A 54,348-nucleotide genomic window follows, 5' to 3' on the forward strand; every position below is an offset into this window, starting at 1 on the left:
TCGAGGAACGGCCGGTGCGCCGGGACGGCGAACCAGCGCGGACCCTTGTCGGCGAAGGGGTCGAAGCGGCTCGTCATCCTTCGATGTCGAGGCGGGGCGGTTGATGGCCGGGCGGGGCCTGAACCGGCGGGCGGGGCGGCTCACCAGCCAGCCGCGCCTCGGCCTCGTCGCGGGCCTGGGGGTCGCCGACGTGCATCCAGTCGCCGTCGAGCATGCAGCCGTAGAGCCGACCGGCCGCCGCCGAGGCCCGCCACAGGGGGCTGAGCGAGAACGGCCCGTCCGGCCCGCCGTCGGTATAATCCGGCCGGGTGATGTGCAGGCCCATGTAGGCGAAGGGTGCCGAGGGGGCGTCGCCTCGGAACGTCAGGCGTCCATCTTCGGCGAGGAAGAAGTCGCCATCGCCCTCGAAGCCGATGGAGCCCTCGCGGCGCGCCAGAAGCAGGCAGGCGTCCATCTTGGTGGGATCCCACAGGCGGGCAAGGTCGGCGATGGCGTCGCCCCGGTCGACCCAGACGCTGTCGATGTTGGCCACGAAGACGGGGTCGTCGCCGAGCAGGGAACGGGCCTTCTTCAGGCCGCCGCCGGTCTCCAGCAACTGGTCCTGTTCGTCAGAGATCAGGATGCGCGGCCATTCCCGCTCGAACAGGTGGTTGACCAGCCGCCCGGCGAACCAGTGGACATTGACCACGGCCGTGGTCACGCCTGCGTCCGCCAGCCGGTCGAGCACATGGTCGATCAGGGCCCGGCCGCCGACCTGAACGAGCGCCTTGGGCCGGTCGTCGGTCAGGGGCCGCATGCGGGTGCCTAGGCCGGCGGCCAACACCATCGCGGTCCTGGGCGCATTGGGCGGCATCGTCATTGGCGCACCTCGGCGGGGACGTGGCGGTCGAACCAGCGGGCGACGCCTTCGAGGCCCGGCCGCTCCAGATTGCGGTTCAGATGCGCCCACATGCGAGGCATGAAGGCGGCGTATCGCGGCTTGCCGTCGCGCGCGATCAGGCGGGCGAAGATGCCCAGAATTCGCGCCTCATTCAGGGCCGCCAGTCCCGCATAGGACCGCATGAACGAATCTCTATCGACGGACGGCCGCTGCCTGAAATAGCCGTCCAAAACCCATGTCTCGGTTCCGCGCCCGAGGTCTCTGCGGGCATCCTGCAACAGGGAATGCAAATCCCACGACGGATGGGCTCGGACTGCGTCCTGGAAATCTATCATGCCGACTCTTGCGAACCCGCTCCGATGTGGCAACCAGATCAGATTCTCAGCGTGGTAGTCCCGGTGCGCCATGACGGTAGCGCCTCTTGAGCCGTCTGCGGCGATTGGAGCCCAGGCCGCCCGCCACTCCAGGATGCTGTCTGCATCGAACATCAATCCAGGCTTCAGCCTGGGCATCCATTCCAGGAAGAGGTCAGCGCCTCCCTGGAGCGCGGTCTCGTCATACACCTGGAGAGGCCAATCGCCAGCTGGTCCCTTTAGGACTTCAGGTGCTGGCGTCTCGTGCAAGCGGATCAGCGACTGTACGGCCGCCACGTACATTCGTTCTTCGGGTTCACCCCGTTCGATCACGCGGGCGAACACGTCGTCACCGAAATCCTCGAGAACGGCGAAACCGGCCGTCGCATCCAACGCAATGATCTCTGGAGCTGACAGTCCAATGGCGCGCAGATGCGACGCCACCGCTGCGAAGGCCTCGATCCGTCCAGCCGAAAGACGGGCGATCGCGTTCCAGCCCTCCGCATGCCGCCTCTCCGGCGACCAGGATGGATCAGCGGGCGGACTCTCCGCGGTCGCCACCTGGTCCATCAGCATCAGGCTGCTTCCAGCCGGCGTTGTCAGCCGCTCGTACCGGCGTGTCGAGGCATCGCCCGGCAGGGGTTCGCGGCGCGCATCGGCCAGTCCCGCCCCCGCCAGGAAGGCGCGGCGTTCGGCTTCGCGGTTCGGGTTCGCCTCAGTCATTCCAGCCTTCGACCAGTCGTTCGATCTTGTTTGCCCACGCCCCTACGCCAGAAACGGTCGCATCGCGGGCGCCGCCCGCCTCGGAAATGGAAATTGTCAGCCGGTCGGCGCCGAGAACCCTTGCGAGGTCGTCGCCGAGCCGTTCCGGCCATTCGATCAGGACGGCACCGAGGTCCAGCGCCTCGTCCAGCCCGATCTCGCGCGCCTCCTCTGGGCGCTCCAGCCGATAGAGGTCGAAGTGGGCGATCGGCGGCTCGGTCTGGTAGAACTGCACGAGGGTGAAGGTCGGGCTGGGCACGTCCTCGTCCGGACCGGCCAGAGCGCGGATGAGGCCGCGCGCGAGCGTCGACTTGCCCATGCCGAGCGGCCCGTCCAGCAGCACGGCCTCGCCGGGGGCGAGCAGGGGCGCGACGACCTGGCCCAGCCGCGTCGTGGCCGCTTCGTCACTGAGCCGCAGTGTCGTCACGCGAACTCCGCGTCGGGTTGGGTCGGCAGGACCCGTTCGGTGAAGGCCTTCAGCGCATAGGTCGCCCGCGTGGCGTCGATATCGAGACGGACCGGGTCGATGGGCTTGCCGACGCTGAGCCGGAAGGCCTTCTTCCGCTTGTTCAACAGCTCGTGGAACAGGGTGACGTCGCGCAGTTCCTGGGAAAACCGGTCGAACAGGTGGAACAGGGTCGAGGTCGGGCCGGTGACGTGGATCGGGATGACGGGCGCGGCGTACTTGCGGGCCAGGGACGCGGCCGTGGGCGCCCATTCCGGATCGGTCAGCTGACCGTCCTTGCCCACGCGGGCCAGGCGGCCGGCGGGAAACAGCACCACGCAGCGTTCGGCCTCGAAGGCGGCGCGGGCGGCGTCCAGCGTGGCGCGGGTCTTCTCGCGGGTCCGCTTCTCGACCACCCATTCGACGGGAATGACGACCTCGCCCAGCCGGGGCGAGACGCGCAGGGCATCGGCGTTGGCGAAGTAGATGGCGTCGGCGCGTCGCTTCCGGATGGCGTCATAGACGGCGATCCCGTCGGCGATGCCGGTCGGATGGTTGGCGACGACGATGCAGCGGCCGGTCGCGGGCAGCCGGTCCAGGTTGAGGCTGGAGACCTTCAGGTCGAGCAGTTGCGAGACGTGATCCAACGATGCCTGTCCGGACAGAGGCCCGATGGCGTCGGCCATGCGGCGGGCCTTGCCGTAGCCGAGCAGCGGATAGAGCCCGGTTCGAACCACCGGCCACAGCGGCGAGGCCGTCAGGCGGGGCGCCCGCTCGGCGATGAGCACATCGACGATATGGCTGTCCGACCGCTGGACTTGGACGGTGGCGGGGCTTGCAGAGGCGGGATCGGCGGCGGTCATCGGCGTGTTCTTGTCGCCGCTCGCCTCGAGGCTGGCAAGCTCGGGAGTCGGCTCTCGGCGGCAACTTTCGCCTCGCTCTCGCCGGTGCTACGCCAACCGCCTGTCATTGCCCGGAGCCCCCATGCGCCGTCACCTGCTGTCCGCCTGCACCGCCTTCAGTCTTCTGATCGTCGCGCCAGCGCTTGCCGAGTCCCCGCCCCCGCCGGCTCAGGCCGCCAGCCAGCCCTTCACCTACACCGACATGCTGGTCGCGAACCGCCTATCGGACCCGCGCGTGTCGCCGGACGGCCGCCACGTCGTCTATGCGGTTCGGGCGACCGACATGGAGGGCAATCGCGGCGTCACCAGCCTGTTCATCCAGAGCCTGGACGGCGAGGGTGAAGCGCGGCGCCTCGCGATCTCGGATGGCGGGGCCAACACCGCGCGGTGGGGATCGGACGGGGCGCTCTACTTCCTGTCGGGCCGGTCGGGATCGAGCCAGGTGTGGAAGACCGATGCGACGGGTTCCGAAGCGACCCAGGTGACGAACCTGCCCCTCGATGTGAACGCCTATCGCCTCAGCGCGGACGCCTCGAAGATCGTGGTGTCTTTGGCCGTCTATCCCGACTGTGACACCCTCGCCTGCTCGGTCACGCGGGGCCAGGCCGAGGCGGCGCGCAAGTCGACCGGCCAGGTTTATGACCGCATGTTCGTGCGCCACTGGGACACCTGGAACGACGGGACCCAGAACCATCTGTTCGTGGTCAACGCCGACGGGTCGGGCGAACCGGTGTGGGTCACGCGCGGCTTCGACGGAGACACCCCCTCCAAGCCCTTCGGCGACGAGGGCGAGTTCACCTTCACGCCGGACGGCGAGGCCATCATCTTCTCGGCGCGCGAGGCGGGCGTCAGCGAGCCGTGGAGCACGGACTTCGACCTGTATCGCGTTCCTGCCTCGGGCGGCGAGCGGGTCAATCTGACCGAGGCCAACCCGGCCTGGGACACCGGGCCGGTGTTCTCGCCCGACGGTCGCACCCTGGCCTATCGCGCCATGCGCCGGCCCGGCTTCGAGGCGGATCGCTGGCAGATCGTGCTGATGGACGTGGCGACGGGCGCCCGGCGCGAGGTGGCGGCCGACTGGGACCGCTCGGCCGACAGCCTGCAGTGGTCGGCGGACGGCCGCAGCCTGTATGTCGTTGCCGGTGACATCGGCCAGACGCGGCTGTTCGCCATCGATGTGGCGCGCGGATCGGTCGTTCCGATCACCGGGCCAGGCCACGTCTCGGCTTTCGACCAGACCCGTACAGGTTTCGTCTATGCGATGGACAGCCTGACCTCGCCGTCGGAGCTGTATGTGAAGACCTTCCGCGGCCGCGAGATGCCGCGCCGGATCACCAGCGTGAACCCGCAGCTGGCCGAGCGCGTCTTCGGCGAGGCCGAGCAGTTCAGCTTCCCCGGCTGGAACAATGAGACTGTCCACGGCTACGTCATCAAGCCGGCCGGCTACGTCGAGGGTCGCCAGTACCCGGTCGCCTTCCTGATCCACGGCGGCCCGCAGGGATCGTTCGGAAACGCCTGGTCCTATCGCTGGAACGCCATGACCTATGCCGGGGCGGGCTATGCGGTGGTGATGATCGATTTCCACGGCTCGACCGGCTACGGCCAGGCCTTCACCGACTCGATCAGCCAGCACTGGGGCGACCGTCCGCTGGAGGACCTGCAGAAGGGCTGGGCCTTCGCCCAGGAACGGTATCCCTTCCTCGACGGCGACCGGGCCTGCGCGCTCGGCGCCTCCTACGGCGGCTTCATGGTCAACTGGATCGCGGGCCGATGGAACGATGAGTTCCAGTGCCTGGTGAACCACGACGGCATCTTCGACACCTTCGCCATGGGGTATTCGACCGAGGAGCTGTGGTTCACCGAGTGGGAGAACGGCGGCACGCCGTATGACGTGCCCGAGGCCTATCAGCGGTTCAACCCGGCGAACCACGTGCGGAACTGGTCCGATCCCATGCTGGTGATCCAGGGCGACCGCGATTTCCGCGTGCCAACGACCCAGGCGCTCTCGACCTTCACCGCGCTGCAGCGGCGCGGAATCGAGAGCCGGCTGGTGGTCTTCCCCGACGAGAACCACTGGGTGCTCAAGCCCCAGAACAGCCTGCAATGGCACAATGAGGTGTTCGGCTGGCTGGACCGGCACATCGGTTCGCAGGACTGAGCGAATGAGCCTGGCCTCCCCGGAACAGCCCGACGGCCAGCTCGTCGGGCGGGTCATTGCCATGCCCGCCGACACCAACCCCGAGGGCGACATCTTCGGCGGCTGGCTCTTGGCCCAGATGGACGTGGCGGGCGCGACCCCCGCGTTCGACCTTGCGCACGGCCGGTGCGCGACCGTGGCGGTCGACGCCATGGTTTTTCATCAGCCCGTCTCGGTCGGCGACGAGGTCAGCCTTTATGCGACGGTGGTCCGCGTCGGTCGCACCTCCGTCCGGGTCAAGGTCGAGGCGTGGAAGCGACCGCGCACCGGCCAGGAGATCACCCGAGTGACCGAGGGAGTCTTCACCTACGTCGCCATCGACGCGAACCGGAAGCCAAGGCCGCTGCCGGGCCAAACTTGACCCAAACGTAAGCGGGGCCTACCTGACCGGCATGGCCATCCGTCGCATCCTGACCATCGACAACCCCGCCGACCTGGCGATCCTGAAGCAGGTGTCCGAGCCTGTGGAGGTCGTCGATGACAGCGTGCGCGGCCTCATGGATGACATGCTGGACACCATGTACGATGCGCCCGGCATCGGCCTGGCGGCCGTTCAGATCGGCGACCTGCGCCGCGTCGTCGTCATGGACCTGGGCGACGGCCCGGTCCCGGAAGACGCGCCCGCCGTGCCCGAGGGTCAGGATCCGCCGCGCGTCCCCAACCCCCGCTACTTCGTCAACCCCGAGGTGCTGTGGGCGTCCGACGAGACCTTCTGCTACGAGGAAGGCTGCCTTTCGATCCCCGAATACTTCGACCAGGTCGAGCGTCCGGCCCGCATCCGCGTCGCCTATCTGAACCGCGAGGGCGAGCGGATCGAGGAGGAGATCGAGGGCCTCTACGCCGTCTGCTATCAGCACGAACTGGATCACCTGAACGGCGTCCTGTTCATCGACCACCTGTCGCGTCTGCGAAAGGATCGGGCCATGGCCAAGGTGAAGAAGACCATGCGCGCGAGGGAGGCCGCCTGATGGCCCGCCGGAAATCCTATGTCGTCGATCCCGCCGGTCGCCGCCGCCTGACGCGATCCGAGAAGATCGGCATCGGCTCGGTCGTGACCCTGGTCGGCGTGGCCGCGCTCGGCGTCATCGCGGGCGTGCTTCTGGACCGTCTGCTCGACTTCGATGACGCGCTGGATGCGGGTGGCGAGTGGGACGAGGGCGGCGGGGTCTCGACCCGCTGGCAATAGCCCGCGCCGAACGGTGCAACGCAACGTCACTTGACGCGGACGGCCGCGCGTCCGATCCCGGCGCTACGCCTTGCCGGAGCCTGCCATGCCGCACGATCGCCTGTCCGTCCTGACCGCGCTCCAGACGCAGGGCATCTGCCCGGTCTTCTACCATTCCGACCCGGAGACGGCGCTCAACGTCATCCGCGCCTGCGCGCGCGGCGGGGCGCCGGTGATCGAATTCACCAACCGGGGCGACTTCGCCGTCGACCTGTTCGGCGAGATCGCGCGCGAACTGGGCCGGACCGATCCGGATATCGTGCTGGGCATCGGTTCGGTGCTGGACGCCGGGACGGCGGCGATGTTCCTGAATCGCGCGGCGCGGTTCGTCGTGTCTCCCGCGCTGGTCCCGGAGGTCGCCCAGGTCTGCAACCGGCGCATGGTTGCCTACTTCCCCGGCTGCGGTTCGGTGACGGACATCTCCAACGCCCATGCTCTGGGCTGCGACATCGTCAAGCTGTTCCCGGGCGCGAGCGTGGGTGGTCCAGAGTTCGTCAAGGCTGTGTTGGGCCCCATGCCCTGGACCAAGATCATGCCGACGGGCGGCGTCGATCCGGACCCGGCCTCCATCGCCAAATGGTTCGGCTCCGGCATCGTCGCTGCGGGGATGGGCTCCAAGCTGATCACCGACATGGCCGTGCGCGACGGCGACTGGGCCGGCATCGAGGCCTCGGTCCGCGCTGCGGTCGAGGCGGTCAGGGCGTTCCGCGCCGGCTGACCGCCCCTCGCGTTCGCCTAGCTCAGGACGACGATTGCCACGCGGCGGTTCTGGGCGCGGCCTTCGGGCGTGGAGTTGTCCGCGACCGGCGCTTCCTCGCCGTAGGAGATGGTGGCCATGCGGTTCAGCGCGATGCCCTGGCGGCTGAGGTAGCGGCGCACGGCCTCCGCGCGGGCGGCGCCCAGGGCGTCGTTGTAGGCCTCCGGTCCCGAGGCGTCGGTGTGGCCCTGGATTTCCAGATAGACGTTGACGTTCTCGGCTTTCAGCCGGTTGGCCAGCTCGGCCAGCCGGGCCTCGGCCTCGGGCGACAGGGCGTCGCGGTCGGTTGGGAACTTGACCGAGTCGTCTGACAGCACGACCTCGTACATGAACTTGCCTTCGGCCAGCACGTACGCGGCGTTGGCGCGTTCAAGCGCCTGACCGGCGGTGCCCTCGACTTGGGTCACACGGCCGTCGACCACGGCGACCTGGTCACGCACGAAGTTGCGGGTGGCGCAGCCGCTGGCCAGCAGGCCGAGGCCGAGCACGGCGCCGGTCATGACCAGCGGACGGGCGGGGAAATTCATCTGGGAAAGGATCAAGGCAGGCATCCTGAGCGACCGGGCGCGCAAACCCGTTACTGATGGCGCGCGGTCATTGGACGAGGCGAGACGGCCATCGCATGACCCGTTTCGGGCCTGAATCCGGCAGCTTGGCTGTTCTCCGGGGTCGTCGGATGGCCCTTTCCGCGCCCCAAAGCTGACGCGCGGCGATGGTCTGCATCGCGCCCGTCAGGCGCTGCTCCGCGTCCCCGACCGAGCCCCGCCCTTGCCGTCAAGCGACGAAAAGCAAAGCCGAAATCCGGGCGCTGGCGCGGCGGCGGGTCCTCGTCGACGCCGTCGAGGCGGGGTGTGGAGCGCGGGCGTGGCGGTCAGCGTGACGGCGCATCTCGCCGCCTTTCTCGCTCTTCTTCTCGCGCGACCGACGCTCGAAACTTTTTCCGCTGCCGAGCCCATCCCCGCGGTCGTCGTCAGTCTGCAGCCGCCTCCGGCCCCCCTTCCGCCGCCACGAGAGCCGAGCCAAGCGGATCCCGGCGCAGCCGGGGGCGCGCCCGCAGACACGCCCGTCGAGACCTCGACCGAGGCCGAACCCGCCGGAACGACGGTCCTCCCTCGGCCGGCTCCGCCGCCTCGGCCGCGCTCGCCGCGAACCCCGCCGCCGCCCGAGGTCGAAACCGTCGCCGCGCGCCCGGCTCAGCCAAGCCCCGCCCCTCCCGCGCCACCGGCGGGTCTGACGGCGGCCCAGCTGGCCGGCGCAGCGACCGCTGGCTCGGGCCTCGGCGCGGGATCGGGCAACGGTCAGGGCGCGGGCGGATCGGGCTCTGGTCGTTGCGACATGATCGGCCGCATCCAGCAGGCGCTGCGCGAGGACGCCCGCATGGTCGCCGCCGCCACGCGGGCCCAGGCGCTGCTGCCCTCCGACCGCCGCGCGCTGCTCGTCTGGGACGGCGACTGGGTGCTGAACCCGGGCGAGGCCGGACGGGGCCTGGCCGGCCTGCGCCAGGCCATCGCGGTCGAGATCGCCTTCGCCCCCGCCGAGTGCCGCCGCCAGACCGAACGCGGGCTGGTGCTGCTGACGCTCGCCGACGGCCCCGGCGCGCCGCGTCTCGCGCTCGGAACCGGAGCGTGGCGTTGGTCGGACCTGACCGGGGGCCGCTGAACCGACCTGTTACATTACCGGCCCGTAAGGTGCGCGACCGGCGATTGCCCGATACGGTCCCCGCACCTGTTCTCTGGAGCCCGCTGGACCCATGAAGTCGCGCCTGAAGTCGGCCGTCGCCGCGCTTGCCCTGATCACCGCGCTCGGGGCCCCGGCCCTGGCCATCCCCGCCGTCGCCGTGGCGCAGGAGGCCTCGGCCTCGATCGCCGTGCCGCCGCTCGGCTTCGTCAAGCGCACCCTGCCCAATGGCATGGACGTCTACACCTCGCGTGACACGACGACCTCCAACGTCACCATCCAGGTCTGGTACCGCGTCGGCTCCAAGGACGACCCGGAGGGCCGGTCCGGCTTCGCCCACCTGTTCGAACACCTGATGTTCAAGGCGACCAAGGACTTCCCCGACGAGACCTTCGACCGCCTGACCGAGGACGTGGGGGGCAACAACAACGCCTTCACGTCGGACGACGTCACCGGCTACTTCCAGACGGTTCCCGCCAACCACCTGGAGCGCCTGATCTTCGCCGAGGCCAGCCGCCTGTCGTCGCTGGTCGTCAACGAGGCCGTGTTCGAGAGCGAGCGCGACGTGGTCAAGGAAGAGTACCGCCAGGGCGTGCTGGCCCAGCCCTATGGCCGCCTGTTCAGCGTCTTCATGCCGGCGACCATCTATCAGGAGCACCCCTATCGCCGGACCACCATCGGCTCGATCGAGGATCTGGACGCCGCGACGCTTGAGGACGTGCTGCGCTTCCACGCCACCTACTATCGGCCCGACAACGCCATCCTGATGGTGGCCGGCAACTTCGATCAGGCCCAGCTGGACGGCTGGATCGACCAGTATCTGGCCCCCGTCCCCAACCCCGACCGGCCCCTGCCCGAGAACGATGTGCGCGAGCCCGAGCCGACCGGCCCGCGCGAGGCGACCTTCTATGCGCCGAACGTGCCGCTGCCGGCCGTGGTTCTGGCCTGGCCGACGGTTCCTTACGCCCACCCCGACCGTGTTGCCCTGACCGTGCTCGACGGCATCCTGTCGACGGGCGAGAGCTCGCGCATGTACCGCTCCCTCGTCTATGAACAGCAGATCGCGGCTCAGGCCTCGTCCAGCCCCGACTTCTCGCAACAGGCCGGGGCCCTGTCGGCCTACGCCATCATGGCCGGGGGCGAGACGCCCGAGACCGGCATCGCCGCCATCCGCGCCGAGATCGCCCGCCTGCGCGACGAACCCGTCACCGCCGCCGAACTGGCCGAGGCCAAGAACGAGCTGGTGGCCGACGCCCTTCGCGGACGCGAGACCATTGAGGACCGCACCCAGACCCTGGGCTTCGTGCTGATCAACACCAATGATGCCTCGGTCGCCGACCGCCAGATCGCCGACATCCAGGCCGTCACGGCCGAGGACATCCAGCGCGTGGCCCGCCGCTACCTGACCGACGACCGGACCATCACCATCCGCTATCTGAACGCGGACGAGCAGAACCCGCCGACGCCCCAGAACACCGACGTCACCGCCCCGGTGACCGTCGCCGACCTCGCCCCGGTCGGCCAGGTCTTCACTTTGTTGCCGGAAGCCGAGCGCGCGTCTCTGCCCGAACCCACCGAGCCGGTCTCGCCGACCACGCCGCCGGTCGCGGACTTCCGCCTCGACAATGGCCTGCGCGTGCTGGTGGTCGAGAAGGAAGGCCTGCCGCTGGTCTCCGCCCGCCTGAACTTTGACGCTGGCGCGGCTCATGAGGCGCCAGGCAAGGCCGGGCTGGCGAACATGACCGCCGCCCTGCTGACGCAAGGCACGACGACCCGCACCGCGCCCCAGATCGCGACCGAGATCGAGCAGCTTGGCGCTTCGATCGGCGCGGGCGCAGGCTCCGACTTCGCCAACGTCTATGCCAACGCCCCGGCCGACGTCTTCCCGCGCGCGGTCGAGTTGATGGCCGATCTGGTCCGCAATCCGACCTTCGCGGAAGAAGAGCTGGAGCGTCAGCGCGACCAGGCGCTGGACGGCCTGCGGGTCGCCCTGTCCACGCCTGGCCCGGTCGCGGCCCAGGCCGCCGGTCGCGTGATCTATGGCGAAGCCCCCTATGGCGCGCCCGGCGGCGGCACCCTGACCAGCCTGCCCGCCCTGACCCGGGACGACGTCGCCAACTTCCATCGCCAGCGTTACCGTCCGATCGACGCCACCCTGGTTTTCTCCGGCGCCATCGACGAGGCGGAGGCACGCAGGCTGGCCGAGGCCGCCTTTGGTGACTGGACCAGCCCCTCGGCCGTGGGCGCTGCCGTCGATCCGTCCGGCCCGGCGCTGCCGCCCCGCGTCGTCGTCATCGACCAGCCCGGGGCCGGTCAGGCGGCCGTGACGGTCGCTCTGCGGGGCGTGTCGCGCACCGACGCCGACTACTTCCCGCTGACGCTCGGCAACACCCTGCTGGGCGGCAGCTTCACCTCGCGGCTGAACCAAGAGATCCGGATCAAGCGCGGCCTCAGCTACGGCACCCGGTCTTCGCTGGGCGTTCGCGCCGACGAGGGCCTGTTCACCGCCAGCGCCCAGACCCGCAACGACGCGGCCGCCGAGGTCGCGGGCCTGATCCTGGCCGAGATCGAGCGGCTGTCGACCACCCAGCCGACCGAGCAGGAGATGACCACGCGTCGCGCCATCCTGACCGGCGCCTTCGGCAGCTCGCTCGAGACGGTCGACGGCCTGGGCACGCTGGTGGCCAACCTCGCCCTCTACGACCTGCCGATGAGCGATCTGGCCGCCTATGTCGGCAACGTCGAGGCGATCAGCGCCGCCGATGTGCAGTCGGCCTTCGCCGAACACCTGCCTGTCGACCGGGCCAGCCTGGTGATCGTCGGCGACGCCGCACAGTTCATCGACGCCATCCGGGCCCAGTACCCGCAGGTCGAGGTCATCCCCCTGACCAGCCTGAACCTCGACCGGGCGGCGCTGCAGTAGGGCCGAACGGCGGAATCGGCGGGAGACGCATTTTTCGACTTGCGAGCCTCTCCCGCCCTCCGCTATAGGCCCCGCTCTCGACTGAGACGCGGGCGTAGCTCAGGGGTAGAGCATCACCTTGCCAAGGTGAGGGTCGGGCGTTCGAATCGCCTCGCCCGCTCCAGTCAGAGATCAAGAAAGCCCGGCGGTGACGCCGGGTTTTTCTGTTTCCGCTCATGGACGCGGCCAGATTGCCAAGGTGAGGGTCGGGCGTTCGATCAGCCATCGCCCGCTCCAGTCAGAGATCAAAAAAGGCCCGGCGGCGACGTCGGGCTTTTCTGTTTTCCGGCCCGGCTCACAGACCGAGCGCCGCCTTGACGTCGCGCCAGTCGATGTATTTGAAGTTCTGGGGCGCGCCGGGGTTCACGTCGTCCTGAACGACGACCAATCCTTCCGGATAGGGGCCGACGGCTCCCCCCATCGCGTCGATGCCATCCGTGCCGGTGACTTGGTCCACGGCGCCGTCGTGCACGGCGAAACGACCCACCCATTCCGTTGCGCCCCGACCGCCAAGCCGCCAGACGCCGAAGCCGGAATCGCCCTGGCTGGACGCGATCAGATACCGCGAGCCGGACGCGATGTCGGAGATGATGGTCACGCCCTCGACGTCGGCCCGAAGGCGGCCCTCGTTCGCGGGCTCGACAAGCGTACGCTCCGCCCCTCGTGCGGGATCCAGGCTATAGCGCCAAAGCCCGACCAGTTCCTCGCTGATGAACAGGGTCCGATTGGTCACGTCCAAGGTGCAGCCTTCGGAGATCGACCCCACGGCGAAGCGGCGCACCTCGGTCGCGCTTGGGGCGCCGGCGGCGTCCACCGCCAGGGTGAAGTGGCGGACCTGGCCATCCTTGCCGATCAGCACAGCGTTGGGCACGCCCTCGACGTCGCGCATGCAGAAGCCATAAGGCTCGACCAGGTCCGAGGCGATGTGGCCCCAGTACTCGAACTGCCCTGCGCCGTTCATGTCGAAGCGATAGAGGGCGATGCCTTCTCGTCCCGGCGTGCGATCGCTGGCCCCGAGGATCGCATAGGGCCTGCCGCCGATGTCGAGAGAGCCGTAGTCCACATTGTTCAGAAGACCGTCCGGCAGGAACTGCAGCACCGCTCCATCCAGCCCGTAGATATAGAGACCTGCTTTTTTGTCCGTGCCCGCCACGAACCCGTCGATCCGCTGGCCGCCGAAGAGGAAGGGGCGAGACGCGGTCCAGATGACCGGGTCGTCGGCGGCGTCTTCATTGGCGGTCCCGACGGCGACGGTCTCGGCCGTGGCGCGGACTACGGCGCCGGGGCCGGGTCGGTCCAGGGTGGCGCAGGCCCCCGCCGACAGGGCGGCTCCGGCGATGAGAAGCGCGCGATCGAAACGCATGGAAGACCCCCGTCTGGCGAAGCAACGGGCGGCGCAGACCATGCGCGGAAGGCCCCGTCAACCCGGCCGACATTGGCCTCCAGACAGGATTCTGCCGTGTTCGGAACGGTTGTTACACGGTGTTCGTCGGACCGACTTTGCGGCTTCACTGGATCGTCGCGGTCGCGTCGCCGGGCCAGCGTAGCAGCACCTCCCAGAACCGGCGGCCGGGGGGTCGACCGGGCCATCGGGGATGCCACAAATGAAACTCGCTCTTCTCGCCGGAGCTGCCGTCGCGCCGCTCCTGTTCGCCCAGCCGGTGCTGGCCCAGTCGACCCAGGACGCCCCGACCACGGCGCTGGAAGAAGTTATCGTCACCGGCCGTCCGGTGCTGCGCAATCGCACCGACGACACCGTGCCGACCCTGTCCTACGACCTGGAATACTTCCAGCGGTTCGAGCCGCTGACGGTCGGCGACGCCCTCAAGCGCGTACCCTCTGTCACCTTCCTGTCAGACGTTTTGGAATCCGATGGCGTGCGCCTGCGCGGCATCGACCCGGCCTACACCCAGATCCTGATCGACGGCGAGCGGGTGCCGGGCGCGGGCTTCGACCGCTCCTTCTTCGTCGACCGCATCCCCGCCGAGCTGATCGAGCGGGTCGAGGTGGTCCGTTCGTCCTCGGCGAACCGCTCCGGCGACGCCCTAGCCGGCGCCATCAACATCGTGCTGCGCGACGCCTATACGCTGGATGGCGGCTACGTCCGTCTGGGGGCCATCCGCTTCCCGGGCAACCAGTGGGGCGAAACCTTCGGCGCCGTCTATGGCGGCCCGGTCGGCCCGGGCCGTCTCCTGATCGGCGCCAGCATCCAGGACCGCATCAATCCCAAGGACAAGTTCAGCACCCGTCTGGACCGCCCGGGTGGCGCCATCGACAACGTCGAGGTGCAGACCGACGTCCGCGACGGCACAGACTACTCCTTCAACGCCGCCTATTCGGTCGATGTGGCCGGCGGGACCCTGGACCTGTCAGGCCTGTTCGTGCGCACCGACCGGGTGCAGCTGGAAGACTCCATCGAGTACCGCGGCGGTCGCCAATCCAACGCCGACCTACTGACCATCAACGAGAACGACCTCGACATCCAGACCGACAACTGGTCGTTGCGCGCCGACTATGAGCGAGAGTGGTCGCTGGGCGAGACCGAAATCAAACTGGGCTACGCCGTCATCACCGACGAGCAGTTCGAGTTCGAGAACGAGGCCGAGTATCTGCGCGACGCCATCCCCTTCCCCGAAGAGGACCGCTTCACCGCCGACCAGACCTTCACCGACATCGAGGACGCGGAGGTCTCGGCCGCCATCGAGCACGAGATGGACCTGTCCGACAGCCTGGAGCTCGAGTTCGGCGTCCAGTACGTCGGCAAGGAGCGCGAGATCGATATCGCCGAGTCGCCGCGCGTGCGCTTCACCATCCCCAACGCTCCGGCCCCGCGCCCGGCCCAGCCGCCCTTCGGTCCGGCCGCGGCGATCCCCGGCGGTCTGTCGACCATCGAGGAAACCCGCATCGACCCCTTCGTCATGCTGTCGGGCGAGACCGGCAATCTGACCTGGGAAGCGGGCCTGCGCTACGAGAACACCGAGACGACGATCGAGGACCAGACGGCCCCGGCCGCCCTGCGCACCATCGACAATGACTACGGCCTGCTGCTGCCCTCGGCCTCGGCCCGGCTGCAGCTGACCGAGCGCGACCGTCTGATCGTCTCGGCCGCCCGCACGGTGCGCCGACCGAACTTCGACCAGCTGTCGCCGGCGACGCTGGAAGAAGAGCGCGGCGACAGCGATTTCCGCGGCAATCCGAACCTGGAGCCGGAAACGGCCTGGGGCTTCGACATCGGTGTCGAGCGCCAGCTGGGCGATCGCGGGATCGTCGGCCTGAACGTCTTCTATCGCGACGTCACCGACCTGATCGAGGACGTGAACACCGGCGTTGTCGGGTCGGCCGGCGCAGGCACCTTCATCTACACCGTCGACAACGTCGGCGACGGCGAGGTCTATGGCGTGGAGTTCGACCTGTCGACGCCGCTGGACTTCATCGGCTTCGACACCACCGGCGTCTTCCTGAACGCCTCGTGGCTGGACTCCAACGTCGAGGACTTCCTGGGCGAGCGTCGCTTCAACGATCAGTCCGACTATGTCGTGAACTTCGGCTTCACCCACGACATCCCGACCTGGCAGGCGGCCTTCGGCGCGACCTACCGGAAGCAGGGCGAGGCCTTCGGTCGCGTCCTCGCCGAGGAGGTCACCACCCGCTACGGCGCGGACCTGGAAATCTTCGTCGAGAAGCAGCTGTGGTCCAACACGGTTATCCGCTTCACCGGCTCCAACCTGCTGGATTCGGCCAAGGAAGAAGACTTCAACAAGTTCGCCGACCTGGGTGACCAGATCAGCCGCTCGTTCGACGAGTATGAGCTGGAACGCGAGACCGCCGGGCCGGTCTATCAGGTGGTCATGCGCGTCGCCTTCTGATCCGTGCAATGTCCTGAAACGGGAAGGGCCGGGCGGCGACGTCCGGCCCTTTTTTCTTGAGGACAACCGGCTCGCGCGATTGCGACTGGACCGGCGCGGCCGCCCCCTCTAACCGCCGTTGTGCGACGATCTCGGCACCGCCTTTGCTGGGTCGACGCGAGGCGCCCCCGGTGCGGCGCCATTTCGGGATGAGTGCTGTTCGATGTTCATGGAAGGCGAAGTCAACTGGGTTCTGGTTCTGGGGCTGACGGCCGCCGTCACCAGCGTGGTCGCCATCCTTTCGCTGATCTTCGCCTGGACCAATCGCGCCCGCCATGTCTCGACCGCCGACGAACTGTCCGCTGTCGCCCGCGCGCGTCAGGACGCCGAGACCCGCCTTTACGAGACGCTCAACGCCATTCCCGTGGCGCTGGTCCAGACCGATCGCGGCGGCAAGTTCATCTTCGCCAACCGGGCCGCGCACCAGCTGCTGGGGCGCAAGGACAACGAACTCATTGGCCTGCGTTTCCACTCAGCCACCTGGGGCATCACCTATCCGGACGGTCGCCCCGTTCCGCCCGACTTGCTGCCCAGCGCGCGGGCGCTCCGCGGCCAGACGGTCAAGGGCTTCCAGCACATCCTCGCCAACCCGGCGACGCGTCGGAAGATGCTGGTGTCGGTCACCGCCATGCCGGTCGAGGACGCCATGGGCCAGGTCATTGGCTCGACCGCCGCCATCGTGGAGACCGAGGGCCTGACCACGCCCGGGGTCACAGGCCCGGAACCCGCACCCCCGCCGCCCGATCCGAACGAAACCACCCGCCGCGTGTTCGAGGCGGCGTCCAGCGCCCTGGTCGTCGTTGAGCCTAACGGCGTGATCAAGGAGGCCAACCGAACGGCCCTGGCGCACTTTGGCCGGGGCCCGGACGTCGTCCGCCTGGATTTCGCCGATCAGTTCCTGGCTGAGGACGAACGGGTCGAGGGCCGCCAGACCCTGCGCGCCGCCGCCGCCGGGGCCAAAGGGGCCGAGGGCCTTCTGTCCAGCCTGGGCGGACCGCGCGGTTTCGCGTGGCGCATTCTGCCTCTGCCCGGCCCCGGCGGCGTGATCGACGCGCTTCTGCTGGCCGGCGAGCCTGTGCCCGAGCCGGTCGAGATAGAAGTGGAGCCGGAGCCCGAGGCGGTCGGTCCGACGCCTGAGGAGATCGCCTCCGAAATCGAAGCCGCCCGCCTCGCGGCCGCCGAACGCCAGGCGACCCTGCTCGCCGAGCGCGATGCGGCGCTCGCCGCCGCCCAGGCCGCCCGCGACGAGGCCCGCCGTGCGCTGGAGCGCGACGAAGGGGCCCAGCGGCTGGAGAGCGTCGGTCGTCTGACCGGCGGCGTGGCCCAGGACTTCAACGCCCTTCTGACCGTCATGACGGGCGCGCTCGACATGCTGCTGAAATCCGCCGACGACCCCGCCCGCGTGCGACGTCTGGGCGAGGCGGCGCTGGCCGCCGGTCAGAGGGGCGAGGCCCTGACGCGGCGTCTGGCGGCCTTCTCCCAGGGCGAGGCGGCCGAGGCGCGGGATCTGGACGCCGGCATCCTTCTTCGCGCCATGGAGACGCGGCTGCGCGCCCTGGCCGGACCCGGTATCGACCTGATGATCGAGGCCCCACAGGCCGAGGCCCCGGTTCGTATCGATCCTGTCGGTTTCGAAGGCGCGGTCACGGCGCTGGTTCGCAACGCCGTGGAGGCCGTCGCCGGCTCGGGAGCCGTGGCTGTACGCATGGAGCCCATGGACGACTCGATCCGCCTGACGGTGCGCGACACCGGCCCCGGGATCGACGAGCCGACCGCCGCCCGCGCTCTCGAGCCCTTTTTCACCACCCGCCCCGGACAGGCGGGCCTCGGGTTGGCCCAGGCCCACGCCTTCGCGCGTCTGTCCAACGGCGAGCTGAGCCTGACCGGACAGCCGGGGGAGGGGGCAGAGGCCACCCTGACCCTGCCGCGGGCGGCGAGCGGGCTCGCCGCCGCCTGAAGCGGACCCGCCGGCGCCGCCAGTGGGTGACTTCCGGCTCGCGCCGTGATCCTCTCCCCACGCGGGAGGCTGACGATTGACCATGCAGACGACGAGCGGCTTGGCCGGCAAGGCCGCGTCCGGCCCTCCGAAGAGCCGCAAGACTCAAATCGTGGTGGTCGGCGGCGGGGCGGGCGGTCTGGGCCTCGCCGCCAAGCTGGGCCGCACCTTCGGGCGCAAAAGCTTCGACATCATCCTGGTCGACCGTAATCCGACTCATATCTGGAAGCCGCTCCTGCACGAGGTGGCGGCCGGCTCCCTGGACGCCAATCTCGACGAGGTCGGCTATCGCGGACACGCCTTCCGCTGGCGCTACCGCTTCTTCGACGGGTCGCTGGACGGCATCGACCGCCACACCCGCCACATCCACATCGCCCCCATCCATGACGAGACGGGGCGGGAGATCATCGCCGGTCATCGCATCCGCTACGACTATCTGGTGCTGGCTGTCGGCTCGGTTTCCAACGACTTCGGCACGCCGGGCGCGCGCGAGCACGCCCTGTTCCTGGACGACCGCACCCAGGCCGACCGCTTCCGCAAGATGCTGCTGAACCAGTGCCTGCGGGTCTCGCGGGCCATGATGGCCGATCCGGGCTCTGACGCCCGGGTCCGGGTCGTCATCGTCGGCGGCGGCGCGACCGGGGTGGAACTGGCGGCCGAGCTGTTCAACGCCGCCCAGGGCCTGGCCTACTACGGGCTGGAGGTGTTCGACGACAGCCGCCTGTCGGTCACCCTGGTCGAGGCCGGTCCGCGCATCCTGCCCGCCCTACCCGAACGCCTGTCCCAGGCCGCCAGGGATGAGCTGGAGGCCATCGGCGTGCGCGTCATCACCGGCAGCAAGGTGACCGAGGTCACGCCTGATGGCGTCATGACGGCGGGCGGAGAGTTCATCCCGGCCGACCTGCGCGTCTGGGCCTCGGGCGTGAAGGGGCCGGACTTCCTCGCCGACATCGGCGGGCTGGAGACGACGCCGTCCAACCAGCTGCTGGTGCGCGAAACGCTGCAGACGACGCGCGACGACCGCATCTTCGCCATCGGCGACTGCGCCCGCTATGTGCCGTCCGGCAGCAACCGCCCCATCCCGCCCCGCGCCCAGGCGGCGCACCAGATGGCCTCGACGGCGTTCCATAACCTCAAGGCGCTGATCCGAGGCGGCCCGCTGAAGCCCTTCGTCTACCGGGACCAGGGCTCGCTGGTGTCCCTGTCGCGCTATTCGACGGTCGGCAGCCTGATGGGCAATCTGGTCGGCGGCCGCATGGCGGTGGAGGGACGGCTGGCGCGGCTGATCTATATTTCGCTCTACCGCCTGCACATCCTGACCATCCACGGCTGGATCAAGGGGATGGCCCTTATCGCCCTCGGCCACGTCAACCAGGTGATCCGGCCCAGGCTGAAGCTGCATTGACCACGGGCTGCTCGGCTGGGCGACGTTGATTTCCCCCGCCATCCGCCCCACATCCCTCCACCGAACGACACCGGGCCGGTGCGCCCGACAGGAGAACCCCTCATGGCCACGCTCAAGGTCACCGACGACAGCTTCGACGCCGACGTGCTGAAAGCCTCCACCCCCGTGCTGGTGGATTTCTGGGCGGAGTGGTGCGGGCCGTGCAAGCAGATCGGACCGGCGCTGGAGCAGATCTCCGACGAGCTGGCCGGCGCCGTGACCATCGCCAAGGTCAACATCGACGACAGCCCCCTCACCCCCTCCAAGCTGGGCGTGAAGGGCATCCCAACCCTGATGCTGTTCAAGGACGGCCAGATGGCGTCGCTCAAGGTCGGCGCCATGCCCAAGGGCAAGATCCTCGAATGGCTGGCCGAAAGCGGCATTCAGGCGGGGTGACGCGTCTCCTCCCTGTCGCGCAGCTATGGGGAGGTGCCAGCGAGCTCTTCGCGAGCTGACGGAGGGGTTCTGCTGCCGTGAAGAACCCCTCCGTCTCTTCGCTTCGCTCCGAGCCACCGCCCCATTCGCCGAAGGCGAACGGGGAGGAGACGCCCCGTCCCCACGTCAGGCCCGCCTGACCGTTTGGACTGTCTGGACTGGTTAGACGCCTTACACTCCGTACACTCCTTAGACGCCGTTTCCCGGCCCGGCCCCCATGCCCTTCACCGCCACCGTCCTGACCATGTTCCCGGAGGCCTTTCCCGGGCCGCTGGGGGTCTCCCTGATCGGGACGGCGTGGCGCGAGAAGGGGCTGTGGAGCCTGGAAACCCTTGACATCCGGGGCTTCAGCGAGGATAGGCGCGGCTTCCTGGACGACACCCCCGCGGGTGGCGGTCCGGGAGCTGTGCTTAAGGCGGACGTGGTGGCCCGGGCTCTCGACAGCCTGACGGGCCCGCCCCGGCCGCTTTTGTACATGAGCGCGCGAGGTCGGCCCCTGACCCAGGCGCGTGTCAAGGAATGGGCTCAGGCGGACGGCGTCGTCGTCCTCTGTGGCCGGTTCGAGGGGGTGGACCAGCGGGTGCTCGACGCCCGGGGGTTCGAGGAGGTCAGCGTCGGAGACGCGGTTCTCGCCGGGGGCGAGGCGGCGGCGATGGTGGTGATCGAGGCGTGCGTACGACTGATCCCCGGCGTTCTGGGCCAGGCCGAAAGCCTGAATTCCGAGAGCTTCGAGGACGGTCTTCTGGAGCATCCGCAGTACACGCGACCGCGGACGTTCGAGGGGATCGACATCCCGGAGGTCCTCCTGTCCGGCGACCACAAGCGAGTGGCGGCCTGGCGGGCGGAACAAAGGGAACTCACCACGCGGGAGCGACGGCCGGACCTCTGGGCGGCGCATCTCGCCAACTCACAAGCAAGGGGCGGCAAAGCCCGAGGAGAATAGACATGGCGAACATCCTTCAGACCCTGGAGGCCGAAGAGCGCGCCCGCCTGGTCGAAAAGCGCGCGATCCCCGACTTCCAGCCCGGCGACACGCTGCGGGTGATGGTCAAGATCAAGGAAGGCGAGCGCGAACGCATCCAGGCCTTCGAGGGCGTCTGCATCGCCCGCGCCGGCGGCGGCGTGAACGAGAACTTCACGGTGCGCAAGATTTCGTTCGGCGAAGGCGTGGAACGGGTCTTCCCGATCCTGTCGCCGAACATCGACTCCATCGAGGTCAAGCGTCGCGGCGTCGTCCGTCGCGCCAAGCTGTATTACCTGCGCGATCGTCGCGGCAAGTCGGCCCGCATCGCCGAGCGCCAGTCGGTCCGCCCCGCCAAGGGCGTGGTCGTTCCCGAGACCGGCAAGGCCGAAGTCCCGGCGGCCGACGAGGCGTAAGCCTTTCGCCCCGCGCGACGTGAACAGGGCTCCGGCGGTGACGCCGGGGCCTTTTTCTATTCCGGCCGGACGCCTGTGAACTGGTCCGGGCGCAGGTAGCGGCGGGTGAAGCGGGCCTCTGCGATGGCCCCGTTGAAATAGCTTACGCGGTTGATCCGTGTGCCGACCGATGCCCGCCCCGCCCCCTGCGCCGTGAAGGCGATTGCCGCCTCGCCCTGGAGCTGGCCATTCACAAAGGAACGATACGTCGTCCCGTCATAGGTCTGGGCCACATGGTGCCAGCGGCCCAGCGGATGCAGCCTGTCCGGAAACAGCAGGGCCTGGTTGTAGGTCGGCCCCTTCACGAACGTATCCAGCGCCCACTGGTCGCCATAAACGCGGATCTCGAACAGGACCCGCGTCCCGATCGGCGTCGCGCCCGGCGGCACGACCTCGTCGGATTGGAGATGCAGCCAGCGCTGCTCGAACGCCCCGCCGTCCGGCCGGAAGATGGCCTCCAGGGTGAAGGTCTCGGCGCCCGCCAGAGGATGAGCCCCGATGAACAGGGCATCGTCCACGCCGTCGAAGCGCAGGGCACCGGGCAGGCCTGCCGGTCCCTCGATCCGCTCCGGCGAGCCCTCGATCGTCAGGGGCGCGGTGATGCTGTCCAGATCGCCAAAGCGCCAGACTGTCTGATCGACGCGTTTGTCCCCCAGCGTGGCGCAACCTACCAACGGCGTCGCCGCCAGCCCGCCCAGAACGGCCCGTCGATCCGGCCTCATCCGGCCTGGCCTTCCAGCGCCTCGATCAGGTCGCCCATGTTTCGGACGAAGCTCTCGGTCGAAACGCCTTCCACCGGATAGTCCGTGTTCCACGGCGAGGTGTCATGCAGGTCGCCGACCCGGGTGATCCGATACTCCCCGCCCGTTGGCGTGGCAGGGCCGGGACCAATGTAGGGGTTCGACGTCGCTGTCAGCGGGGTGGGCCAATAGCCGCGCGCGTTCAGCGCCGCGATCAACTCGGCGGCCCGCCCGGCGGCAGGTGGACGCGGCCTGCGCCCGGCCGTGTCCATGTCCTGCCACGAGACGTCGCGCAGGGTGAAATAGCGCGGCAGGCTCTTGGTCCCCGGTCGCGCCAGCAGGGGCGATCCCGCCGAAACCTCCTCGGGTGTCTGGGCCCCCAGCGTCGCATACTGCTCGCGCAGCCCGCCGACGTTCAGGGTCCGGAACGATCCATAATGGACGAGCGTGTCGTTGGGGTTCCGGTCCGCGTAGTATTCGCCGTTGACGACGTTGGATCCCCGCCGGTGGATGTACCAGGGCTGGTTCGTGCCCGGTTCGATGAAGGTCGGGTGCGTGCGGCCGTTCAGCCGCAGCTCGGGCGGCAGGGCGACGGAATCGAGCCAGTCCAGCGCCTCCGGCACGCGCGCGATGTACTTCCGGTCGCCGGTCAGGCGGTAGAAGTTCAGCAGCTGCTGGACATTGTTGGCCGTGGTGTGGGTTGTCAGGGCCTCGGGCTCATAGGTCCGCGCCGGGGCCGGCCGCAGCGTGTCGGGGAAATGTTGCAGGCCCCATCCGGCCTGGGGCGCAGGCTGTTGGGTCGCCAGGAAGATGTCCATGCCGCGCCGGATCGCCGACAGGGTGCGCGCCCTTGTCAGGCCGCGTCCCTCAGGCCCCCTCGCGAGCCGGTCGCCCATCGTTTGGAGCACGAAGATCAGGAACTCCAAGTTCTCGCCCGCCACGTCGTCGTTGAACGTAATCAGGCGGGTGTAGTCGGCGTGGCCGTGCACTCCGCCGTTCTCGATGAAGGGGAAGCGCTGGGGCCAGCCCCCGCTCTCGTACTGGCTGTCCAGCACGAACCGCACGGCGCGCTGCAGGGGCGCGATGTAGGCGTGCTCGCCCTCAAGCACGAGCCGCAGCATCAGCTGCGCCGCCTCTGATGTGCCCGCGTCATCGAAGGTGGCGTTGCCGTAGTAGCGGTGGAATTCCTCCATCCGCCAGGCGTTCTGGCCGTAGGTCGCATACCATTGGCGAAGGCTGTCCTCGCCCGCCGTGTCGATGACGTAGTTCCATCCGCCTGCCGGATGCTGGCCTCGGACCAGGGCGTCGGCAGCGGATTTGGCGGCGTCCAGGAACTGGCGGTCACCTGTGGCGTGAAAGGCGTCGAGGAAGGCGTGACCCATGGTGCCGGTACCCGGCGGCTGGACCCAGATCATGGTCGGCGCGGCCTCAAGCTCACCCCAGCGGCGCGAGAAATCCGGCGGATAGGTCCAGACATATCCGCCCTGAACCGCCGCCTCGTCGGTCATGAAGGTGGTGGCCCGCTTCATGGTCGACAGGATCGCCTCGCGGTCGGCGGAACCGGTCGTCTGGCCCAGGGCGGGCGTGGCGAGCGCGGCGGCGGCAGAGGCCAGAAGGGTACGGCGGTTCAGGCGGATGGCGCTCATGGAGCCCTCGTCGGCAAGGCGTTTCCAGACGGTTCTGACGACCGCGTTCGGATTCAGACTACAGCATTGACACCGGTTTCCAAGATCGAGTCGTCACTCTGCCGCCGGAAGCTCCAGCACCGCTTTCAGCCCGCCGAGATCACTGGCGCCGAGCGTCAGCCGTCCGCCGTAGGCCCGGGTCAGATCATCCACGATCGACAGGCCGAGCCCGGATCCCGGCGCGTCCTCGTCCAGCCGGGTGCCTCGCTTCAGCACCGCCGCGCGCTGGTCCTCCGGAAGGCCCGGCCCGTCGTCCTCGACCACGGCGATCATCTGACCCAGACCGCTGGCCCCTGCCGAGACCCGTACCCGGCGGGTCGACCACTTGCAGGCGTTCTCCATCAGATTGCCGAGGATCTCCTGCAGGTCCTGCCGTTCGCCGAGGAAGGCTAGGTCGTCGGGCGCGCGCCAGTCGATCTCGACGTCCTTGGACTGAAAGACCCGTTCCAGCATCACCGCCATCTCGTCGATGACCTCCCCGACAGGCGTGCGCTCGCCCAGGCCGTGGGCGGCGCGGGCGGCCGCGCGGGCCCGGCGCAGGTGGTGGTCGACCTGACCCTTCATGACTTCGGTCTGCCTGCGGACGATCTCCGCCAGAGGATCGATCTTGCCCTCGGCCTCGGCCAGCATGACCGAGAGGGGCGTCTTCAGCGCGTGTGCCAGATTACCGACGTGGGTCCGCTGGCGCTCGACGACCTCCTGATTGTGATCCAGCAGCCGATTGACCTGTTCGGCCAGCGGCTGGATCTCCAGCGGATAGGCGTGCTCGATCCGCGCGGCCCGGCCCTTTCGGACGTTGGCGATCTCGTTCCGGAGCGCGAACAGGGGACGCAGGCCGATCTGCACCTGCAGGAAGACGGCGATGACTAGGCCCACCCCAAGCGCCAGAAGCGCGATCCAGACGTAGGCGGCGAACTCGCGCGTATCTGCCTCGATGTCGGAGCGGTCGATCCCGGCCATGAAAACCACGGGCTCCGTTCGGCCAGGCAAGGTCTTGAGGCTGGCGGCGATCCGCAGCGGCTGCCGCTGTGGCGGGCGCAGAATGCCCGGGTCGTTGTAGGTCAGGAGATCGCCCATCGAGGCCTGCAGCCGGGCGGGCAGCTCCGGCGCGATGTAGAGGGTCTCGCCGGCCAGCGAGGGCGAGCGCGCCAGCACGCGCACCGCGCCGTCGGGCAGGACCTCGGCGACCATCCAGTATTTGCCCGACAGACCGCGCAGGGTGGGCGCGTCGCGAATCTCGGCGACCGTGACGCCGTCCGGCGTGGCGACGGTGGCGATCACCACCTCGTCGATGGTGTCGCTCAGCATGTCGCCCAGGCGGCGAAAGGCGCTTTCCTGATATTGGGTCGTCAGGATCCAGCCGGTGGCGGCCAACGCCACGACGATCCACGCCGAGGCCAGCCAGATCAGGCGCCGCGTCAGGCTGCGGCCCGGCCGTCCGATGAACCGGCCCCAGCCCGCGCCCGCCGCCGTCTCGTCGGTCACGCCGCCTCAGTCTCGCCGGCCAGAGGCGTCAGGCGATAGCCCAGGCCCCGAACCGTCTCGATCCGGTCGGCCCCGACCTTCTTGCGAAGGCGGCCGATGAAGACCTCGATGGTGTTGGAATCCCGGTCGAAGTCCTGGTCGTAGAGGTGCTCGACCAGCTCGGTCCGGCTGATGACCCGGCCCTGATGCATCATCATGTAGTGGAGTAGCCGATATTCCAGCGAGGTCAGCCGCAGGGGCTCGCCATTGACTGTCGCTCTGGCCGCCTTCGGATCGAGCCTCAGACCACCGCACGACAGGGTCGCCACGGCGATGCCGGCCGAACGGCGCAGCAGGGCCCGCAGACGCGCCAGCAGCTCCTCGGTGTGAAAAGGCTTGGTCAGGTAGTCGTCGGCGCCGGCGTCGAAGCCCGACACCTTGTCGGACCAGGCGCCGCGCGCGGTCAGGATCAGCACCGGCGTGGTCTTTCCGTCGCGCCGCCAGCGTTCCAGCACCGACACCCCGTCGATCTTGGGCAGGCCGAGGTCCAGCACCACGACGTCGTAGGGCTCGGTGTCGCCGAGGAAGTGGGCCTCCTCCCCGTCGGCGGCGTGATCGACGGCGTAACCGGCATCGGACAGCGCGCCCTTCAGCTGGCGCGACAGGTCGGCGTCATCCTCGACCAGCAGAACCCGCATGTTTCGTCCTTCCCGGTTCTCAGCCGCCGCGCGCGTCGACGGCGATGTCGATGATCTGCCCGTCGCGCTCGAAACGGAAGACATAGGTCGTGCCACGCAGACCCAGCGAGCCGACAAACCGGGCGCCACCCGCGCGGCGCTGGGCGATCGACAGGGCCTGGGCCTCGCTCATCAGCCGAGGGCCGTCCTGGTCGCGGTCATTCCCGCCGCGACGATCGCGGTCTTGACCAAGGCCGACAACGGCCGAGGCACCTAGCCCGAACACGTCGGTCGTAACGCGCGCCTGAGCCTGCGCCGTGCTCAGGGGAGCGGCGGCGATCAGGGCGGCGAGGGCGAGGGCGGTGGCGCGAGACATGAGGGTCTTATAGGCGAAGCGGCCGTGAACAGCGGCTGAACGTCATCCTTAGAGAGGTTTAACCCCGCTGGGAATCCGCCTCGCGGAACAGGAGTCCGTCGATGAACGCCACCTGAAACGGCGTGTTCAGGTCGGGCTCAGTCGGGATGCGCTCTTCTGGGGTCAACGCAGCCGATCCGGTTGCGGAGTAATGCACAGGAGTGATCCGATGAGGAAGCTGCTTATCCCCGCCATCGCCATAGCCACGGCCTCCGCCGCCGCCCTTCCCGCGGCTGCCCAAGTCTCTGGCCCCCGCGCCCACGTCCAGGCCAATGGCTACTGGCAGCCCATCAACGTCCGCCAGGCCAATCTGGACCGTCGTATCGACATCGGCTTGAGGAATGGTCAGCTCAGCCGTCGCGAGGCGAGCCGCCTGCGTGGCGACTTCAACAGCCTGCTGCGGCTGGAGGCCGGCTATCGCCGGGGCGGCCTGACCGCGTGGGAACGCGCCGACCTCGACCGCCGCTTCGACCGCCTGTCGGCCCAGATTCGCGTCGAGCGCCGCGATCGCGACCACCGCCGCTGGTGATTTCATGAGCTTCGGGCGGCCATGACACAGCCCTCCCAGCCGGCCGTCCGCGAGAGGGGCGCGATCCACGAGGGTCGCGCCCTTTCTCATCCGGCCGGAAGGTTCAGGGAAAGACCCTGAGCCGGCTCTCCATCACCGTGACGGCCTGACCCCGGATGAGGACCCGCTCACCGGCAATTTCGGTTTCGAATCGAGCGCCGCGCCCTGGAAAGGCTTGCAAGAAGCGTATGGTCGGTCGGCCGAGCTTTTCCGCGAACAGGGGCGCCAGGCCGCAGCGGGCCGATCCTGTCGCCGGGTCTTCCTGAATCCCGCAGCCGGGTCCAAAGAAGCGATCGACCACATCGTGATCTTTGACGTCGTCGGCCAAGCCAGCGACCACGACCTGCCCTTGCTCCAAACAACCTTCACCAAATGGTAGAACCGCGCCCGGTTTGGGAGACAATCGACGCACGGTGTCGCCGTTCGGCATGACGGCGATCAGGTATCGGCTCGTCCAGACTTCAATCGGTACTGCCCCCAACGCTTCGGCCAGCCCCGGCGGCGGGTCAATGCGCAACAGCGGATCTACTGGAAACTCCATCTCATAGCCTTCGCCGGCCGGGCGGACAACGAGTGTCCCGGAAGCCGTGTTGAAGGTCAGCGACCTCGCGTGAGAACCGAGCTCCGACCAAAGCGCATGGGCTGCCGCCAAGGTCGCGTGTCCGCACAAAGTGACCTCCTGAGTTGGTGTGAACCAGCGGAGATCGAAACGATCCGCGTCCTCCGTGGCCCGCAGGTAGGCGGTCTCGGAGTGATTGTTTTCGGCGGCGAGGGACTGCATCCACCCTTCATCCGGCCATGCCAGCAGCGGCTCCAACACACTCGCAGGGTTTCCCGCGAATGGGGCGCTAGTGAAAGCATCTATTGTCCATTGGCGCATCGTCTTGGTTGTCGACCTCGAGAATCTTGACCGGATACGTCTTCGGGGTTTCACATATCGTTGATAGGCAGCCATCTGACTATCAGCATGGATAGGCTGGGGCCCGGGGGAGATGCAAAGAGGACTCAAGCTCGCCATCCATATGGTGCTGCCCCTGGCGGCGTATGTCGGGGCATACGCTTTCGTACTGTCGCCGCAGCTCTCATGGTGGATGGGGCTCGAAGCGCAGCCCGTATGGGTGGCTGGCCTGCTCTACGCGCTCATTGCGGCCGTGTTGGAAATAATCTTCCGCACGGAGCGCTCAAGCTGGCGGTACGTTTCCGTTCAGGATGCCTTCGCCCTCGTGCGCAGCACCTTTCTCACCATGGCGGCGTTCCTTGTTGTCGTCTTTGTCCTCGTCCGCGCCGTCGAAGGGTCTATGAGCGCGCGCATCCGCCGGGGCCCCGGCTGGTGCACGACACCTTCGGACTGAACGGTCGCATGATCGAGATGCAAGCTGCCGTCGGGCTGATCCAGCTGGAGCGCATGGCCGACTGGACCGCGCGGCGGACGACCCTGGCCGCTCGTCTGACGGAGGCCTTCGCAGACCACGACCTGTTCCGCCTGCCCAGTATCCCGAACGACCTGGTCCACGCCTGGTACCGCTTCTACGCCTTCGTGCGGCCGGAGCGACTAGCCCCCGGCTGGACGCGCGAGCGGATCATCGAGGCGATCGTCGCGAGCGGGGTGCCGTGCTTCCACGGCTCGGCTCCAGAGATCTATCTGGAGCGGGCCTTTGACGGCACGGCGTCGCGTCCCGCCCAGCGCCTGCCTGTGGCCAAGGCTCTGGGCGAGACTTCGATCGCCCTTCTTGTCCATCCGACCATTACGGACGATCAGATTGATCGGGCGGCCGAGGCCATCCATGCGGTGGCGCGCGAGGCCTCGGCCTAGGCTGCGCGCCGGGCAGGTAGGACGCGCGGGTTCCTCAACACCGCCGCCGTGATCAGCGACACCAGCACGCCGACCGGAAAGATCTCGATGAAGGTCACGGGCAGGCGATACAGCGGATTGGCATACTGGATCGCGAAGTACGCCATCTGGGCGCGCAGGGTGGCGATTTCCTCGACACTGGCCCCCGCCGCCTGTTTGTCCGCCACCAGGGTATCGGTGTATTCGGCGACGAAGCCATAGCCCGTCAGGGCCTGGGTCAGCTCCCAGGTCAGCACATACATCACGCCCGCCACAGCGCTGATGGCGAGGCCCATGCCGAGCGCAGGCCAGAACTTGATGACGCCGCCGCCGACCGTGTCCCTCTGTCGCTTAACGCCGAGGAACACCGCGGACAAGGCGATCAGCATGGTGGCGTAGCCGATCGCCATGGCGATGGGGACCGGTGGATGCTCCTCGAGCAAAAGGCCTTGCAGCAGCATGGGCACGCCGACGATGACGCCCGCGACGGCACCGTAGATCAGGATGGTTCTGAGCATGGGGGTCTCCTCCGTTTGCCCGACCATCAGGCGGCGGACGGCCGGTGCGAACAATCACCCGAACGGGGGATTTCGGCCAGTTCCTCCCGTCAGGGGATAAGGCCGAGCTCGCGCGCTTTCTGCACCGCCTCCGTGCGTCGCCGCGCGCCCAGCCTCTCGTACAGCCGCGCCAGGTGGGTTTTGACTGTCTCAGGCGAGATGCCGAGACGGCGCGCGATCTCCTTGTTGGACCGTCCTGCTGCGAGCTCGTGAAGCACGCCCAGTTCGCGCGGCGTCATGCCCAGCGCCGCCTGGGCCTGGGGGTTGCCATCGAACGGCAAAGGGTCGCGCACGAACAACGCCCTGCCGAGCCACAGCCCCAGGGCCAGGAACCCCGCCGCGATCAGGCCGATGTAGATCTCCGTCGTCCAGGCGCGCGCCAGCCGCTGATAGTCCAGCCACTGCAGGGCCGCCGCGCCGACGGCCAGCATGACTCCATAAAGGGCGACACGCTTCCACACGCGAAAACTCAGGGCGCTCTGGAGATGAGGGTCTCCAGTACCGTGGTCGCAGACCTGTACAGAGCGTAGGCGTCGCTCGCCTCCCGGCAAGTCTGAAAGCGCGAGAAGGGGAGGGTCCGGTTGAGATGATCCAGAACCGCCCGCGCCCGGTCTGCCGTTAGCCAGTCCGGAGGCGTGCTCGAATCCAGAGTTGAGACATGAGTGGCCACCCGAAGCGCATGGCGTTCCTCTGTTCCTCCGATGCAATCGGCCGTGAGGGCGTCAAACGGTGTTTCAGGCGCATCGGCCCCAAACATCAGGATCGGAATGTCATGGATCGCCGAGGCCGGGCGCCCAGCGTTGATGAAATCAACGCTGGCATACGCGTCGCCCAAACCGGGTGCGGAGGCCATCACGCTCGTCGTATCGCGGAAAACGCCACCGATCGGATAGGCGAGGATGATTCGCCCCTGCGTACTCCCCTCGAGGGCAAATCGCCCGTCCGCGCCGGTGATGACCGAGGCTGGCGCATCGAACCGGGGATATCGCACCTGTGCGCCCTCGACCGGACGTCCGGTCCGCGCATCGATCACGACGCCGCCCGCGTCTGGAGCAAGAACCTGGTCTCTATGGGTAATGCAGGCCGCCAGACCCAGGCAGAGCAGGACCGCTGTCGTCAGCCTCGCCATCAGGTTCCGCACCCGCCCAACTCCCCTAATCCTTCGTCGGATCCGCTGCCTTGGGGTCACCATACGTCAGGGCGACGAAGACGTCTTCCAAGTCGGGGTCTTCGGTCGTGATGTCGGCGATGGTCACGCCCGCGGCGCGCACGGCCGCCAGCACCTGTTCCACCGAGGACTGGCCCTTGCAATAGGTCACGGCGAAGGCACCGTTCGCGCGCGGCGAGACCTCGAACCCGGTCAGGGTTGGCGGGGCGACGACCTCGCCCTCCGGCGTGACGATGACGTTGCGCGTATCCAGCCGCCGCAGCAGCCGGGGCGTCGGTTCGCAGGCCACGACCTCGCCCCGGTTCATGATGGCGATGGTGTCACACAGCTCCTGCGCCTCCTCCAGATAGTGGGTGGTCAGCAGGATCGTGACGCCTTCGGCGTTGATGCGCCGGACGTAGTCCCAGAGCTGGCGGCGCAGCTCGACGTCCACGCCGGCCGTGGGCTCGTCCAGGATCAACACAGGCGGATTGTGCACCAGGGCCTTGGCCACCATCAGGCGGCGCTTCATTCCGCCCGATAGGGCGCGCACATAGGCGTTGGCCTTGTCCGACAGGCCGAGCGCGGCCAGCAGCTCATCCGAACGCCGCTCGTTCGCCGGCACGCCATAGAAGCCCGCCTGCACCTCCAGCGCCTCGCGCGGGGTGAAGAAGACGTCGGCCACGATCTCCTGCGGCACGACGCCGAGTGCCGCGCGGGCGTCGCGAGGTCGCTCGTCGATGTCGCGGCCCCAGATGGCGGCGTGGCCTGCGGTCTTGTTCACCACGCCAGCCAGAATGTTGATCAGCGTCGACTTTCCCGCGCCGTTGGGGCCGAGCAGGCCGAACATGGAGCCGCGCGGAATGGCCAGGTCGACGCCTTTCAGCGCGACCTTGGGCGGTGCCTTCTTCGATCCCGCGTAGGTCTTCTCCAGCCCGCGCACCTCGATGGCGTTGACGGGCAGGGCTTCGGCTTCGGTCATGCGGGCTTTCAGGCGGATCGGGGGCTTTCGGCGGCGCGCCGTGACGTCTAGTTATGCGCGCGCGACCCCTGCGCCAAGACCACGGACCCATCCATGCCGCCCCGCCATCCCGACGTGCTCGTTCCTCCGCCCGAAGAGGTCGTCGTGACGACCAAGCGCGTGGCCTGCGACGGCGGCGGCGGGGCGCTGGGTCATCCGCTCGTCTACATGGACATGGGCGAGGACGACTTCGTCGAGTGCGGCTACTGCGACCGGCGCTTCGTGCTGGCGGGCAAGGGCCGACCGGAGAATGAATACCACGACCCGGCGGCGCGGGCCCCGGAGGCGCACTAGACGGCCTGCCCGGCCGCCCAGCCTGAACTCCACGCCCACTGGAAGTTATAGCCGCCCAGCCAGCCGGTGATGTCGACGACCTCGCCGATGAAGTAGAGGCCGGGCACAGCCTTGGCCGCCATGGTCCTCTGGTCCAGCTGATCCGTCGCGACGCCTCCCAGGGTGACCTCAGCGGTGCGATAGCCCTCCGATCCCACCGGCTTGACGGTCCAGGCGTTCACGGCGGATTCGAGCCGCGCCAGCACCTTGGCCTTGACCTCGGCGAGCTTGCCGGTCGCGCCTTCGCGGGCGGCCAGGGTCTCGGCCAGGCGGCGCGGGACGATCTCGGACAGGGCGGTGTGCACGGCCTGCTTGCCGCCGTTCTCGGCCTTTTTCACTTTCAGGCGCTCAAGAACCGGCACGCCCGGGGCCATCTGGACCGTGATCGGATCGCCCTCGCGCCAGTAGCTGCTGATCTGCAGGATCGCCGGGCCCGACAGGCCGCGATGGGTGAACAGCATGGCCTCCTCGAAGCGGGTCTTGCCGTGGCTGACGACCGCATCGACCGCCACCCCCGCCAGCGGCGTCGTCTGTTCCAGCAGGCCCTGCTCGAACGTCAGGGGCACCAGCGCGGGGCGGGTTTCCGTCACCGTCAGGCCGAAGTGGCGCGCGATGTCATAGCCCCAGCCCGTCGCGCCCATCTTGGGGATCGACTTGCCGCCCGAGGCGCAGACCAGAGAGGCGCAGGAGACCCCCGATTCGTCCGACAGGGTCAGTTCGAAACGGTCGCCGGATCGGTCACAGGTCTCGACCGCCATGCCCAGCCGGAGCTCCGCGCCCGCCGCGCGCATGTCGTCGGTCAGCATACGGACGATCTGCTTGGCGCTGTCGTCACAGAACAGCTGGCCTAGGGTCTTCTCATGCCACGCGATACCGGCCTTATCCACCCGGGCGATGAAGTCGGCGGGCGTATAGCGGCCCAGCGCCGAGGCTGCGAACCGGGGATTGGCCCCCAGGAACCGGTCGATCCGCCCGGCCTCCAGATTGGTGAAGTTGCAGCGTCCGCCGCCCGAGATGCGGATCTTCTCGCCGGGCGTGCGGGCGTGGTCGACGACGAGCACGCGCCGGCCCCGCCGTCCGGCCTCAATGGCGCACATCATCCCGGCCGCGCCCGCGCCGACGATGACGACGTCATAGCTCTGGGGCCGTGGGCTCACAGCGACCGCAGGAGGGCGATCAGGGCGGCGTTGACCTCATCGGGCCGCTCCTGTTGCAGCCAGTGCCCTGCCCCGGGTAGGACGGTCTGGCTACGCAAATCGGTCAGCCAGTCCTTCAACCCCGCCTCGTGCTGACCGGCATAGTGGCGAACGGGATCGCGCTCACCGACCATGAATATCGATGGCTGCCTGATTTTCTTGCCTTGCAGGAAGACCGTCAGCGACCAGTTCAGATCCAGGCACCGATACCAGTCGATCGGGCCCTTGAACCCCGACGCCGTGAAGGCCGCCACATACTCCGCGAAGTGCGCCTCGCTCATCCAGGGCGGCAGGGTGGCGTCGTCGGGAACCTCGGACAGAAAGTCGTGGCCCGAAGCGATGAAGCCCGTCGACTGTCGCTCGTCCGGCGTCGCGCCGTCGTAAGAGTAGAAGCCCTTTCTGAGCCCCGTCGCCACATCGGCCTCGAAGATGCTGTGGGCGTCCGGGGCCTGGAACTGGTTCATGTAGAGCTCGCCCCGGCCCAGCCGTTTCGAGATCGCGGCCATCGCGGGCGTCGGCGGGCCCGCAGCCCGGCGCGGCTGGAACGGCACCGACAGCCCCGCCACTGCCGTGAACACATCGGGCCGCATCAGGGCGCAGTGCCAGGCCACCGGCGCGCCCCAGTCGTGACCGACCACGACGCAGGTCTGATGCCCCAACGCCCGCACCAGATCGACCATGTCGCCGACCAGATGCAGGATGGTGTGATCCTCTGTCCGCTCCGGCTTGTCGGTCCCGCCATAGCCCCGCATGTCCGGCGCGACGGCGCGGTATCCGGCTTCGGCCAACGCTGCGACCTGGGCGCGCCAGCTGATGCCAAGCTCCGGAAAGCCGTGAACGAGCAGCACCAGCGGCCCGTCACCAGCTTCCAGCACTTGGTGGGTCAGACCGTCGGTCTGGACGCGGCGCGTCGTGAGTGCCTCGGCGATCGATGTCATGAAAGGTCTCCCCGAGCAGTGAGCCTGCGCATGGTCCCGACGTTCTTTCTGGGGAATGTGAATGGCGCACCCGACACGATTCGAACGTGTGACCTTTGCCTTCGGAGGGCAACGCTCTATCCAGCTGAGCTACGGGTGCGTCTGGCGCGGCCGCTCGCGGCGACCGGACGAAGGGCCTTACAGCAGCCCGGCGCGGCTCTCAATCCCGAATGCGCTCTGGACGCCCGGGCGCCGTCGCAACCGTCGCAGGCTGGATGATTTGTAAGGTTTCGCGGGGCACGCCGTCGGCTAGCTTCGGCCGGGCTGTTGAAGGGGAGACGCGGATGCGCGCGCTGGTTCTTGGATTTCTGTTGCTGTTGGGGGCGTGCGCGACCTCGCCCGCCACGCGACCTGACCCATCCGGCGACACTCTGGACGCCGTCGCCCGTGACTACGTCGCCCTGATCCTGGAGATCGGCGAGCGCGAGCCGGGCTATGTCGACGCCTACTATGGGCCGCCCGAGTGGGCCGAGGCGGCCAGAGCGAACCCGCGCGATGTTCCCGCCCTGATCCAAGGCGCGGCCTCCCTGACCGAGCGGCTGAACGCCCTGTCCGTCGCTGGGGCCGAACCGGCTGTGACCCAGCGCAAGGCCTATCTTCTGGCCCATGTCTCGGCCGCAGCGGCGCGTCTGCGCATGGTCGGCGGCGAGCGGATGAGATTCGCCGACGAGGCCGAGGCCCTGTTCGGCGTCCGGCCCGAGCTGCGGCCCCTGTCGGACTTCGATCCCATCCTGGCCGAAATCGATCGTCTGGTGCCCGGCGAGGGCGAGCTTTCGGCCCGGGTTGCCGCCTTTCGGGGCGGCTTCCAGATTCCGACGGACCGGCTGCAGGCCGTGTTCGACGCCTCGATCGCGGAATGCCGTGCGCGCACGATCCGTCACATCGACCTTCCAGCCAACGAGCGGTTCACTCTGGCCTTCGTCACCGACAAGCCGTGGTCGGGCTACAACTACTATCTCGGCGGCGCCGCCAGCCGGATCGAGATCAACACCGATCAGCCCATTTTCACTGACCGCGCAATCGATCTGGGCTGCCACGAGGCCTATCCGGGCCACCACGTCTACAACGCCCTGCTGGAACAGACCTTCGTCGTCGAGCGCGGCTGGGTCGAGATGAGCGTCTATCCGCTTTACTCGCCCATGTCCTTCGTGGCCGAGGGCAGCGCCAACTACGGCATCGACCTGGCGTTTCCGGGGGACGAAGCCGCGCGGTTCGAGCGCGAGACCCTGTTGCCCTTGGCGGGGCTGACGGGCGCGCCGGTCCAGCAGAAGGCCGAGCTCAATGTCCTGGTCCGGCGTCTGGCGCGCGCCGAATACACCATCGCCGACGACTATCTGGCCGGCCGTATCGACCGCGCCGAAGCGACCCGGCTGCTGTCCCGCTACATGCTGACGACGCCCGAGCGCGCGGCCCAGCGCGTGCGCTTCATCGACACCTATCGCAGCTACATCATCAACTATGGCCTCGGCCGCGACGTGGTCCAGGCCTGGGTCGAGCGGCAAGAGCCGGACCATTGGCGGGGCATGGAGACCCTGCTGGCCAGCCAGATGTTGCCGGTCGACCTGCTCTAGGCTCGCCGCCCCGCGCAACGGTCGCAAAGCTGCGCTAAGGCTGGGGCATGGATACGCTTGACGATCGCTGGACCCGCCTGTCCGCCCATGCCGCCTGGATCGGGCCTGAGGATGACCGGCCGAGGCCGACGGCCCTGCTGTTCCACGGATGCGGCGGGCTGCGCGGCCATCTGCCCCGGTACGCGGCGGCGGCGAAAGCCAAGGGCTGGCGGGCGGTGATCGTCGATTCCTATGCGCCAAGGGGCTGGAGCCGCCAGTTCGCCATGGCGACCGTCTGCACCGGCCTGTTGCTGCGCGGCTGGGAGCGAGCCGGTGACATCCTGGCGACGATCCACGGTGTGTCACAGCGGCCGGACGTCGATCCGGCCGCCCTGCTACTGGCGGGCTGGAGCCACGGCGGCTGGGGCATCATGGAGGCCATGAGCGCGAATCGCGACCGGATCGGCGCGTTAGGGGTGACCGACGCAGAGAATGTGTCCCTGGAAGGCGTGAAGGCGACCTATCTGGCCTACCCCTACGTCGGTGTCGCGGCGCTGAACCGCATGCGGCCCTGGCGGCATTGTCCGAGGACGCTGGCCGTGGTGGCGGCGAAGGATCACCTGACCACTGTCCGCAATGCTCGGCGCATCCACGACATGGTTCGGAACTGTGGCGCGGACGTCGAGACCTGGATCGCTGACGGGACCCACAGCTTCGACGAGCCGATGACGGCGCCGCCCATGCGCTACGACCCGACCCTGTCGGACGAGGCGATCCGACGCTTCTCGGCCCTGCTGGAGGACACGGCGGTCGCGCCGCCAGTCTGAGGGTCAGGCGGGCTCGACCCGGACTTCGGCGCGGATGGAGTTGGCGATATAGCAGAGGCGATGGGACTGGTGGTGCAGGTCCTCCAGCCTCGCCGCATCCGGGACCTGGCCTGACCAGTCGATGGCAGGGCGGAGCACCACCTCGGTGATCGACATCCGGCCCCGGTCGTCGCGCGCCAGGGTGGCCGTGGCCGCGTCGCGGTAGCGGTCGACGACGAACCCCATCTTTGCCGCCAGCGCCAGGAAAAACAGCATGTGGCAGCTGGACAGGGCGGCGACCAGGGCCTCCTCCGGATCGACGGCGGCCGGGTCCGACATCGGGACGGCCACGCTGGTCGGGGCCGACGAGCCACGCACCACCGCCCCGCCATCGAAGCGCCAGTCGTGGGCGCGGGAATAGGCGTGGTCGGTGAAGGGCTGATCGCCTCGAACCCATTCGACGACGGCGGTGTGTTCGCTCATGGCGGCGCTCCGGTCAGGCCAGGACGGTGTAGATCACCCGCGCCCGCGTGCGAAAGCCGAGGCTCTCGTACAGGGCGATGGTCGCGTCGTGGGCGGCGTAGGCATGAAGGAAGGCCTTGTCGCCTTCTGCAAGGATCCCGGCCACGACGCGCCGCGACAGGGCGGTGGCGAGGCCGTGGCCGCGAAAGTCAGGATGGGTGCAGACGCCGGACAGTTCGGTGTGGCCCTCGACCCGCAGGCGACGCCCGGCCATGGCCGCGAGACGGCCGTCACGCTTCACGCCGATGAAGCCGCCCAGCCGATGGGTGCGGCTGCGGAACGGGCCAGGCCTGGTAAGTGTCGCCAGCGCCAGCATCTCGGCCGCATCGACGTCACCGAGATCGATGACCTCCAGACCATCTTCGATCCGGGGCGTCAGGGCCTCGCAGACCATCTGGACGCAAGGGCTGCGGCTGATCACCTCGATGTCCTGAGGCAGGGCGTTCGCCATCGGGCCGTCTTCGCGCTCGACGAGACCCGCTCCGGGATGGGCGCGGCACAGGTCTGTGAGAGCGGCGAGGCTAGCGGGCGAAGCATCTGCTGCGGCGGCGAAGACCCCCACCTCGGGATCGATCCGCACGGCGCGCGCATCGCCGAGCGCCACGGATGACAGTCGACCGGTCAGCGCGTTCCAGAGGGGGCGGTCGAGGGGATGGCTCATGTGCCGTTCCCTAGGCTGGCTCGCCCACGCGGTGAAGTCCCGGTCCCGAGCCGGGCCCGGAACCCGCGATCAGCCTCGCCAGAAGCCGACGATCTTCTTGACCTCGTCCACCACCGGATCGGCGATGGCGGCGGCGCGCTCGGCCCCGTCCTTCAGGACGCGGTCGATCTCTGCGGGGTCGTCCATCAGCCGGCGCATCTCGGCGGTGACAGGAGCCAGCGCCGAGACGGCGAGGTCGGCCAGCGCGGGCTTGAAGGCGCCGAAGCCCTGGCCGCCGAACTGTGCGATGACCTGTTCGCGCGTCTGGTCCGAGAGGGCGGCGTAGATCGCCACCAGGTTCCGCGCCTCCGGCCGATCGGCGAGGCCGTCTGCGGTTTCCGGCAGGGGCTCGGGGTCGGTTTTGGCCTTGCGGATCTTGGCGGCGATGGCGTCGGCGTCGTCGGTCAGGTTGATGCGGCTCTGGTCCGAGGGATCGGACTTGGACATCTTGGCCGAGCCGTCCCGCAAGGACATCACCCGCGTCGCCGGGCCCTGGATGACCGGCTCGGGCAGGGGGAAGAAGCAGGGGACGCCGAAGTCGGTGTTGAACTTGGCGGCGATGTCGCGGGTCAGCTCCAAGTGCTGCTTCTGGTCCTCGCCGACCGGCACCTCGGTCGCCTTGTAGAGCAGGATGTCGGCGGCCTGGAGCACGGGGTAGGTGTAGAGGCCGACCGAGGCGCGCTCCTTGTGCTTGCCCGACTTCTCCTTGAACTGGGTCATGCGGTCGAGCCAGCCGAGGCGGGCGACGCAGTTCAGGATCCAGGCCAGCTCCGAATGGGCGCTTACGGCCGATTGCGGAAAGATGGTCGAACGGGCGGGGTCGAGGCCCGAGGCGATGTAGGCTGCGGCGATCTCTCGCGTCTGGGCGGTCAGGACGGCGGGGTCCTGCCACACCGTGATGGCGTGCAGGTCGGCGACGAAGACGAAGGTCGGGGCCGCGTCCTGGAGCGCGACGAAACGTTTCAGCGCGCCGAGGTAGTTCCCCAGATGCAGCGCGCCCGACGCCTGGATGCCGGAGAGGATGCGGCGGGGGCCGGCGTATGCGGGTGCGTCGTCAGTCATCAGTCCAGTCCGGAGGGGGTGGAAGCCCCGGGTTCACGCCTCAGCACGGCCTTGAGCTCGGCCGGGCTGACCGCACGGAAGAGCACGATGCAGACGCCATACACAAGGGCGCCCGCGACGGCGACGGCCAGAACGGCGACCTCTTTAGTCAGGAAGAGGGCCGATAGCTCGGGATAGAAGACGCTGGCGGGAACCAGGACGGCGGCCATGACCGCGCTGGCGGCCAGCACGCGGGCGAACCGCGAAAGGAAGCGGCCGGTGACGGCCCAGGCCTCTTCCTTCACCAGGACGCCGCCCAAGAGCGCCACATTGATCCAGGCCGAGGTGGAGGTGGCGATGGCTAGGCCGACGACGCCGTCCATGCCCGCCTGCTCCATCCCGAAGAATAGGGCCGAGCCCAGCCCCACGGTGATGGCGACTGAGGCGATGGAGAAGATCATGGGGCGTCGCGTGTCCTCGCGCGCGAAGAACGGCGGCGTCAGGACCTTGGCCAGCACGAAGGCGGGAACGCCCCAGGCGAAATGGCGCAACACGTCGGCCGTGCGGGCGGCGTCCGCGCTGGTGAAGGCGCCGCGCGTCACCGTCGCGTCGATGATGAAGAAGGGGATAACGAACAGGGCCACGGCGGCTGGCAGGGTGAAGGACATGGACAGGGTGATGCCGTCGTCCAGCGTCCGCCGCCCGCCTTCATGGTCGCCTGTGACGAACGCCCGTGTCAGGCGGGGCACGAGCGCCAGGCCAATGGCGACGCCGACCAGGCCGAGCGGCAGCTGGTACAGGCGGTCGGCGTTGTAGAGCACCGAGCGCGCGCCCTCGTTGGAGCCCGTCAGCAGCTGGCTGACGACGGAGTTGAGCTGGAGCGCGCCGCCCGCCAGCACGCCGGGGACGGCCAGCTTCAGGGTGCGCGACACCCCTGGCGTCAGGCGCGGCAGTCCCAGCCGCAGCGTCACGCCCAGCCGTTTCACCCCCCACCAGAGCAGGCCCATCTGGATCAGACCGGAGAGGCTGACCGCAGCAGAGGTGGCGAACAGCACGGTCGACTGATCGATCTCGATGACCAGCGGCGCGAGCAGCGGGATCAGGGTGCAGAGGTTCAGGAACACCGGCACGGCCGCGGTCAGGGCGAACCGCCCCGAGGTGTTGAGCACGCCCGACAACAGGGATGCGATGGTCATGCAGGCAAGATACGGCATGGTCAGCTGGGCCGCCGTGGTCGCCGCGAACATCACGCCCGCGTCGTCGCGCCAGGCCGACAGCAGCCACGGCATGATCCAGGGCATGGCGACCTGCAGCAGGATGCAGAAGCTCGCCACCACCGCGAACATGAAGCTGAGCGCCTCGGACGCCGTGACGGCGGCCGCCTCCTCGCCCTCGCGCGCCCGGACCCCGCCGTAGATGGGCACGAAGGCCTGGGCGAAGGCGCCCTCGGCGAACAGGCGCCGGAACATGTTGGGCAGCATCAGCGCCGTGGTGAAGGCGTCCATCATCGGCCCCTGGCCGAACTGGGCCGACAAGGCCAGGTCGCGGCCGAAGCCGAGGATGCGGCTGCCCAGCGTCAGGGTCGCCTGAACCAGGGTGTTGCGGGCGAGGCTCAAGGCGGGCTCATGGCGGACGGGGCGGAGGGACTGAGGCGGGCTTAGCGCGCTTCCGCCGCCGACGGAACGGGCCTTCTGGGGCCGAGCTCGGAGACGTCGCGGGCGCTGGCGCGGACGGCGGTGATCCTGCGGCCTTGAGGCGCGGCGGGGGCGCGGTCAAGCACAGCTTCCAGCGCCTGATGCACCTCGTCCAGCAGGACGTCGGAGGTCAGCTTCCGGCCCTTGGCGTCGGTGACGTAGAAGCTGTCGACCGCCCGCTCGCCGAAGCTGGCGACGTGGGCCGAGCGGATCGACAGGTCGTGGTCGGTCAGGGTGCGCGACAGCTCCGCCAGAAGGCCGGGACGGTCAGCGCCGGAGACCTCGATGACCGTGGCCTCCGCCGACGCCGCGTTGTCGATCATCACCACGGGCCGCACGTCGAACACAGCGCGCCGGGGAGAGGCGGCGGGCATGGGCGGAAGCGGCGCCGGCGCCTCGCCTCGCGCCGCAGCCTCGAGCGCGGCGATCAGCTGGGTCAGGCGCCGCGGCTCGGCCTGGCCGTAGGGCTGGTCGGCGCCGTCCTGGACCTGGAAGACGTCAAGCACCGTGCCGTCCGCCGCCGTGGCGACCCGCGCCCCGGTCACATCCGCCCCTGCGGCCGCCAGCACGGCGGCGAGGTCGGCGAAGAGGCCAGGGCGGTCGCGGGCGGCCAAAGCGATCTCGGTGGTCTGTTCGATGCGTCCGGCGGCGCCGGGCCGGGCCTCGGCTGCTGCGCCGCAAGCAAAGGCCCGGGCGACAAGCCCGGCGTGGTCGGCCAGGGGATCGGCGGAAGGCGCGGCCTCGCCCCGGAACAGGGCCTCGACGGCGGCGTAGAGGCTGCGCATCAGCTGGCCCTTCCAGCTGTTCCACACGCCCGGTCCCACGGCGCGGATGTCGGCGACGGTCAGGACCAGCAGCATCCGCAGGCGCTCCGGATCGCCGACCAGCTCGGCGAAGGCGCGCACCGTGTCGGGATCGGACACGTCGCGCTTCTGGGCGTAGTCGGACAGGGCCAGGTGATGGCGCACCAGCCAGACCACCAGCTCGATCCGGCGCGGCTCCAGCCCCAGCCGTTCGCAGGCGCGGCGCGCGGAGATGGCGCCGTCCTCCAGCTGGCCCCGGTCGCCGCCCTTGCCCACGTCGTGCAGCAGCATGGCCAGCATCAGGGCCTCGGGGTCGGCGATCAGGTGGATGACCTCGCTGGCCAGCGGATGGTCGGCCTTCAGCTTGCCGCGATGGATGTCGTTGATGATGCCGATAGCCTGGAGGGTGTGCTCGTCGACCGTGTAGGCGTGGTACATGTTGAACTGGGTCTGGCCGACGATCCGGCCCCACTCCGGCAGGAAGCGGCCGAGCAGCCCCGCCTCGTTCATGATGGTCAGGACGCGATAGGGTCGCTGGCCGTGGGCCAAAATGTGCAGCAAGGCCGCCGTCGCCTGGGGGTCTCGCCGCAGCCGGGGCGTAACGAGACCGAGCGACCGCGTTAGCGCAGAAAAGGCATGCGGGTGCAGGTCCAGGTCATGCCGGTCGGCAGCGACGAACAGCGTCAGGAGCTTGACGGGGTCGGCGGCGAACACCTCCGGCCCCGTGACCGACAGACGCCCGCCGTCCTCGACGAAGCCCTCGACGCCTAGGTCGCGGCGGCGGCCGGGGATGAGGCGCGACAGGCTGAGCGTCCTCTTCTGCTGGCGGGCCTCCAGCGTGGCGCTCATGGCGCGGGTCAGGGCCCCGACGTCGCGGGCGACGATGAAGTATCGGCGCATGAAGCGCTCCACCGCCGGCTCGTCGCCGCGCCCGCGCCAACCCATGCGACGGGCGACTTCGGGCTGGAGGTCAAAGGTCAGCTTCTCCTCAGCGCGCCCGGCCGCGAGATGCAGGTGGCAACGGACCCGCCAGAGGAAGTCGAACGCCTCCTCGAAGGTGCGGCGCTCGCGCGGGGTGAGCAGGTCGTCCATGACTCGGGCGCCGAGCGGGCTGTCGGGGGCCAGAGATCGAGCGATCCAGAACAGGGTGTTGAGGTCGCGAAGGCCGCCCTTGCCGTCCTTGATGTTGGGCTCGACGCGGTAGCGCACGGCCCCGGCCTTGGCGTGGCGGGTCTCGCGCTCCTCCATCTTGGCGGTGATGAAGGGACGGGGATCGGAAGCGGCGACCATCGCCTGGAAGCGGGTCAGGAACTCGCCGGAAAGGCTCGCGTCGCCCGCCAATGGCCGGGCCTCGAGCAGGGCCGTCCGGATGGTCATGTCGGAGCGGGCGAGGCTGATCGCCTCCTCGACCGACCGCGCGGCGGAGCCGACCTTCAGGCCCAGGTCCCAGAGGACGTAGAGCATGAACTCCGCCACCGTCTCGGTACGGGCCGTGGTCTTCCACGGACGCAGGAAGACGATGTCGAGATCCGAAAAGGGCGCGAGGACGCCCCGGCCGTAGCCGCCGACCGCGATCAGGGCCAGCTTCTCCGCCTCGGTGGGATTGGGGGCCGGATAGAGGGTCTGGGCGGTGAAGCGCCAAAGGGCGGTCAGAAGCTCGTCAGCGGCGGCGGCATACAGGCGGGCGACCTCGACGCCGGGTAGGCCGTTGGCGAGTTTGGCAGCGATCTTCTCGCGGGCGGCGTCGTGGTGGGCGCGCAGGATGTCGGCCACCGAAGCGCGCAGGCCGGGAGAGCCGACGAGGGCGTCGAGGCGGGCGTCGAGACCGAGTGATGCGTTCATCGATCACGTCCGAGCGCAGTTTCGAGCCACCACCGAAACTGGAGTGCAGAAGCACCGATGCCGCTTAGGCAAAAAACCCCCGGCAACCAAACCGCAGGCCTCAATTTCCCGCTTTCGAAGTAGCCGATCAGGACTGCAACGAGGCTTACGAAGGCGAACAGGGCAAGAAATATCGCCGACCACTGACGCAAACTCGGCAGTTGCCTCGCGAGCATGACCCATAGCCCGAAATAGATCAGCGGTGGCGTGAAAATGAGAAGGACCCAAAGAAGCAGGGTCACGCCTGCACCAGCCCCTTCAGCCGATAGAGCGCCTCCAGCGCCTCGCGCGGGCTGAGAGCATCGGGGTCCAGCGCGGCCACCGCCTCATCCACGGCGGACTTCAGCGGCGGCGGGGGCGGTTCGGCGACCGCGAAGAGGGGCAGGTCGTCGAGGCGGGCGGCGGCCGCCTTCTCTGACTCCAGCCGGTCGAGCACGACGCGGGCGCGGGCGACGACGGCCGGAGGCACGCCCGCCAGTTTCGCCACCTGCACGCCGTAGGAGCGGTCGGCGGCACCCGGCGCGGCCTCGTGCAGGAAGACGAGCTCTCCGTTCCACTCGCGCGCCTTCATGGACAGGTTGCAGACGTGATCCAGCCGCTCCTCCAGCCGCGCCAGCTCGTGATAGTGGGTGGCGAACAGGGTGCGCGCGCGGTTCACGTCGTGCAGCGCCTCGGCGCAGGCCCAGGCGATGGCCAGACCGTCGTAGGTGGCGGTGCCGCGCCCGATCTCGTCCAGCACCACGAAGCTGCGGTCCGTCGCCTGGGTCAGGATGGCGGCGGTCTCGACCATCTCCATCATGAAGGTGGAGCGCCCGCGCGCGAGGTCGTCGCCCGCCCCGACGCGGCTGAAAAGACGATCGACGACGCCGAGCCGCATGGATCGCGCCGGCACGAGGGCGCCGGCCTGGGCCAGCACGACTAGCAGGGCGTTCTGGCGCAGGAAGGTCGACTTGCCCGCCATGTTGGGGCCGGTGACGATCGACAGGCGCGCGCACCCCTGCCCGTCGCCGTCCAGGCGGCAATCGTTGGGGGTGAAGGGGTCGCCCGCCTTCTTGACCGCCGCCTCGACCACGGGGTGCCGGCCGGCCTCTACGGTGAAGCAGCGGCTGTCGTCCACGACGGGGCGGACGGCGCCGACCTCCTCCGCCCATTCGGCCAGGGCGGCGGTGGCGTCCAGCTCGGCCATGGCCTCGGCCAGAGCCTGAAGCGGGCGTGCGAGCTCGGCGACCGTGGCGCGCCAGACTTCGAAGGTCTCGGTCTCCATGGCGAGCGCGCGGTGCCCGGCCTGGCTGATCTTCGCGTCCAGTTCGGACAGTTCGACGGTGGTGAAGCGCACCTGGGCCGCCAGGGTCTGGCGATGGATGAAGGGGCTTTCCGGGCCGGCGCGGAACAGGGGCTCGGCGTGCTTGGCGGTGGTCTCGAGGAAGTAGCCCAGCACGGCGTTGTGCCGGATCTTGAAGGGCACGCCCGACTCGGCCACGGCGCGGGCTTCGAGGTCCGCGACCACCCGGCGGCTGTCGTCCCGCAGCGCCCGGGCGGCGTCGAGCTCGGGCCGGAAGCCGGGGTTCACGAAGGCGCCGTCGCGCGCCAGATGCGGCGGCTCCAGCGCCAGGCCCTCGGCGAGATCGAGCATCAGCCGCGACAGGTCCGGCGACGGGGTCAGCCGGTCCAGACACGCCGTGATCCGCGCTGGCGGTCCGGTGAGCGGATCAGGCGAGGCGGTGAACAGGCCCGCGATGGCCTCTCCGATCGTCAGCCCCGAGCGGATCGCGGCGAGGTCGCGCGGCCCCCCTCGCCCGAGCGCAAGCCGCGACACGGCGCGGGCCACATCGGCGGAGGCGCGCAAGCCGTCGCGCAGATCGCGGCGCAGACCCCGCCGCTCCAGAAGCCATTCGACCGCGTCGAGCCCGGCGTTGATCGCGGCGGGATCGCGTAAGGGTCGGGCGATGCGTTCAGCGAGCGCCCGCGCTCCGCCAGACGTCACTGTGCGATCGATGCAGGCCAAAAGCGACCCCTCGCGTTCGCCGCGTTGGGTGCGGTCGATCTCCAGGCTCAGTCGCGTCGCCGGGTCGATGGCCAGGTAGCCCGTCTCGCCGGAGCGGCGAGGCGGCGAGAGCGCCGGGACCTTTCCGGCCTGGGTTGTCTCCAGATAGGCGGCGAGGAGGCCGAGCGCGGAGACCTCCGCCTCCTCGAAGGCCCCGAAGCCGTCCATCGACTGAACGCCGTAGAGCCGCGTCACGCGCGCCGAGGCCGCCGCCGGTTCGGCCACGGCGGACGCCAGCGCCTGGACCACACCGCCGGAGCCGTCCAGCGCCAGCTTCACCTCCGGATCGGAGAACAGCTTGTCGGTGACCAGCACCTCGGACGGCCGGAACGCCGAGAGCGTCGCGGCCAGATCGGCAACCGAGCAGGCCACGCAGTCGACCGCCCCGGCCGACAGCTCGACCACGGCGACGGCCGCCCGGCCCCGGCGAATGGCCACGGCCGCGAGCCGGTTGGCGCCGCGCGCATCCAGCAGCGAGTCCTCGGTCAGGGTGCCGGGCGTGACGACGCGGACGATGTCGCGGCGGACGACGGCCTTGGAGCCGCGCTTCTTGGCCTCGGCGGGGTCCTCCATCTGTTCGCAGATGGCGACCTTGAAGCCCTGACGGATCAGCCGGGCGATGTAGCCGTCCGCCGCATGGACGGGCATGCCGGCCATGGGGATGTCCTCGCCCAGATGCTTGCCGCGCTTGGTGAGCGTCAGGCCGATGGCGGCGGCGACTAACTCCGCGTCCTTGAAGAACAGCTCGTAGAAGTCGCCCATGCGGAACAGCAGGATGGCGTCCGGCTGCGACGCCTTGGCCGCGAGGAACTGGGCCATGACCGGGGTCACGCCGTCCGCAGGAGCGGTCTTCGAAGGATGCTGGAGCGGGGCGTTCATGGGGCGTCGACAGGGTGACGGAATGCGCAGGCTCGCTCAAGGCCGCAGTCCCGCCTTGCCGCCACGCTTCGCACCTGCGACATTCCGTTCAGGCGGTTAAGGGAACGCGGTCCAACACCGCGGCTGTGCCCGCAACTGTAGGCGGCGAGGCCGTCGTCCGATCCGGGGCTGTTGCTCCGGCGTCACTGGGTCTGCTCCGGCGGAACCGGGAAGGCGAGGGCGGCGTCCGGCGACCCGCAAGCCAGGAGACCTGGCCGCCGACGTCGCTCGCCCGCTGTCCGGGACCAGACAGAGGCGTGGGACCATCCCCTTCCGCGAAGCCGGGAGGACGTTCCGTCGAAGCGACCCGATCTCGGAGCCGTCCGGATGCCTCGCGTCCGGGCGGATTGGTCGCTGTCACCACGCCCGCCGCGCGCCGAAGCCGGGCCGATGGAGCCGATATCCATGAAACGTATGCTGTTCGCCACGAGCGCCTTGGCCGCGCTCGCCGCCCCCGCCTGGGCCGAGGACGTCGAGGTCCTGACCGCCGATCCCCTGCCCGAGATCGTCGTCACCGCGACACGCCTGCCCGCCATCGCCGCACGCACGCCCGGCGCCCGCGTCATCGACGGGGCGACTATCGAACGCCGAGGCGCGGTCTTCGCCGCCGACATCCTGGCCGACGTGCCGGGCCTGTCGGTGGTGCGCTCCGGCGCGTTCGGAGGCGTGGCCCAAGTCCGCATCCGGGGCGCCAATCCCGGTAAGACCCTGGTCCTGGTCGACGGCGTGCCCGTCAACGACCCGGCCGAGATCAACGGGGCCTATGACTTTTCGGGCCTGGAACTCGGCGACGTCGAGCGCATCGAGGTGCTGTCGGGACCGCAGTCGTCGCTGTGGGGATCGGACGCTATCGGCGGCGTGATTTCCTTCACCACGCGCGAGGTCGATGGCGTCCGCGCCGAGGCCGAGGCGGGCTCCTTCGACACCCTGCGCGGCCGGCTGGCGGCGGGCGTGGACAATGAGACCTACGCCATTGGCGCCTGGGTCTCGCGCTTCTCGACCGACGGCATCAGCGCGGCGGACGAGGCCGACGGCAATCCGGAGGCCGACGGCTTTGACAGCACGACGCTGGGGGTGAAGGGCCGCTACGCCCTGTCTCCCGCCGCGCGTATCGACGGATCGGTCCGGTGGTCCAGGAGCGAGGCCGACATCGATGGCTTTCCGGCTCCGCAATTCCGCCTGGCCGACACCGCCGATTCGACCGAGAGCGAGCAGTGGTCCGGCTTCGGCCGGCTGACGCTTCAGGCGCTCGGCTTAACCCACCAGATCAGCCTGTCGACCTCGGACATCCAGCGCGACACGATCTCGTCCTTTCCCTCGACCTTCGAGGCCGACCGCCAGGTCTGGCGCTGGCAGGCCGACGGCGCAGCCGGCGAGCGTCTGACCTACGCCTTCGGCGCCGAGCGCGAGGATACCGAGGGCAGCCTGTCCAGCGGATTGTCGGAGGAGCTCGGAACGACCTCTATCTTCGGTACGGCCTCCCTGCAGGCCACCGAGCGGCTCAGCGTGACCGGCGCGCTCCGCTGGGACGACACCGACGACTTCGGCTCGGAGACGACGGGACGGGTCTCGGCGGCGCTGGACCTGGACGGCGGCTTCATCCTCTCGGGCGCCTGGGGAACGGGCTTCAAGGCGCCGTCGATCAGCCAGGCGGTGTGCGACTTCTGCTTCGCCGCGCGGCCGTTTCCCGTGCTGCGCCCCGAAAGCGCCGACAGCATGGAGGTCGCGCTCGGCTGGACGGCGGCTGACGGCCGGTTCGACGGCCGGATCACCGTCTATCGCCTGAACGTCGAGGACCAGATCAGCTACGTCTCCGGCCGCTACATCAACATCGCCGAGACCCGTACCGACGGGATTGAGGCCGAGGCGACGGCGCGTCTGGCGAGCGGTTTCGATCTAACGCTGGCCTACGCCTGGACCGACGCCCGCGACGAGACCACCGACGCGCGGCTGCTGCGCGTGGCCGAGCATGCAGGGTCGGCGACCCTGGCCTGGACCGGCGAGCGGCTGTCTGGCGCTCTGACCATCCGCGCCGAAGGCGACCAGGGCGATTCCGGCGGGGTGCGCGACAGCTTCGTCACGGCGATCCTGAATGGGGCCTATCAGCTGACCGACGCCGTCGCCCTGACGGCCCGGATCGAGAACTTGGCGGACGAGCGGTACCAGCAGGTGCTGGGCTATGGCGAGCCGGGTCGGTCGGCCTACGTCGGGGTCAGGCTGCGTTACTGACCAGGGCCTGGGAGCCGGTCGTCAGCGCGGCCGGCTCCTCCAGCGCCAGGCTGGACCAGTCGAGGTCGGGGCTGGCCGCGTGGGCGGCGGCCAGCACCGCCCGCATCTCGGCGGCCGACGCCACCGAGGCGATCACGGCCGCCGCCGGCGGCAGGTTGAGACAGAAGGCCAGCGCCGCCTGCATGGGATCGACCCGCGCCTCGGCCAGGCGACGGCGTGTGCGCGACAGGGCGACGCCATAGTTCCGGAGGTGCGTCGGCAGGGTCTCACGGTTGGCGAAGAGCAGGCCGCGGGCGAAGACTGACGACACATGCACGTCGACGCCCAAGCCAGCGAGGTCCGAGAGAACCCCTTCGACGACGGGCCGCTGGTCCAGGATGTTGCAGGGAATCTGAACCACGTCCGGCTGGAATCGGCGGGCCAGCAGCACCGGCCCGTCCTCCATCGTGGCGAGGAAACCGATGCGCCGATACAGGCCGCGATCCTTCAGCGCCTGCAGGCGCTCCCACAGCGCGCGACCCTCGGCCCCGGCCAGATCGCCGGCTCCCGAGACCAGCAGCACGTCGCCGCGCGGCAGGCCCATCCGCTCCAGCGAGCGCCGCGCGCGCGCCTCGACGCGATCCAGGCCCTCGGACACGGCGACGGCGCGAACACTGACGGAAAACGGCGAAGGAAACGGCCAGGCCTGGCCCAGCAGCCGCTCCTGATCGCCCTGAGGGCGGGTGGCCACGCGAGTCACCCCGGCGTCGGCGGCGGTCTGGAGCAGGGACCGCATGGCGTCCTCGCGCGCGCCGGCGGGCGCGGGGGTCGCGCGTTCCGGCTCCGTCACGACGGCGAGGGCCAGCTTGGCGACCGGGGAGGGGACGGCGGCGGGTGTCACCCTCCGATCCTGCCCGGCAATGTTTAAGGGAGGCTGAGGGAGACTTTGCCCAAACCTTACCGGCCGAACGCGGATCGTTCAGTCCGCGTCGGGCTGTCGGTCCGGATGCGCCGCCTCGAAGGCGGGGTGGGCCAACGCCTGCGCCTCCACCGCCAGCAGGGTCGGGAACGGCGTCAGGTCGATGTTGAACCGTCGCGCCGAATACAGCTGCGGGATCAGATAGCAGTCGATCAGCGTCGGCGCCGCGCCCCATGACCAGCCCCGCCCGTGGCTCTCGACCAAGGCCGTCAAGGCTTGAAGTCCGGGGACCATCCAGCGCGCGGCCCAGCCGTCGATCCGGGCCTGATCCGCGCCCCAGTTCGTGCGCAGCTCGGTCAGGACCCGCAGGTTGCTCAAGGGGTGGATGTCGCAGCCGATCAGGGCCGCCATGGCCCGCACCCGGGCCCGGTCGTCCGGCTCTTTCGGCAAGAGAGGCGGCTCGGGGTATGTCTCCTCGAGCCATTCCAGGATTGCGGGGCTCTGCGTCAGGACGCCTTGGTCGGTCTCCAGCGCCGGGACCATGCCTTGGGGATTCAGCGCGAGGAAGGCCTCGGACCGCTGGGCCCCGGTGCGCAGGTCCACGCCGCTCTGCTCATAGGTCACGCCCTTCAGATTGAGCGCGATGCGCGTGCGATAGGCCGCCCCAGAGCGGAAATAGCCGTGCAGGATCATCGGACGGTGAACTCCAGCGGCGCCAGGCCTTCGATGGTCGCCCGCACCTGGTCGCCCCGGACCAGCGGGCCGACGCCCTCGGGTGTGCCGGTGAAGATCAGGTCGCCGGGCTGGATGGACCAGAGCTTGCCGGCCTGTTCGACGATCTCTTGCGGCGACCAGATCATGTCGGCGAGCGTCGAACGCTGTCGAGTCTCGCCGTTCACGCTCAAGGCGATCTGTCCCGCGGGTGCCGGCAGCGGGCCGAGCGTCAGGGCGGCGCAGGGGGCGGACTGGTCAAATCCCTTGGCGGCGTCCCAAGGGCGACCCTTGGCCTTGGCCTCGGCCTGCAGGTCGCGGCGTGTCAGATCGCAGCCGACGGCCCAACCCGCGATCGCTCCGTCCTCGCCAATCGCAACGACCAGCTCAACCTCATGATGCAGGTTCGATGTCGCTCTCGGATAGGCGGGGTCGGCACCGTCGACGATCAGGGCGTCGGCGGGCTTGGAGAAGAAGAAGGGGGCCTGCCGCTCCGGGTCAGACCCCATTTCGCGGGCATGGGCGGCATAGTTCTGGCCGACACACAGGATGCGCCGCACGGGGAAGCGACGGGCGTTGCCTGCGATCGGCAGGGAAACGACGGGCGGAGGCGGGATCACGAAATCGGTCATGGCCGAGCGTTCTAGCGAGCCGGTCGGCCACTCGCCATGCCGCATTGCAGCGGAACAAGCGGCGGGGTGTGGCGTTCAGCGGACGAGGCCTCTATTTACGGCAAAGCTGACAAACACGGAGCGCGCATCATGGCGACCAGCAAGGCTCGGGAAGACATCAAGAACGACCTGAATACCCTCAAGGAGGACCTGAAGGTCGGCGCTCGCGAGGAGGCCGCCCGCCTGAAGGCCAAGGCCGCCCAGGCCGAAGCCCGCCTGCGCGAGAAGGCCGCCGAGGCCGACGCCCGCATCCGCGAGCGCACCGAGGTCCTGCGCGAACAGGCCCGCGACTACTACGACCAGGCCCGCGTGCGCAGCCGCGAGTACTACGACGACGCCGCCGAGCGGTTCGATGAGGCCCAGCGCTACGTCACCGAACGGGTGCAGGAGCGTCCGATCCAGTCGACCGCCATCGCGCTGGGCGTCGGCGTCGTGCTCGGCCTGCTCCTCGCCGGTCGCCGTCGCTGATGATCGGCAAGAGCGTCGTTCGTAAACTGTCGGCGGCCTTCGTGGTCGCCGGCTGCGCCTTTGTCGCGGTGGTGGCGCTGGGGGCGACCGTCTACTATGCCCTGGCTCTGGTTCTGCCGCCACTGGGCGCCGCCGCCGTCACCGCCGGTCTGTTCGCCCTGATCGCAATCGTCGTCGCCGTCGCCTTCCTCGGGGCCGCGGGGGGTCTGGCGGATGAGCCGGAGGAAGAGCCCGAGGGTCTCGGCGCACGCGCCTACACACTGTTCCGGCAGCGCCCCATTCTGGGCACCGTGGCGGCGCTCGCAGGCGGCTACATCTTCCTGCGCAACCCGGCGCTGGCCACCATGGTCGCCGCGGCCTTCACAGAAAAGTCCCAGAGTCGGCGGCGCCGATACTGAGGGAACCTCCCACCAGGCATCACGTTTGAAGACCAGTGGCATCGAAAATGGTGTCGCTGGTTTTTCTTTTGGGTCCAAGGAGGGGCGCCATGCTTCGCTGGGCGATAATTTTTCTGATTGTCGCGCTTGTCGCCGCCGTTCTCGGCTTCGGTGGCATCGCCAACTTCTCGTTCGAGATTGCCAAGTTCGTGGCGATCATCGCGCTTGTCCTGTTCATCATCTCACTGGTGGCGAACGGCATGCGGGGGCGAGGCGGTCGCGTCTAGCGCGATCGACCGATCCAACGATCAGGAGGCCGCAGCGGTGACGCTGCGGCCTTTCCCGTTTCAGACCGCAGCTGCTTCGCGGGCCCCCGGCTGGGCCGGGTCTGGCGCGGACTCGCGGTGACGGGTGTCTTGCCGACGCGGCAATCGCCAAGTTTCCGCCGGCGCAAAGCCCGAGCCGTCCCAGGCGATCACCGTCACAACGATATCGCTCGCCGACCACTCGATCTGGTTGAAGCTAGGCGCAGCGCCCCGCTCGCGATGTGAAAGCGTTCCACAGCCGATGGCGTAGGAACACCGGTCCGTCAGGTCGATCGGCAGGGCGAACGGGACATGCACGTGGCCCGTCGTGATGAGGTCCACGCCCGCCTCGGCGAAGATGGCGGCCGCTGCGTCGCCTCGTTTCACGTCCCCGGTCATCGGCGCGCCGATCATCTCGATCAGGGGATGGTGGCAGGCAAGAATTCTCAGCGCGCCCACCGGCGATCGACGCAGGGCCTCGGCCGCGCGCCGCGTCTGGTCCAGATCGATGACGCCTTTCGACCAGTTCGGCCGCGCCTGCCAGCCCCGCGCTGTGACGACGCCGCGCACCATGACGGTGTTCGACACGAACTCTCCGTCGTGCGCCGGATACCCGGTCGCCGTTTCGAACGCGCGCCAAGGGTGAAACAGCCGGGCCGACAGGCTGTAGTAGGGGACGTCGTGATTGCCGACGATGACGAAGCGCGGCTCCGGCATCGCGCGGATCCAGTCTGCGGCGGCGGCGAACTCGTCGGGCAGGCCCTTCTGGGTGATGTCGCCGGTGATCAGGATGAGGTCCGACGGCGTCGCATGCGCGTATTCCAGCGCGGCCGCGCAGGCGCGCCTGTGCTCCACGCCGAAGTGGACGTCGGAGAACTGCAGCAGCCGACCGGCACCCATCAGACGCTGTCTTCCGCCGCAGGGGGGCGGGGTGCCAAAGCTCGGAAGGCCTTGGGAATGAAGCGGATTGTCGTGTCCGGCGGCAGCAGCATCGGTTCTCCGTCCAGTACGGCCGGGATACGCGATCTGGCGCGGATACGGATCCGGCGGGCGGGCTGCGTCGCAACGGACGGGTCCTGCCTCCAGTCGCTGAACACGGCGGTCGCCGCCAGGCGGAAGGCCTCGGCGGCGTCGTTGGGGTTCATGGCCGCCGCCTCCAGCCCCACGGGCTCTTCCATCGCCTTGGAGATCATTGGGCTGATGAGGGCCAGCGCTTCGGTCCGGCGCATCCGGCCGCCATCCAGCTCGACGCGGATCTTGCCGGAGAAGGCCCGCTTCAGGGCCCGGCGCGCATAGGTCCAGGCCAGGCTGATCTTGCCGGTCCGCATGGCTTCGCGGGCCGGTGCCCAAAGGGCGGGGGAGCCAAAGATGGCGGCGCAGTAGAAACTCTCTCCGAGCACGACGCCGCCCGACACACACTGCGCCGATCCCTCCTCCAGAGCCCCTCGTAGGGCCGCCTTCCAGTCCGCCGTTCCGTAGAGCGCCTTGGGCAGCATGTTCATGGTGCCGCCCGGCAGGGGCGCGATCAGTGGGCCGTCAGGGCCGACCTTTGACGCGACGGCGCGTGCGGTGCCGTCTCCGGCCAGAACGAACAGAACGTCGGGTTTCTGGGCGAGGGCCGCATCGACCTGATCGTTCAGGGTGGCACCGATGAGTTCGATGACCTCGAACGCGCAGCCGTACTCTGTCAGAATGGCTTCTGCCTCCCGCACTGCCGCGGGGCCCGTCGAGCCCGACAGCGGGTTCACGAGCACGACGACCGAGCGGATCGGCACGTACGACGTCAGGACGCGGGGGTCCTGCGTGACGGAGGCATCCACGTCGGGAGTGTCCGGAGTGGCCTGACGGTCAGCGGGCATGAGGTTGTCGATCACTCCCGCCGAACGCGCTGGTCAAGGGCGTGTTCCGAACAAGCGTGACTATTGCTTGGTCAATTCCTCGGCCGTGGTCGCCGCGCCGGCTTCCAGGGCATCGCCGGTCTTTTCAGCGGCATCTCCGGCCGTCTCGGCCGCCGCCTCGGCGGCTTCGGGGGCCTGACCGGCCAGTTCGCGCGCGGCATTGACGCCTGCCGTGATCCAGCCGTCCATCAGAGCGCCGCCCTCGGCCAGCGACCGCTCCTTGATCCCAAGGACAGCGGTCAGCACGCCAAACAGCGCCAGCAGCGTCACGAGAAGCCCGACGAAGCCACCGGCCCCCGCGCCGCGCCGCTTCTTGCGCGCCCAGACCGGGCTGGAGTGGCCGTCGGAATCGCGAACCGGTTCAGGAAAACGCATAAGCAAACCCCCTGGAGAACTGACACTGGGTCGAGCCGACGCCCCTCGCGTGGCCGCTAGCGCAGTCTATGTCATCGTTAACAGTGAGCATAGGCGTGGAACCTGGGCTATAATCCAGCGTTCTCGCTTGCGGGGCGAACATCAGGGATGAAGGATAGACCCATGAAGAAGGCGATTATCGCGATCGGGGCTGCCGGCCTCATGGCCACGGCCTGCGCCAGCGACCCTTATGGCTATGGCGGCACCAATGAAACGGTCCGCCAGGGCGCCATCGGCGCCGGTATCGGTGCCGTCGCCGGGGCCATCATCGGCAACAATGTCGGCTCGGGCAACGCCGGAACCGGTGCAGCTATCGGTGCAGTCGTCGGCGGCGCGGCAGGAGCCATCCGCGGCTCCAATCAGGATCGCGCCAATCAGCAGCGCTACCGCGACAACCGCGGTAACTACTACTACTGCTACGACAACCGTCAGGACGAGTGCTACTGGGAAA

At 69.0% G+C, this 54,348-nt stretch carries 56 protein-coding genes, 2 tRNA genes and 1 riboswitch (2 of these 59 running past the window's edge); of the genes, 25 read left to right on the forward strand and 33 right to left on the reverse strand.

Annotation, left to right across the window (positions count from 1 at the left end):
- The 5 genes in view from addB to Q333_RS0111415 are tightly spaced (at most 29 nt apart) and all read right to left on the reverse strand, a layout consistent with a single transcriptional unit that may run on beyond the window.
- Positions 1 to 77 carry the beginning of a double-strand break repair protein AddB gene (gene addB, locus Q333_RS0111395; protein WP_029417069.1) on the reverse strand. Its footprint begins 2,980 nt before the window's first position, so 77 of the gene's 3,057 nt are visible here — the first part of the coding sequence; its start codon is at positions 75 to 77; the stop codon falls past the left edge of the window.
- Positions 74 to 826: an N-acetylmuramate alpha-1-phosphate uridylyltransferase MurU gene (murU, locus tag Q333_RS0111400; RefSeq protein WP_084176088.1), complete on the reverse strand. Its 753-nt coding sequence runs from the start codon at positions 824 to 826 to the stop codon at positions 74 to 76. The genes addB and murU overlap by 4 nt, the downstream gene beginning before the upstream one ends.
- A gap of 29 nt (positions 827 to 855) precedes the next feature.
- Positions 856 to 1,956, reverse strand: coding sequence for an N-acetylmuramate/N-acetylglucosamine kinase AmgK (amgK, locus tag Q333_RS0111405; RefSeq protein ID WP_029417072.1), 1,101 nt, complete (start codon positions 1,954 to 1,956; stop codon positions 856 to 858).
- Complete coding sequence (gene tsaE / locus Q333_RS0111410) at positions 1,949 to 2,422, reverse strand: tRNA (adenosine(37)-N6)-threonylcarbamoyltransferase complex ATPase subunit type 1 TsaE (RefSeq protein ID WP_029417074.1); 474 nt, start codon at positions 2,420 to 2,422, stop codon at positions 1,949 to 1,951. Before tsaE ends, amgK begins: the two co-directional genes overlap by 8 nt.
- Positions 2,419 to 3,303 (reverse strand): GNAT family N-acetyltransferase, encoded by an 885-nt coding sequence (locus Q333_RS0111415; RefSeq protein WP_029417076.1) that lies wholly within the window; start codon positions 3,301 to 3,303, stop codon positions 2,419 to 2,421. Before Q333_RS0111415 ends, tsaE begins: the two co-directional genes overlap by 4 nt.
- A gap of 121 nt (positions 3,304 to 3,424) precedes the next feature.
- Here Q333_RS0111415 and Q333_RS0111420 point away from each other — a divergent pair, with 121 nt between their 5' ends.
- From Q333_RS0111420 to Q333_RS0111440, 5 genes are all read left to right on the forward strand, one after another.
- Positions 3,425 to 5,500 (forward strand): S9 family peptidase, encoded by a 2,076-nt coding sequence (locus tag Q333_RS0111420; protein WP_029417077.1) that lies wholly within the window; start codon positions 3,425 to 3,427, stop codon positions 5,498 to 5,500.
- Positions 5,501 to 5,504: 4 nt separating this feature from the next.
- Positions 5,505 to 5,900 carry an acyl-CoA thioesterase gene (locus tag Q333_RS0111425; protein ID WP_029417079.1) on the forward strand — a complete coding sequence of 132 codons (396 nt, stop codon included), beginning with the start codon at positions 5,505 to 5,507 and terminating at the stop codon, positions 5,898 to 5,900.
- Between the two features lie 31 nt (positions 5,901 to 5,931).
- On the forward strand, positions 5,932 to 6,507 hold the full coding sequence (def, locus tag Q333_RS0111430; RefSeq protein ID WP_029417081.1) for a peptide deformylase: 576 nt from the start codon (positions 5,932 to 5,934) through the stop codon (positions 6,505 to 6,507).
- Positions 6,507 to 6,725, forward strand: coding sequence for a hypothetical protein (locus Q333_RS0111435; protein WP_029417082.1), 219 nt, complete (start codon positions 6,507 to 6,509; stop codon positions 6,723 to 6,725). Before def ends, Q333_RS0111435 begins: the two co-directional genes overlap by 1 nt.
- A gap of 85 nt (positions 6,726 to 6,810) precedes the next feature.
- Positions 6,811 to 7,482, forward strand: coding sequence for a bifunctional 4-hydroxy-2-oxoglutarate aldolase/2-dehydro-3-deoxy-phosphogluconate aldolase (locus tag Q333_RS0111440; protein WP_029417083.1), 672 nt, complete (start codon positions 6,811 to 6,813; stop codon positions 7,480 to 7,482).
- A 17-nt stretch (positions 7,483 to 7,499) separates the two neighbouring features.
- On the opposite strand, the gene Q333_RS0111445 is transcribed toward Q333_RS0111440, so the two are convergent.
- Positions 7,500 to 8,072, reverse strand: coding sequence for an OmpA family protein (locus tag Q333_RS0111445; protein WP_211249711.1), 573 nt, complete (start codon positions 8,070 to 8,072; stop codon positions 7,500 to 7,502).
- 313 nt (positions 8,073 to 8,385) lie between these two features.
- On the opposite strand from Q333_RS0111445, the gene Q333_RS17995 reads away from it, so the two are divergent.
- From Q333_RS17995 to Q333_RS0111460, 3 genes are all read left to right on the forward strand, one after another.
- Complete coding sequence (locus Q333_RS17995) at positions 8,386 to 9,180, forward strand: hypothetical protein (protein ID WP_051651283.1); 795 nt, start codon at positions 8,386 to 8,388, stop codon at positions 9,178 to 9,180.
- A 91-nt stretch (positions 9,181 to 9,271) separates the two neighbouring features.
- Complete coding sequence (locus Q333_RS0111455; RefSeq protein WP_029417086.1) at positions 9,272 to 12,121, forward strand: M16 family metallopeptidase; 2,850 nt, start codon at positions 9,272 to 9,274, stop codon at positions 12,119 to 12,121.
- Between the two features lie 88 nt (positions 12,122 to 12,209).
- Positions 12,210 to 12,284: transfer RNA gene (locus tag Q333_RS0111460), tRNA-Gly, on the forward strand.
- Between the two features lie 171 nt (positions 12,285 to 12,455).
- On the opposite strand, the gene Q333_RS0111465 is transcribed toward Q333_RS0111460, so the two are convergent.
- Complete coding sequence (locus Q333_RS0111465; protein WP_029417087.1) at positions 12,456 to 13,523, reverse strand: phytase; 1,068 nt, start codon at positions 13,521 to 13,523, stop codon at positions 12,456 to 12,458.
- 241 nt (positions 13,524 to 13,764) lie between these two features.
- On the opposite strand from Q333_RS0111465, the gene Q333_RS0111470 reads away from it, so the two are divergent.
- From Q333_RS0111470 to rplS, 6 genes are all read left to right on the forward strand, one after another.
- The gene (locus Q333_RS0111470; RefSeq protein ID WP_211249712.1) at positions 13,765 to 16,026 is read left to right on the forward strand and encodes a TonB-dependent receptor plug domain-containing protein; all 2,262 of its coding nucleotides are present in this window, start codon (positions 13,765 to 13,767) and stop codon (positions 16,024 to 16,026) included.
- A 202-nt stretch (positions 16,027 to 16,228) separates the two neighbouring features.
- Positions 16,229 to 18,022 carry a sensor histidine kinase gene (locus Q333_RS0111480; RefSeq protein WP_029417091.1) on the forward strand — a complete coding sequence of 598 codons (1,794 nt, stop codon included), beginning with the start codon at positions 16,229 to 16,231 and terminating at the stop codon, positions 18,020 to 18,022.
- An 82-nt stretch (positions 18,023 to 18,104) separates the two neighbouring features.
- Entirely contained in the window at positions 18,105 to 19,466 is a 1,362-nt protein-coding gene (locus Q333_RS0111485) for an NAD(P)/FAD-dependent oxidoreductase (RefSeq protein ID WP_051651306.1), read from the forward strand.
- A gap of 102 nt (positions 19,467 to 19,568) precedes the next feature.
- Positions 19,569 to 19,901: a thioredoxin gene (trxA, locus tag Q333_RS0111490; protein WP_029417095.1), complete on the forward strand. Its 333-nt coding sequence runs from the start codon at positions 19,569 to 19,571 to the stop codon at positions 19,899 to 19,901.
- 256 nt (positions 19,902 to 20,157) lie between these two features.
- Complete coding sequence (gene trmD / locus Q333_RS0111495; protein WP_029417097.1) at positions 20,158 to 20,883, forward strand: tRNA (guanosine(37)-N1)-methyltransferase TrmD; 726 nt, start codon at positions 20,158 to 20,160, stop codon at positions 20,881 to 20,883.
- 2 nt (positions 20,884 to 20,885) lie between these two features.
- Entirely contained in the window at positions 20,886 to 21,317 is a 432-nt protein-coding gene (gene rplS, locus Q333_RS0111500; RefSeq protein WP_029417098.1) for a 50S ribosomal protein L19, read from the forward strand.
- 56 nt (positions 21,318 to 21,373) lie between these two features.
- On the opposite strand, the gene Q333_RS0111505 is transcribed toward rplS, so the two are convergent.
- The 5 genes from Q333_RS0111505 to Q333_RS0111525 form a co-directional block, all read right to left on the reverse strand.
- Positions 21,374 to 22,078, reverse strand: a complete 705-nt coding sequence (locus tag Q333_RS0111505; protein WP_029417100.1) for a LamG domain-containing protein — start codon at positions 22,076 to 22,078, stop codon at positions 21,374 to 21,376.
- Positions 22,075 to 23,742, reverse strand: a complete 1,668-nt coding sequence (locus Q333_RS0111510) for a pectate lyase (protein ID WP_035294291.1) — start codon at positions 23,740 to 23,742, stop codon at positions 22,075 to 22,077. The genes Q333_RS0111505 and Q333_RS0111510 overlap by 4 nt, the downstream gene beginning before the upstream one ends.
- 93 nt (positions 23,743 to 23,835) lie before the next feature.
- Positions 23,836 to 25,266, reverse strand: coding sequence for an ATP-binding protein (locus tag Q333_RS0111515; protein ID WP_084176048.1), 1,431 nt, complete (start codon positions 25,264 to 25,266; stop codon positions 23,836 to 23,838).
- A complete protein-coding gene (locus Q333_RS0111520; RefSeq protein ID WP_029417106.1) occupies positions 25,263 to 25,943 on the reverse strand; it encodes a response regulator transcription factor in 681 nt (226 codons plus the stop codon). Before Q333_RS0111520 ends, Q333_RS0111515 begins: the two co-directional genes overlap by 4 nt.
- A 19-nt stretch (positions 25,944 to 25,962) precedes the next feature.
- Entirely contained in the window at positions 25,963 to 26,298 is a 336-nt protein-coding gene (locus Q333_RS0111525; RefSeq protein ID WP_029417107.1) for a PepSY domain-containing protein, read from the reverse strand.
- A 208-nt stretch (positions 26,299 to 26,506) separates the two neighbouring features.
- Here Q333_RS0111525 and Q333_RS0111535 point away from each other — a divergent pair, with 208 nt between their 5' ends.
- Positions 26,507 to 26,866 (forward strand): hypothetical protein, encoded by a 360-nt coding sequence (locus tag Q333_RS0111535; protein ID WP_029417110.1) that lies wholly within the window; start codon positions 26,507 to 26,509, stop codon positions 26,864 to 26,866.
- A gap of 103 nt (positions 26,867 to 26,969) precedes the next feature.
- On the opposite strand, the gene Q333_RS0111540 is transcribed toward Q333_RS0111535, so the two are convergent.
- Positions 26,970 to 27,785, reverse strand: coding sequence for a PhzF family phenazine biosynthesis protein (locus Q333_RS0111540; protein ID WP_029417111.1), 816 nt, complete (start codon positions 27,783 to 27,785; stop codon positions 26,970 to 26,972).
- Positions 27,786 to 27,927: 142 nt separating this feature from the next.
- Here Q333_RS0111540 and Q333_RS17840 point away from each other — a divergent pair, with 142 nt between their 5' ends.
- Both Q333_RS17840 and Q333_RS17845 read left to right on the forward strand, forming a co-directional pair.
- On the forward strand, positions 27,928 to 28,257 hold the full coding sequence (locus Q333_RS17840; protein ID WP_211249713.1) for a hypothetical protein: 330 nt from the start codon (positions 27,928 to 27,930) through the stop codon (positions 28,255 to 28,257).
- Positions 28,236 to 28,718 (forward strand): DegT/DnrJ/EryC1/StrS family aminotransferase, encoded by a 483-nt coding sequence (locus Q333_RS17845; protein WP_051651285.1) that lies wholly within the window; start codon positions 28,236 to 28,238, stop codon positions 28,716 to 28,718. Before Q333_RS17840 ends, Q333_RS17845 begins: the two co-directional genes overlap by 22 nt.
- Here the strand turns inward: Q333_RS17845 and Q333_RS0111550 are convergent.
- From Q333_RS0111550 to Q333_RS0111565, 4 genes are all read right to left on the reverse strand, one after another.
- The gene (locus Q333_RS0111550) at positions 28,715 to 29,254 is read right to left on the reverse strand and encodes a DUF4199 domain-containing protein (RefSeq protein ID WP_029417113.1); all 540 of its coding nucleotides are present in this window, start codon (positions 29,252 to 29,254) and stop codon (positions 28,715 to 28,717) included. The two genes, Q333_RS17845 and Q333_RS0111550, sit on opposite strands and share 4 nt — an antisense overlap.
- Positions 29,255 to 29,343: 89 nt before the next feature.
- Positions 29,344 to 29,754, reverse strand: coding sequence for a response regulator transcription factor (locus Q333_RS0111555; RefSeq protein WP_029417114.1), 411 nt, complete (start codon positions 29,752 to 29,754; stop codon positions 29,344 to 29,346).
- 8 nt (positions 29,755 to 29,762) lie between these two features.
- Complete coding sequence (locus Q333_RS0111560; protein WP_157072450.1) at positions 29,763 to 30,434, reverse strand: carboxypeptidase-like regulatory domain-containing protein; 672 nt, start codon at positions 30,432 to 30,434, stop codon at positions 29,763 to 29,765.
- A 13-nt stretch (positions 30,435 to 30,447) separates the two neighbouring features.
- On the reverse strand, positions 30,448 to 31,422 hold the full coding sequence (locus tag Q333_RS0111565) for an ABC transporter ATP-binding protein (RefSeq protein WP_029417116.1): 975 nt from the start codon (positions 31,420 to 31,422) through the stop codon (positions 30,448 to 30,450).
- A 93-nt stretch (positions 31,423 to 31,515) separates the two neighbouring features.
- Between Q333_RS0111565 and Q333_RS0111570 the strand changes: the two genes are divergently transcribed.
- A complete protein-coding gene (locus Q333_RS0111570; RefSeq protein WP_029417118.1) occupies positions 31,516 to 31,755 on the forward strand; it encodes a zinc-finger domain-containing protein in 240 nt (79 codons plus the stop codon).
- On the opposite strand, the gene Q333_RS0111575 is transcribed toward Q333_RS0111570, so the two are convergent.
- The 3 genes from Q333_RS0111575 to Q333_RS0111585 form a co-directional block, all read right to left on the reverse strand.
- Positions 31,752 to 32,951 (reverse strand): BaiN/RdsA family NAD(P)/FAD-dependent oxidoreductase, encoded by a 1,200-nt coding sequence (locus Q333_RS0111575; RefSeq protein ID WP_029417119.1) that lies wholly within the window; start codon positions 32,949 to 32,951, stop codon positions 31,752 to 31,754. The two genes, Q333_RS0111570 and Q333_RS0111575, sit on opposite strands and share 4 nt — an antisense overlap.
- Complete coding sequence (locus Q333_RS0111580) at positions 32,948 to 33,928, reverse strand: alpha/beta fold hydrolase (protein WP_029417121.1); 981 nt, start codon at positions 33,926 to 33,928, stop codon at positions 32,948 to 32,950. Before Q333_RS0111580 ends, Q333_RS0111575 begins: the two co-directional genes overlap by 4 nt.
- Before the next feature lie 62 nt (positions 33,929 to 33,990).
- Positions 33,991 to 34,067 (reverse strand) — tRNA-Arg (locus Q333_RS0111585).
- A 184-nt stretch (positions 34,068 to 34,251) separates the two neighbouring features.
- On the opposite strand from Q333_RS0111585, the gene Q333_RS0111590 reads away from it, so the two are divergent.
- Positions 34,252 to 35,538 carry a hypothetical protein gene (locus Q333_RS0111590; RefSeq protein ID WP_029417123.1) on the forward strand — a complete coding sequence of 429 codons (1,287 nt, stop codon included), beginning with the start codon at positions 34,252 to 34,254 and terminating at the stop codon, positions 35,536 to 35,538.
- Between the two features lie 47 nt (positions 35,539 to 35,585).
- Positions 35,586 to 36,344 (forward strand): dienelactone hydrolase family protein, encoded by a 759-nt coding sequence (locus Q333_RS0111595; protein ID WP_029417125.1) that lies wholly within the window; start codon positions 35,586 to 35,588, stop codon positions 36,342 to 36,344.
- Positions 36,345 to 36,347: 3 nt separating this feature from the next.
- Here Q333_RS0111595 and Q333_RS0111600 read toward each other — a convergent pair whose 3' ends face one another.
- From Q333_RS0111600 to mutS, 7 genes are all read right to left on the reverse strand, one after another.
- A complete protein-coding gene (locus tag Q333_RS0111600) occupies positions 36,348 to 36,806 on the reverse strand; it encodes an OsmC family protein (protein WP_029417127.1) in 459 nt (152 codons plus the stop codon).
- Between the two features lie 13 nt (positions 36,807 to 36,819).
- Complete coding sequence (locus tag Q333_RS0111605; protein WP_029417129.1) at positions 36,820 to 37,506, reverse strand: GNAT family N-acetyltransferase; 687 nt, start codon at positions 37,504 to 37,506, stop codon at positions 36,820 to 36,822.
- A 69-nt stretch (positions 37,507 to 37,575) separates the two neighbouring features.
- Positions 37,576 to 38,607: a tryptophan--tRNA ligase gene (gene trpS / locus Q333_RS0111610; RefSeq protein WP_029417130.1), complete on the reverse strand. Its 1,032-nt coding sequence runs from the start codon at positions 38,605 to 38,607 to the stop codon at positions 37,576 to 37,578.
- A complete protein-coding gene (murJ, locus tag Q333_RS0111615) occupies positions 38,607 to 40,202 on the reverse strand; it encodes a murein biosynthesis integral membrane protein MurJ (RefSeq protein WP_029417132.1) in 1,596 nt (531 codons plus the stop codon). The genes trpS and murJ overlap by 1 nt, the downstream gene beginning before the upstream one ends.
- 41 nt (positions 40,203 to 40,243) lie before the next feature.
- A complete protein-coding gene (gene glnD, locus Q333_RS0111620) occupies positions 40,244 to 42,925 on the reverse strand; it encodes a [protein-PII] uridylyltransferase (RefSeq protein WP_029417134.1) in 2,682 nt (893 codons plus the stop codon).
- A complete protein-coding gene (locus tag Q333_RS0111625) occupies positions 42,922 to 43,206 on the reverse strand; it encodes a hypothetical protein (RefSeq protein WP_029417136.1) in 285 nt (94 codons plus the stop codon). Before Q333_RS0111625 ends, glnD begins: the two co-directional genes overlap by 4 nt.
- A complete protein-coding gene (gene mutS / locus Q333_RS0111630; protein WP_029417137.1) occupies positions 43,203 to 45,887 on the reverse strand; it encodes a DNA mismatch repair protein MutS in 2,685 nt (894 codons plus the stop codon). Before mutS ends, Q333_RS0111625 begins: the two co-directional genes overlap by 4 nt.
- A 63-nt stretch (positions 45,888 to 45,950) precedes the next feature.
- A riboswitch (cobalamin riboswitch) is annotated at positions 45,951 to 46,157 on the forward strand.
- Between the two features lie 174 nt (positions 46,158 to 46,331).
- Between mutS and Q333_RS0111635 the strand changes: the two genes are divergently transcribed.
- The gene (locus tag Q333_RS0111635; protein ID WP_029417138.1) at positions 46,332 to 48,155 is read left to right on the forward strand and encodes a TonB-dependent receptor plug domain-containing protein; all 1,824 of its coding nucleotides are present in this window, start codon (positions 46,332 to 46,334) and stop codon (positions 48,153 to 48,155) included.
- Here the strand turns inward: Q333_RS0111635 and Q333_RS0111640 are convergent.
- The 3 genes from Q333_RS0111640 to Q333_RS0111650 all read right to left on the reverse strand — a co-directional run bounded on the left by Q333_RS0111640 (position 48,139) and on the right by Q333_RS0111650 (position 50,396).
- Positions 48,139 to 49,035, reverse strand: a complete 897-nt coding sequence (locus tag Q333_RS0111640; RefSeq protein ID WP_029417139.1) for an aldo/keto reductase — start codon at positions 49,033 to 49,035, stop codon at positions 48,139 to 48,141. The two genes, Q333_RS0111635 and Q333_RS0111640, sit on opposite strands and share 17 nt — an antisense overlap.
- 78 nt (positions 49,036 to 49,113) lie before the next feature.
- Positions 49,114 to 49,746: a maleylacetoacetate isomerase gene (gene maiA / locus Q333_RS0111645; protein WP_029417140.1), complete on the reverse strand. Its 633-nt coding sequence runs from the start codon at positions 49,744 to 49,746 to the stop codon at positions 49,114 to 49,116.
- Complete coding sequence (locus Q333_RS0111650; RefSeq protein WP_029417141.1) at positions 49,743 to 50,396, reverse strand: fumarylacetoacetate hydrolase family protein; 654 nt, start codon at positions 50,394 to 50,396, stop codon at positions 49,743 to 49,745. The genes maiA and Q333_RS0111650 overlap by 4 nt, the downstream gene beginning before the upstream one ends.
- A 129-nt stretch (positions 50,397 to 50,525) precedes the next feature.
- Here Q333_RS0111650 and Q333_RS0111655 point away from each other — a divergent pair, with 129 nt between their 5' ends.
- The 3 genes from Q333_RS0111655 to Q333_RS17375 all read left to right on the forward strand — a co-directional run bounded on the left by Q333_RS0111655 (position 50,526) and on the right by Q333_RS17375 (position 51,567).
- Positions 50,526 to 50,903, forward strand: a complete 378-nt coding sequence (locus Q333_RS0111655; protein WP_029417142.1) for a glycine zipper domain-containing protein — start codon at positions 50,526 to 50,528, stop codon at positions 50,901 to 50,903.
- Positions 50,903 to 51,301, forward strand: a complete 399-nt coding sequence (locus tag Q333_RS0111660) for a hypothetical protein (RefSeq protein ID WP_029417143.1) — start codon at positions 50,903 to 50,905, stop codon at positions 51,299 to 51,301. Before Q333_RS0111655 ends, Q333_RS0111660 begins: the two co-directional genes overlap by 1 nt.
- Positions 51,302 to 51,390: 89 nt before the next feature.
- Complete coding sequence (locus Q333_RS17375; protein WP_029417144.1) at positions 51,391 to 51,567, forward strand: DUF1328 domain-containing protein; 177 nt, start codon at positions 51,391 to 51,393, stop codon at positions 51,565 to 51,567.
- Between the two features lie 60 nt (positions 51,568 to 51,627).
- On the opposite strand, the gene Q333_RS0111670 is transcribed toward Q333_RS17375, so the two are convergent.
- The 3 genes from Q333_RS0111670 to Q333_RS0111680 are packed head-to-tail and all read right to left on the reverse strand — an operon-like array spanning position 51,628 to position 53,858.
- Positions 51,628 to 52,485, reverse strand: coding sequence for a metallophosphoesterase family protein (locus Q333_RS0111670; protein ID WP_029417146.1), 858 nt, complete (start codon positions 52,483 to 52,485; stop codon positions 51,628 to 51,630).
- Entirely contained in the window at positions 52,485 to 53,444 is a 960-nt protein-coding gene (locus tag Q333_RS0111675; RefSeq protein ID WP_029417147.1) for a diacylglycerol/lipid kinase family protein, read from the reverse strand. The genes Q333_RS0111670 and Q333_RS0111675 overlap by 1 nt, the downstream gene beginning before the upstream one ends.
- A gap of 60 nt (positions 53,445 to 53,504) precedes the next feature.
- Positions 53,505 to 53,858 carry a hypothetical protein gene (locus Q333_RS0111680; RefSeq protein WP_029417149.1) on the reverse strand — a complete coding sequence of 118 codons (354 nt, stop codon included), beginning with the start codon at positions 53,856 to 53,858 and terminating at the stop codon, positions 53,505 to 53,507.
- Positions 53,859 to 54,020: 162 nt separating this feature from the next.
- On the opposite strand from Q333_RS0111680, the gene Q333_RS0111685 reads away from it, so the two are divergent.
- A protein-coding gene (locus Q333_RS0111685; RefSeq protein WP_029417150.1) for a YMGG-like glycine zipper-containing protein crosses the window boundary here: on the forward strand, positions 54,021 to 54,348 show its 5' portion. 20 nt of this gene lie beyond the right edge of the window; the window shows 328 of its 348 coding nt (coding positions 1-328); it begins with the start codon at positions 54,021 to 54,023; its stop codon lies off the right edge, out of view.

Origin of the sequence: Brevundimonas bacteroides DSM 4726 (assembly GCF_000701445.1) — a bacterium.
Lineage (GTDB): Bacteria > Pseudomonadota > Alphaproteobacteria > Caulobacterales > Caulobacteraceae > Brevundimonas > Brevundimonas bacteroides.

What these genes read in the sequence shown, in the direction of transcription:
- Q333_RS0111550 (WP_029417113.1), bottom strand. Translation starts at nt 29,254, where the DNA reads ATGCTCAGAACCATCCTGATCTACGGTGCCGTCGCGGGCGTCATCGTC.
- Q333_RS0111655 (WP_029417142.1), top strand. Translation starts at nt 50,526, where the DNA reads ATGGCGACCAGCAAGGCTCGGGAAGACATCAAGAACGACCTGAATACC.
- mutS (WP_029417137.1), bottom strand. Translation starts at nt 45,887, where the DNA reads ATGAACGCCCCGCTCCAGCATCCTTCGAAGACCGCTCCTGCGGACGGC.
- Q333_RS0111680 (WP_029417149.1), bottom strand. Translation starts at nt 53,858, where the DNA reads ATGCGTTTTCCTGAACCGGTTCGCGATTCCGACGGCCACTCCAGCCCG.
- Q333_RS0111445 (WP_211249711.1), bottom strand. Translation starts at nt 8,072, where the DNA reads ATGCCTGCCTTGATCCTTTCCCAGATGAATTTCCCCGCCCGTCCGCTG.
- murU (WP_084176088.1), bottom strand. Translation starts at nt 826, where the DNA reads ATGGTGTTGGCCGCCGGCCTAGGCACCCGCATGCGGCCCCTGACCGAC.
- Q333_RS0111510 (WP_035294291.1), bottom strand. Translation starts at nt 23,742, where the DNA reads ATGAGCGCCATCCGCCTGAACCGCCGTACCCTTCTGGCCTCTGCCGCC.
- Q333_RS0111600 (WP_029417127.1), bottom strand. Translation starts at nt 36,806, where the DNA reads ATGAGCGAACACACCGCCGTCGTCGAATGGGTTCGAGGCGATCAGCCC.
- Q333_RS0111455 (WP_029417086.1), top strand. Translation starts at nt 9,272, where the DNA reads ATGAAGTCGCGCCTGAAGTCGGCCGTCGCCGCGCTTGCCCTGATCACC.
- Q333_RS0111525 (WP_029417107.1), bottom strand. Translation starts at nt 26,298, where the DNA reads ATGTCTCGCGCCACCGCCCTCGCCCTCGCCGCCCTGATCGCCGCCGCT.
- trpS (WP_029417130.1), bottom strand. Translation starts at nt 38,607, where the DNA reads ATGACTGACGACGCACCCGCATACGCCGGCCCCCGCCGCATCCTCTCC.
- Q333_RS0111480 (WP_029417091.1), top strand. Translation starts at nt 16,229, where the DNA reads ATGTTCATGGAAGGCGAAGTCAACTGGGTTCTGGTTCTGGGGCTGACG.
- trmD (WP_029417097.1), top strand. Translation starts at nt 20,158, where the DNA reads ATGCCCTTCACCGCCACCGTCCTGACCATGTTCCCGGAGGCCTTTCCC.
- Q333_RS0111425 (WP_029417079.1), top strand. Translation starts at nt 5,505, where the DNA reads ATGAGCCTGGCCTCCCCGGAACAGCCCGACGGCCAGCTCGTCGGGCGG.
- Q333_RS0111660 (WP_029417143.1), top strand. Translation starts at nt 50,903, where the DNA reads ATGATCGGCAAGAGCGTCGTTCGTAAACTGTCGGCGGCCTTCGTGGTC.
- Q333_RS0111435 (WP_029417082.1), top strand. Translation starts at nt 6,507, where the DNA reads ATGGCCCGCCGGAAATCCTATGTCGTCGATCCCGCCGGTCGCCGCCGC.
- Q333_RS0111675 (WP_029417147.1), bottom strand. Translation starts at nt 53,444, where the DNA reads ATGCCCGCTGACCGTCAGGCCACTCCGGACACTCCCGACGTGGATGCC.
- Q333_RS0111535 (WP_029417110.1), top strand. Translation starts at nt 26,507, where the DNA reads ATGAGGAAGCTGCTTATCCCCGCCATCGCCATAGCCACGGCCTCCGCC.
- Q333_RS0111565 (WP_029417116.1), bottom strand. Translation starts at nt 31,422, where the DNA reads ATGACCGAAGCCGAAGCCCTGCCCGTCAACGCCATCGAGGTGCGCGGG.
- def (WP_029417081.1), top strand. Translation starts at nt 5,932, where the DNA reads ATGGCCATCCGTCGCATCCTGACCATCGACAACCCCGCCGACCTGGCG.
- glnD (WP_029417134.1), bottom strand. Translation starts at nt 42,925, where the DNA reads ATGAACGCATCACTCGGTCTCGACGCCCGCCTCGACGCCCTCGTCGGC.
- Q333_RS0111670 (WP_029417146.1), bottom strand. Translation starts at nt 52,485, where the DNA reads ATGGGTGCCGGTCGGCTGCTGCAGTTCTCCGACGTCCACTTCGGCGTG.
- Q333_RS0111415 (WP_029417076.1), bottom strand. Translation starts at nt 3,303, where the DNA reads ATGACCGCCGCCGATCCCGCCTCTGCAAGCCCCGCCACCGTCCAAGTC.
- Q333_RS0111595 (WP_029417125.1), top strand. Translation starts at nt 35,586, where the DNA reads ATGGATACGCTTGACGATCGCTGGACCCGCCTGTCCGCCCATGCCGCC.
- Q333_RS0111590 (WP_029417123.1), top strand. Translation starts at nt 34,252, where the DNA reads ATGCGCGCGCTGGTTCTTGGATTTCTGTTGCTGTTGGGGGCGTGCGCG.
- Q333_RS0111580 (WP_029417121.1), bottom strand. Translation starts at nt 33,928, where the DNA reads ATGACATCGATCGCCGAGGCACTCACGACGCGCCGCGTCCAGACCGAC.
- Q333_RS0111650 (WP_029417141.1), bottom strand. Translation starts at nt 50,396, where the DNA reads ATGACCGATTTCGTGATCCCGCCTCCGCCCGTCGTTTCCCTGCCGATC.
- maiA (WP_029417140.1), bottom strand. Translation starts at nt 49,746, where the DNA reads ATGATCCTGCACGGCTATTTCCGCTCTGGGGCGGCCTATCGCACGCGC.
- Q333_RS17840 (WP_211249713.1), top strand. Translation starts at nt 27,928, where the DNA reads ATGGTGCTGCCCCTGGCGGCGTATGTCGGGGCATACGCTTTCGTACTG.
- Q333_RS0111570 (WP_029417118.1), top strand. Translation starts at nt 31,516, where the DNA reads ATGCCGCCCCGCCATCCCGACGTGCTCGTTCCTCCGCCCGAAGAGGTC.
- amgK (WP_029417072.1), bottom strand. Translation starts at nt 1,956, where the DNA reads ATGACTGAGGCGAACCCGAACCGCGAAGCCGAACGCCGCGCCTTCCTG.
- Q333_RS0111420 (WP_029417077.1), top strand. Translation starts at nt 3,425, where the DNA reads ATGCGCCGTCACCTGCTGTCCGCCTGCACCGCCTTCAGTCTTCTGATC.
- Q333_RS17375 (WP_029417144.1), top strand. Translation starts at nt 51,391, where the DNA reads ATGCTTCGCTGGGCGATAATTTTTCTGATTGTCGCGCTTGTCGCCGCC.
- Q333_RS0111505 (WP_029417100.1), bottom strand. Translation starts at nt 22,078, where the DNA reads ATGAGGCCGGATCGACGGGCCGTTCTGGGCGGGCTGGCGGCGACGCCG.
- Q333_RS0111470 (WP_211249712.1), top strand. Translation starts at nt 13,765, where the DNA reads ATGAAACTCGCTCTTCTCGCCGGAGCTGCCGTCGCGCCGCTCCTGTTC.
- Q333_RS0111540 (WP_029417111.1), bottom strand. Translation starts at nt 27,785, where the DNA reads ATGCGCCAATGGACAATAGATGCTTTCACTAGCGCCCCATTCGCGGGA.
- Q333_RS0111465 (WP_029417087.1), bottom strand. Translation starts at nt 13,523, where the DNA reads ATGCGTTTCGATCGCGCGCTTCTCATCGCCGGAGCCGCCCTGTCGGCG.
- rplS (WP_029417098.1), top strand. Translation starts at nt 20,886, where the DNA reads ATGGCGAACATCCTTCAGACCCTGGAGGCCGAAGAGCGCGCCCGCCTG.
- Q333_RS0111485 (WP_051651306.1), top strand. Translation starts at nt 18,105, where the DNA reads ATGCAGACGACGAGCGGCTTGGCCGGCAAGGCCGCGTCCGGCCCTCCG.
- Q333_RS0111440 (WP_029417083.1), top strand. Translation starts at nt 6,811, where the DNA reads ATGCCGCACGATCGCCTGTCCGTCCTGACCGCGCTCCAGACGCAGGGC.
- Q333_RS0111520 (WP_029417106.1), bottom strand. Translation starts at nt 25,943, where the DNA reads ATGCGGGTTCTGCTGGTCGAGGATGACGCCGACCTGTCGCGCCAGCTG.
- Q333_RS0111635 (WP_029417138.1), top strand. Translation starts at nt 46,332, where the DNA reads ATGAAACGTATGCTGTTCGCCACGAGCGCCTTGGCCGCGCTCGCCGCC.
- trxA (WP_029417095.1), top strand. Translation starts at nt 19,569, where the DNA reads ATGGCCACGCTCAAGGTCACCGACGACAGCTTCGACGCCGACGTGCTG.
- Q333_RS0111605 (WP_029417129.1), bottom strand. Translation starts at nt 37,506, where the DNA reads ATGAGCCATCCCCTCGACCGCCCCCTCTGGAACGCGCTGACCGGTCGA.